The sequence below is a fragment of the Yersinia proxima genome, from assembly GCF_902170785.1.
In the GTDB taxonomy this organism is placed as follows: Bacteria; Pseudomonadota; Gammaproteobacteria; order Enterobacterales; family Enterobacteriaceae; genus Yersinia; species Yersinia proxima.
Genome location: NZ_CABHYG010000014.1, coordinates 346028 through 399429 on the forward strand (window position 1 = coordinate 346028; position 53402 = coordinate 399429).

A 53402-nucleotide genomic window follows, 5' to 3' on the forward strand; every position below is an offset into this window, starting at 1 on the left:
TTTATGGATGCAACGTTATGGCAACATTTGGCCGCCAGTTTGGGGCGTATTTTAATTGCACTGTTAGCTGCTGTAGCGCTTGGTGTTCCCACCGGCATTGCTATGGGGCTGAGTAGCACAGTACGTGGCGTACTGGATCCGCTTATCGAGATTTATCGCCCGGTGCCACCGCTGGCCTATCTGCCGCTGATGGTGATTTGGTTTGGTATTGGCGAGACGTCAAAAATCTTACTGATTTATCTGGCCATATTTGCGCCGATCACTTTGGCTGCCGTGGCAGGCGTGCGCAGTGTGGCACAGGTTCGAGTGAGAGCGGCACGCGCATTGGGAGCCAGCCGCTGGCAGGTTTTATGGTTTGTTGTTTTGCCTAGCGCATTACCAGAGATTTTAACCGGTATTCGCATCGGGTTGGGTGTCGGTTGGTCAACATTGGTGGCGGCTGAGTTAATCGCTGCGACGCGTGGATTGGGCTTTATGGTGCAATCGGCTGGAGAATTTCTCGCCACCGACGTAGTGATTGCGGGCATCAGCGTGATTGCCATTATCGCTTTTGGTATGGAATTAAGTTTGCGGGCGCTTCAGCGCCGGTTAACGCCTTGGTATGGAGCACAGCAATGAATGAACGTTTGGTAGTGACGCCGTTGGGGCCGCATATTGGCGCTCTGATTGAGAATGTGAATATCGCCCGCCCGTTGGGGGATAGCCAGTTTGAGCAGCTTTATCATGCCTTGCTCAAGCATCAAGTCCTGTTTTTCCGCAATCAACCGATTACCCCGTTACAGCAACGCGATTTAGCCGGGCGCTTTGGTGATTTACATATTCATCCGGTTTATCCTCACGCAAAAGAGTGTGAAGAGATTATTGTGTTGGATACCCACGATAATAATCCGCCGGATAATGATAACTGGCACACCGATGTTACTTTTATTGAGAATCCCCCTTTGGGCGCGATTCTGGCTGCCAAGCAATTGCCGACCACTGGCGGTGATACGTTATGGAGCAGCGGGATTGCCGCTTATGAAGCTCTTTCAGCGCCGTTTAAACAGCTTTTAGCGGGGTTACGGGCGGAGCACGATTTCACCCACTCTTTCCCCGAACATAAGCATCGTGCAACGCCAGAAGATCATCAGCGCTGGTTGCTGGCAAAAGAGAAGAATCCGCCATTACTCCATCCGGTAGTGCGTACTCATCCAGTGAGTGGGCGTCAGGCATTATTTGTTAATGAAGGATTCACCACGAGAATTGTGGATCTGAGTGAGAAAGAAAGTGATGCGCTACTGCGTTTTCTGTTTGCACATGCTACCAAGCCGGAGTTTCAGGTACGTTGGCGCTGGCAGCAGGATGACGTGGCTATCTGGGATAACCGCGTCACCCAACACTATGCCAATGCTGATTATCTACCGCAGCGAAGGATTATGCACAGAGCGACGATTCTTGGGGATAAGCCGGTATTTCGGCCTTAGCCGGTTCTGGTGCTGGATTTAACGGTTGATGTGTCAACAATGAGCGGGCTGCGGTTTCGACGGCATCGACAGTGATGTCTTCAACTTGTGGCCCCGCATGCAATAAAACATGCCGCACCAATGGATACCAGCGCTGATATTTTTCTGGCCGGGATTCGAACAGCGCAACTACCGGTATCTGTAATGCAGAGCTGATATGCACTGGCGAACTATCGGCTGAAATAACCACATCTAGCAGACTTATGGTAGCAACAAACTCATCAACACCTGGTGTAAATAGGCAACGGCCCTGGAAAGCGGCTAACTGTTCTTTACTCGGTGGGTCTGTTGGGTCATACAAAACGATGATATCGGCTTGGTCATTCAGCTTTTGCGCCAATTGTTGCCACTTCTCCAGACTCCAACGGCGTTGTGGCGCTTTGTTGGAAATGAACAAGCCAACTCGTGGGCGTTTTTTCTCACCTAATTCTGCTAGCCATTTCGCCTGCAATTGTGGGTCTGGATAGATGTGCAGCTTCAATGCTTCAGTATCAACTGGCCCTAATTCGGGCACCAGCGCGAAACCTGAGAGAGCCTCGTGACGTATTGGCCGGTTGGCAACATGGTCAGGATTGCGATCGTCGAACTCGCTTTCAGCAGTATGCCAACGGCAATCCGTAACACCGAGTAGTCTGGCGAATTGAATGCTGTTTTTGTTCATGCCGCCGTTAGGAATAATCAGTAAATCAAAGCCTAAGCGCCTTAAGCGTCGGATCAGTGCCAGACGATGTAAAAGTGCCGCCAGCCTGCCTGAACGTTGGTTTCTTTCGCATTGTTTGCTGTAAACATAGGTGTGAACCGCAGTGATATCAGGGTTGCGAGCTAATACCGCTTGATTGTATTTATTCGCTAATACATGAATTTCTGCTGCTGGCCAACGTTGCTTTAGTGCATGCAATAACGCTGTGGTACAAACCATATCGCCAAGGAAATCTATTCGGATCACCAAAATGCGCTGCATTTACGCTTATTCCTACAGAAAATTTTATTGCCTATTAGACAGTAAAATCCTATAAGCATTCGCTGAAGTAAATGTAAATTTACTATCTATTTAAGTAATTTAGACTTTTGTTGCGCGAAATGTGCTATTCGCGCTAAACAATTTTTTGAGAAGCGGGTTAGCCCGCTTCAAATAACTTGGTGAGATTCTCCAACTGCTCTTGCGCATCCAACCACTGCATTTCAGTCTCTTCCAGCTTGGATTTCACGTGTGTTTGCTGTTGCAGACACTGAGTTAAATCAGCTTTGCGGGAAATATCATAGAGAGCTGAATCAGCCAGTTGCTCTTCGATCGTCGCCAGTTCTGTGCTCAGTTTATCCATCTGCTTTTCCAGCGTCATGATTTGCTTACGCAACGGCTGGGTTTGGCTGCGGAACTCAGCATCACGGCGCTTTTGGTCTTTGCGCTGCTGCGCACTGTTGCCGGACAACTCTTTGGCTGGGTTATCCTGCTGGCTTTGCTGGCGCTGAAAATCCACCAGAAACTGTTGATAATCTTCCAGATCACCGTCGAATTGCTCTACCTTCCCATCATGCACCAGATAAAGATCATCAGTGGTGGACCGCAGCAAATGACGATCATGGGAAACCACCACCAATGCACCTTCGAAATCAATCAATGCCTCGGTCAGGGCCTGGCGCATATCAAGATCCAGATGGTTAGTCGGTTCATCAAGCAGCAGTAGGTTAGGGCGCTGCCAGATGATCAGAGCCAACACCAGACGCGCTTTTTCACCACCGGAAAAACGGGCTGTCGGGTCGGTAACCTGATCGCCCTGAAAACCGTAACCACCCAGATAATCACGTAGCTGTTGCTCCGGCTCTTTGGGGGCCAGTCGGCTCATATGTTGTAGTGGAGATTCATCTGCTCGTAAGAATTCAAGCTGATGCTGGGCGAAGTAACCCAATTTAATCCCTTTGGACAGGCCGATTTCACCACTTTGTGGTTCCAGTGTTCCTGCCAGCAACTTGATCAGAGTGGATTTACCTGCTCCGTTGCGGCCTAACAAACCAATGCGTGAGCCAGGCACCAGATTGAGCTTTATGGACTCTAAAATCGTGCGATCGCCATAACCAGCACTGACTTTGTCCATGCGTAATAGTGGGTCAGGCAAACTCTCTGGCGTGCGGAAACTGAAATGAAATGGGTTATCTACATGTGCCGGAGCAATCAGTTCCATCCGTTCCAGCATTTTAATGCGGCTTTGGGCCTGTTTGGCTTTGGTTGCCTGGGCACGGAAGCGGTCAATGTAACTTTGCAGATGCGCAACTTTCTCTTGTTGATGCTGATACATTGATTGTTGCTGTGACAGTTTGGTGGCGCGCTGACGTTCAAAGGATGAATAGTTACCTGTGTATTCATTCAGCGTCTGCTGTTCAATATGCAGAATTTTATCGATAATAGGATCAAGGAAATCACGGTCATGGGAAATCAGCACCAGTGTACCGGAATAGCTTTTCAGCCATTTCTCCAGCCAGATCACCGCATCCAAATCCAGGTGGTTGGTCGGTTCATCAAGCAGCAGTAAATCAGAGCGACATACCAGCGCCTGAGCCAGATTAAGGCGCATCCGCCAGCCGCCGGAAAATGAACGCACTGGCTGCTGTAATTGTTCTTGAGAAAATCCTAACCCGTGTAGCAAACTGGCAGCACGGGATTGAATGGTCCAGGCGTGGATGGCATCGAGCTTGCCATGCACGGTGGCAATGGCATGACCATCATTTTTTTCATTGGCGGCCTGAAGTTCGGCCTCCAATTGGCGATATTCGCGGTCACCGTCGATAACATACTCTATCGCCGGCACATCCAGTGCAGGGGTTTCCTGGTTGACCCAAGCCAGTGCCCAGTTACTGGGAAAAGTAGCATTGCCGCCATCGGCGCTCAGTTCGCCTTTGAGCAACGCCAGCAGAGTAGATTTACCACAGCCGTTTTTACCGACCAGCCCGACCTTTTGCCCAGGGTTAATCGTTGCTGTTGCATTATCCAGCAAGACGCGAGTACCACGTCGAATTTGTAGCGAGGAAAAAACAATCATAGAGTGCCGTATGTTTAGAGTATGTTAAATTATTATCCCCATGGTTCTTGCCGTTACCTATTGGCAACACCAATGACTGTGGGTACAAATCTTAGTCTTTTTTGGTCTTTGCGAAGCATGGTAACGGAAAAACCGGACCCTGACGACGCTTTGGAGGGGAATGATGTCGCAGCTACCAAAGGTTTTGCTGTTGTATGCCCATCCGGAATCACAAGACTCGGTGGCGAATCGGGTTTTACTGCAACCGGTGCAGCAATTAGAACATGTCACTGTGCACGACCTGTATGCACATTATCCGGATTTCTTTATTGATATTCACCATGAACAGCAGTTGCTGCGAGAACATCAGATTATTGTCTTTCAACATCCTCTCTATACCTACAGTTGCCCGGCTTTACTAAAAGAATGGTTGGATCGCGTGCTGGCGCGTGGCTTTGCCAATGGGGTGGGGGGCCATGCACTGACCGGTAAATACTGGCGTTCGGTGATTACCACGGGCGAACCTGAAGGCGCTTATCGGGCGGGAGGGTATAACCGCTATCCGATGGAAGATATTCTACGGCCTTTTGAATTGACGGCAGCTATGTGTCATATGCATTGGATGAACCCAATGATCATCTATTGGGCGCGGCGACAAAAGCCGGAGGTTCTGGCCAGCCATGCGCAAGCCTATGCGCAGTGGTTACAATCACCGCTACCTACGGGAGGGCACTGAATATGGAAGGCTCGGCGCTACTGACCGCGATTTTATTATTTCTATTTGCCGCTGTGGTGGCGGTTCCTATTGCGCAGCGCCTGGGAATCGGTGCGGTATTGGGTTACCTGATAGCCGGTATCGCCATTGGCCCATGGGGGTTGGGGTTTATTCGTGATGTTGACGAAATCCTCCACTTCTCCGAGCTAGGTGTTGTCTTCCTGATGTTTATCATTGGCTTGGAATTGAACCCGGCCAAACTTTGGCAGTTGCGGCGCTCTATTTTTGGCGTCGGTGCAGGTCAGGTGGTAATAACCGCTACAGTATTAGGGGCATTACTCTATTTCACCCAATTTGCCTGGCAAGCCGCAGTGATTGGTGGTATCGGTTTGGCTATGTCGTCAACGGCAATGGCATTACAGCTGATGCGCGAAAAAGGGATGAACCGCAATGAAGGCGGCCAGCTCGGTTTTTCGGTCTTACTATTCCAGGATATGGCGGTTATCCCGGCTTTGGCATTGATTCCTATTTTGGCTGGTGGCGGTGGTGCCGCTAATGATTGGGTCAAAATTGGCATTAAAGTTGCGGCTTTTGCCGGTATGTTGATTGGTGGCCGATATCTGCTGCGTCCGTTGTTTCGCTACATTGTGGCCTCAGGTGTGCGCGAGGTTTTCACCGCTGCAGCCTTGCTGGTGGTGTTAGGTTCGGCACTGTTTATGGATGCCTTGGGCCTGTCTATGGCGTTAGGGACATTTATCGCGGGTATCTTATTGGCGGAAAGTGAATTCCAGCATGAATTGGAAATCGCTATCGAACCCTTTAAGGGCTTGCTGCTCGGGCTATTTTTCATCTCAGTTGGGATGGCCTTGAACCTTGGTGTTCTGTTTACTCATCTGCTCGATGTTCTGTTAGGGGTTCTGGCGCTGGTCTTTATCAAAGGCACAGTGCTGTATGGCCTGGCGCGGACATTTGGTTTGCGCCGTTCGGTACGCCTACAATTTGCAGGGGTGCTGAGTCAGGGCGGGGAATTCGCTTTCGTCTTATTCTCTGCGGCATTCTCTCAACACGTTTTAAATGCCGAACAACTGGCGTTGTTGCTGGTGGTGGTCACTCTGTCAATGATGACCACGCCGTTATTGATGCAGGGTATCGACCGTATTTTGGTGCGTCGCTACAACGCACAAGAAGAGAGCGACGAAAAACCCTTTGTTGAAGACAATGATCCACAGGTGATTATTGTGGGCTTTGGCCGCTTTGGTCAGGTGATTGGCCGTTTACTGATGGCGAACAAAATGCGCATTACTGTGTTGGAGCGCGATGTCAGTGCAGTCAGTGTGATGCGCAAATACGGCTATAAAGTTTACTATGGTGATGCTACTGAGCTGGAACTGCTACGCGCTGCCGGGGCAGAAAAGGCCAAAGCTATTGTTATCACCTGTAATGAGCCGGAAGACACCATGACGCTAGTGCATTTGTGCCAGCAGCATTTTCCGAACTTGCACATTTTGGCTCGAGCCAGAGGGCGTGTTGAAGCCCATGAACTGCTGCAAAATGGTGTCAAAGACTTTACACGTGAAACCTTCTCCAGTGCGCTGGAACTGGGGCGTAAGACATTGTTGGGATTAGGTATGCACCCCCATCAGGCTTACCGGGCGCAGCAACATTTCCGACGGCTCGATATGCGAATGTTGCGTGAACTAATGCCACAGCATCATGGGGATGTGGCGCAAATTTCCAGAGTTAAAGAAGCTCGCCGTGAACTGGAAGATATTTTCCAACGAGAAATGCTGCATGAAAGTCGGCAGTTAGATGGCTGGGATGAATACGAATAATGCCGGAGAAAATGATGACAAACGCTCTTAATAAAACAAAAACTCGTAAAAGATTCATTGCCGGTGCTGTTTGTCCACAGTGTAAGGCATTGGATACACTAGCTTTGTGGCGTGAAGATCAGGTTGAAGTAGTAGAGTGTGTTAAGTGTGGTCACCATCAGCGTCAAACGGATGAACAGGTTAAGAAACACGTCCGACCGCATGAACAAGTGATCGGTATTTTCCATCCGGAGTAGCGTTATCCTTCGCGATTTTTTATGCTGATGAGTACAGCGGTGCAGATTTCCGCTACAATCTGTGCCAATTTTTGTTCCAAGGGTAGGAGATATCATGAAAGTAGCAAAAGACTTGGTGGTCAGCCTGGCTTACCAGGTACGTACAGAAGACGGTGTTTTAGTTGATGAGTCTCCGGTGAGCGCGCCGTTGGACTACCTGCACGGACACGGTTCCCTGATCGCTGGTTTGGAAAAAGCGCTCGAAGGCCACGAAGCTGGCGACAGCTTTGATGTGCGTGTGAATGCTGACGAAGGTTACGGCAGCTATGATGAAAATCTGGTGCAGCGCGTACCAAAAGACGTCTTTATGGGCGTTGATGAGTTGGAAGTCGGTATGCGTTTCCTGGCTGATACTGATCAAGGCCCAGTGCCGGTCGAAATCACTGCTGTTGAAGACGAACATGTTGTGGTTGATGGTAACCACATGCTGGCGGGTCAGGATTTGAACTTCCACGTTGAAGTGGTTGCTATCCGTGAAGCAACAGAAGAAGAGCTGCAACATGGTCACGTACATGGTGAACATGATCATCACCATGAACACGGTGACGGTTGCTGCGGCGGCCATGGCCATGATGAAAGTGACCACGGTCATGAACATGGCAAAGGTGGTTGCGGTAAAGGCGGCTGTGGCTGCCACTAAAATCTGACCTGTTACTAAAATATAGTCAGTAAAAAGCCAGCCTTGCGGCTGGCTTTTTGTTATCTGCGCGATGGTAACCTCTGGTACTAGTACTAATAGTGTGGTGGCGGCGGCTCTTCTGCTGGAGAAGCCATCATGGAAGACTGAGATTCTCGTAGTTTATCGGTCAATAAACGTAGATGCTCCCGCAGTTTGGTCATTTCCATCTGATGCTCCGTCACGATCAAATTGAGTTCCTCAATTGTCACTTCCTGAAATGCCAGACGGCTTTCCAGCATTTCCAGCCGTTGTTCAAACAGGGATTGTTCCATCTTAATTTCCTCTCATGACTGCAAACCATACCCTTTGGCCACTTTCCATCCGGTGATAACATGGAAAAGGTAGGGAGGGTTGATTCTACCTGTAAAACTCCATGATTACCCCGCAAGGGTCAAGATATCGATAAAACGAAACTTCTTGTAGTAAAAAAAGTCTTAATATCACTTAATAGCATCAGCATAGAGATTGTTTTGTGTTCGCACAGACAGTTATAGTACAAGTTACTCTTATAATCGTTGCTTGGGGTAAGTGTCCTTAAGCCAATGGAGAAATGGATGAAATCACTGTTTAAAGTAACGCTACTGGCTACCACCATGGCGCTGACCCTGAATACCTCTGCGGCTTTCGCTGCTGAAACAACTAAAGCCGCAGAAACAGCTAAAGCTGCTGATACGGCTGCAACGACAAACAGCGCATTTAAGGATGATAACCAGCAATCTGCTTATGCATTGGGTGCATCATTAGGGCGTTACATGGATAACTCCCTGAAAGAACAAGAAAAACTCGGCATTAAACTGGATAAAGACCAGTTGATCGCTGGTGTGCAGGACGCTTTTGCCAGCAAAAGCAAACTGACTGACGAAGAAATCGAAAAAACCTTACAAAGTTTTGAAACGCGCGTAAAAGCCTCTGCTCAAGCTAAAATGGAGAAAGATGCTAAAGAAAACGCCGATAAAGGTGCTGAGTACCGCGAAATTTTTGCTAAAGAAAAAGATGTAAAGAAAACAGCATCTGGCCTGCTGTACAAAGTAGAGAAAGCCGGTACTGGTGATGCGCCAAAAGACAGTGATACCGTGGTAGTTAACTACAAAGGGTCACTGGCTGAAGTTGCTAACGGGAAACTGGCCGCTGGTACTGAGTTTGATAACTCTTACACCCGCGGTGAACCACTGTCTTTCCGTCTTGATGGTGTTATCCCAGGCTGGACCGAAGGCCTGAAGCAAATCAAGAAAGGCGGCAAGATCACTCTGGTTATCCCACCAGAGCTGGCTTACGGCAAAACTGGCGTCCCAGGCATCCCTGCTAACTCTACTCTGGTATTTGAGGTAGAGCTGTTGGATGTGAAAGCGGCACCTAAAGCTGATGCTCCAGAAGAACAGCCAGCTGCTGCGGATGCAAAAGCTAAGAAGTAATTTAGCTCATTCGTGTCGTAGCTGAGTACTGGTTATACTGATGACCGCCGCGATAATTGTCGCGGCGGTTTTTTTTGTGGTGTATCAATTCGCACTTTTGCTCGTTGATAACTTGACGATTTATGGCTTGTGGGCTTAACGTCAATAGCACGCGCGAACGCAAGGATTTTATCTCGGCATATTTGCTAGACTTAAAATTCAGGATATTGAGTTATGAGTCTGCCAACGGTATTGAGACAGGCTTTACGTAGAGGATGGTGTCTTCGATGTCTAATTCGCTTCTCAGTAGCGAAACCAGTGAACTGGATTTACTGGATGAACGTCCGTTCAGTCAGACGGACCATGAAATACTCAAATCATACGAAGCTATCGTTGATGGCTTGGCGATGCTTATTGGCAGCCACTGTGAGATTGTCCTGCATTCGCTAGAAGACCTGAAAAGTTCTGCGGTAAGAATTGCGAATGGTGAACATACAGGCCGGCAGATTGGTTCTCCTATAACAGACCTTGCGCTGCGGATGCTGCATGATATGGCCGGTGCCGACAGCAGTGTTTCAAGAGCCTATTTCACTCGCGCCAAAAGTGGTGTGCTGATGAAATCTGTTACTATCGCAATCCGAAACCGCGACCAGCGTGTTATTGGGTTGCTGTGTATAAACATGAACCTGGATGTGCCTTTCTCGCAAATCATTCAGACGTTTATGCCGCCGGAAACACAAGAAGTCCCTTCCTCAGTCAATTTTGCCTCATCGGTTGATGACCTGGTGGCACAGACACTGGAGTTCACCATCGAGGAAGTGAATGCCGATCGCAATGTTTCAAACAATGCGAAAAACCGTCAGGTTGTGCTCAATCTTTACGAAAAAGGTATTTTTGATATCAAAGATGCCATCAACCAGGTTGCTGAACGGCTAAATATCTCTAAACATACGGTTTATCTCTACATTCGCCAGTTCAAAAGTGGCGACCTCGTTGGGCATGAGCGTTAATGTCGGGCTTGAAATACTGCTTGATGGTCACGGGGCCAGCCTATGGCACCCAGCAGGCTAGCAGTGCCTATCAGTTTGCGTTGGCTCTGATAAGTTCAGGCCATAAATTGGATAGTGTCTTCTTCTATCGCGAAGGCATTTTAAATGCTAACCAATTAACCGCTCCTGCCAGTGATGAATTTGATTTGGTTCGCGCATGGCAACAATTATCGAACGAACATGCTGTCATATTGAATGTGTGTGTGGCGGCGGCATTGCGCCGCGGTGTTACTGACCAACATGAAGCCGGACAACTCAATTTGGCGGCAGCAAATCTGCAACCCGGTTTTACTTTGAGTGGGCTGGGTGCGTTGGCAGAAGCGGCATTAACCTGTGACCGTATGGTGCAATTTTAATGGCAATGAAACGTGTCGCTTTTGTCTTCACTCAAGGCCCGCATGGTAATTCGGCCGGCCGCGAAGGGCTGGATGCTGTGCTGGCGACTTCCGCGTTGAGTGAGAATATCGGTGTGTTCTTCATTTCAGATGGTGTTTTGCAGCTACTGCGAGGGCAGGAGCCAGACAAGATCCTTGCCAGAAACTATATTGCTACTTTCGGTGTCTTACCGCTGTACGATGTCGAGAATTTTTATATTTGTGAAGCCTCATTGCAGCAGCGCGGATTGAGCGAAGTGACAGATTGGATACTTGATGTTGAGGTATTATCTCCGGTAAATTTACGCAGCCAATTGGCAAATTATGATGTTGTGCTGACTTTTTAATGAGATTTGGGTAGCCATAATGCTGTTTACCATCAGTCGTTCCCCTTATCATTGCGATTTATCTGCATTACTGAGATTGGTCACATCTGAAGATGAGATTCTATTTCTGCAAGATGGTGTGATGGCTGTTTTGAAAAATAGTGAAAGTCTTAACTTATTGTTAAATAACCCAGCTTCGCTATTTGTATTGGAAGATGATGTTATTGCTCGCGGTTTATGTGGTCAAATTTCAGACAGCGCGATGCTAATCGGCTATACTCACTTCGTGGATTTGACCCTAAAACATCAGCAACAACTGGCATGGTAATGCAGTCAATGCTGTATATTTCTTGACACCTTAGATAGTCAGCCATAAAATTCTGCGTCCTCGTTCTCTGCCAGTAGTGCAAACGAGGGGGATTTATCACGTGTTTACGAAGCAAAAAACCAGGAGCTTTTTTAATAATGGCAACGATTAACCAGCTGGTTCGCAAACCACGCAGCATGAAGGTTGCTAAAAGCAACGTTCCTGCGCTGGAAGCATGCCCGCAGAAACGTGGTGTATGTACCCGCGTATATACAACCACTCCGAAAAAACCTAACTCCGCACTGCGTAAAGTTTGCCGTGTGCGTTTAACCAACGGTTTTGAAGTCACCTCCTACATCGGCGGTGAAGGTCATAACCTTCAGGAACACTCCGTGATCCTGATCCGTGGCGGTCGTGTTAAAGACTTGCCAGGTGTGCGTTACCACACCGTTCGCGGCGCGCTTGACTGCTCAGGTGTTAAAGACCGTAAGCAATCACGTTCTAAGTACGGCGTGAAGAAGCCAAAGGCTTAATGGTTCTCCGTTAAGTAAGGCCAAACATTTTCACATTAATGTCAAAATAAACTCTTAGAGTTTTGGACAACCCTGAATTAACAACGGAGTATTTCCATGCCACGTCGTCGTGTAATTGGCCAGCGTAAAATTTTACCAGATCCTAAGTTCGGATCTGAATTGCTGGCTAAATTTGTAAATATCCTGATGGTAGATGGTAAAAAATCTACTGCAGAAGCAATCGTCTATACCGCGCTGGAGACCCTGGCTCAGCGTTCAGGTAAAGATTTTCTGGAAGCTTTCGAAGTAGCTCTGGACAACGTGCGCCCGACTGTCGAAGTTAAGTCTCGCCGCGTTGGTGGTTCTACTTATCAGGTGCCAGTTGAAGTTCGTCCGGTTCGTCGTAATGCCTTGGCAATGCGTTGGATCGTTGATGCTGCTCGTAAACGCGGTGATAAATCCATGGCTTTGCGCTTGGCGAATGAACTGTCTGACGCAGCAGAGAACAAAGGTTCTGCTGTTAAGAAACGTGAAGACGTTCACCGTATGGCCGAAGCTAACAAGGCGTTCGCGCACTACCGCTGGTAATCACCACGCAGTAGTTATGCTAACCATGCGGGCGCTTTAATAGTCAGCCCGCATGTGTTAACCGAATGAACGTCCTAGGAATAGAGGAATCAAATGGCTCGTAAAACACCCATTGAGCGCTATCGTAATATCGGTATCAGCGCTCACATCGACGCCGGTAAGACAACCACTACCGAACGTATCCTGTTTTACACCGGTGTAAACCATAAAATCGGTGAAGTTCATGACGGCGCAGCCACCATGGACTGGATGGAACAGGAGCAGGAGCGTGGTATTACCATTACTTCTGCGGCTACTACCTGCTTCTGGTCTGGTATGGCTAAACAGTTCGAACCACATCACGTCAATATCATTGACACCCCTGGGCACGTTGACTTCACCATCGAAGTAGAACGTTCCATGCGTGTTCTTGACGGCGCGGTAATGGTTTACTGTGCAGTTGGTGGTGTTCAGCCACAGTCTGAGACCGTATGGCGTCAGGCTAACAAATATAAAGTTCCACGCATTGCGTTCGTTAACAAAATGGACCGCATGGGTGCTAACTTCCTGAAAGTTGTTGGTCAGATTAAATCTCGTCTGGGCGCGAATCCAGTTCCATTGCAACTGGCTATCGGCGCGGAAGAGAAATTTACCGGTATTATCGACCTGGTAAAAATGAAAGCGATCAACTGGAACGAAGCTGATCAGGGCGTGACCTTCGAATACGAAGAGATCCCGGCTGATATGGCTGAACTGGCTGCGGAATGGCACCAGAATCTGGTTGAATCTGCTGCAGAAGCGTCAGAAGAGCTGATGGACAAATATTTGGGCGGCGAAGAGCTGACCGAAGAAGAAATCAAGAAAGCTCTGCGTCAACGCGTTCTGCGCAACGAAATCATCCTGGTTACCTGTGGTTCTGCGTTTAAAAACAAAGGCGTACAGGCAATGCTGGATGCGGTTATCGAATACCTGCCAGCACCAACTGATGTTGAAGCTATCAACGGTATTCTGGACGACGGTAAAGATACTCCGGCAGTTCGTCACTCAGACGACAAAGAGCCGTTCTCTGCACTGGCGTTCAAAATTGCAACCGACCCGTTTGTGGGTAACTTGACGTTCTTCCGTGTGTACTCTGGCGTTGTTAACTCCGGTGACACCGTGCTGAACTCAGTGCGTTCACAGCGTGAGCGTCTGGGCCGTATCGTACAGATGCACGCCAACAAACGTGAAGAGATCAAAGAAGTTCGTGCTGGCGACATCGCAGCAGCGATTGGTCTGAAAGACGTGACGACTGGTGACACCCTGTGTGACCCAGCTAATCCGATCATCTTGGAACGTATGGAGTTCCCAGAGCCAGTAATCTCTGTTGCTGTTGAACCAAAAACCAAAGCCGACCAAGAAAAAATGGGTATGGCTCTGGGTCGTCTGGCAAAAGAAGATCCATCATTCCGCGTTTGGACTGACGAAGAATCTGGTCAGACTATCATCGCTGGTATGGGTGAGCTGCACTTGGATATCCTGGTTGACCGTATGCGCCGCGAATTTAACGTGGAAGCAAACGTCGGTAAACCTCAGGTTGCATACCGTGAAACTATCCGCGAGACCGTTAAGGACGTGGAAGGTAAGCACGCTAAGCAATCAGGCGGTCGTGGTCAGTACGGTCATGTTGTTATCGACATGTCTCCGTTACCACCGGGTGGCGCTGGGTATGAATTCGTCAACGAAATCGTTGGTGGTTCTATTCCTAAAGAGTTCATCCCTGCTGTTGATAAAGGTATCCAGGAACAACTGAAAGCCGGTCCTTTGGCTGGTTACCCGGTTGTTGACGTTAAAATCCGTCTGCACTACGGTTCTTACCATGACGTTGACTCCTCAGAATTGGCGTTTAAATTAGCCGGTTCTATCGCCTTTAAAGAAGGGTTCAAACGAGCTAAACCAGTTCTGCTTGAGCCAATCATGAAGGTTGAAGTCGAAACCCCTGAAGATTACATGGGTGACGTAATGGGCGACCTTAACCGTCGTCGTGGTATCATCGAAGGTATGGAAGATACTGCTACCGGTAAAACCGTTCGCGTCAAGGTTCCGTTGTCTGAAATGTTCGGTTATGCTACTGACCTGCGTTCTCAGACTCAGGGCCGTGCTTCTTACTCCATGGAATTCCTGGAGTATGCTGAAGCACCTAGTAACGTCGCTAAAGCCGTTATCGAAGCCCGTGGCAAATAAGCTTTCGGGTTTAAAACAATGATCCAGTGCTCTCTCATCAGTGGGAGAGCACAAGAGTAAGGAATATAGTCGTGTCTAAAGAAAAATTTGAACGTACCAAACCCCATGTAAACGTCGGTACTATCGGCCACGTTGACCATGGTAAAACTACCCTGACTGCAGCAATCACCACCGTTCTGGCTAAAACCTACGGCGGTAGCGCTCGTGCTTTCGATCAGATCGATAACGCACCAGAAGAAAAAGCACGTGGTATCACCATCAACACTTCTCACGTTGAATATGACACCCCGTCACGTCACTATGCGCACGTTGACTGCCCAGGGCATGCCGACTACGTTAAAAACATGATCACTGGTGCTGCTCAGATGGACGGCGCTATTCTGGTTGTTGCTGCAACTGATGGCCCTATGCCACAGACTCGTGAGCACATCCTGTTGGGTCGTCAGGTTGGCGTTCCTTACATCATCGTATTCATGAACAAATGTGACATGGTTGACGATGAAGAGCTGCTGGAACTGGTAGAAATGGAAGTTCGTGAACTTCTTTCTGCTTACGATTTCCCAGGCGACGATCTGCCAGTAGTACGTGGTTCTGCTCTGAAAGCGCTGGAAGGCGAAGCAGAGTGGGAAGCTAAGATCATCGAACTGGCTGGTTACCTGGATTCTTACATCCCAGAACCAGAACGTGCTATCGACAAGCCGTTCCTGCTGCCAATCGAAGACGTATTCTCTATCTCCGGCCGTGGTACTGTTGTAACTGGTCGTGTAGAGCGCGGTATCGTTAAAGTTGGTGAAGAAGTAGAAATCGTTGGTATCAAAGATACTGCTAAATCTACTTGTACTGGCGTTGAAATGTTCCGCAAATTGCTGGACGAAGGCCGTGCGGGTGAGAACGTTGGTGTTCTGCTGCGTGGTATCAAACGTGAAGATATCGAACGTGGTCAAGTTCTTGCTAAACCAGGTTCTATCAAGCCACACACTACCTTTGAATCAGAAGTTTATATTCTGAGCAAAGATGAAGGCGGCCGTCATACTCCGTTCTTCAAAGGCTACCGTCCTCAGTTCTACTTCCGTACAACTGACGTAACCGGTACTATCGAACTGCCAGAAGGCGTTGAAATGGTGATGCCAGGTGACAACATCAACATGGTTGTTACTCTGATTCACCCAATCGCAATGGACGACGGCCTGCGTTTCGCAATCCGTGAAGGCGGCCGTACTGTAGGCGCTGGTGTTGTTGCTAAAGTTATCGCTTAATTGTTTTATTGATTAATTATTTTATTGATCAAGTAGAGGGCGCTTCGGCGCCCTTTTTTATTGCCCAAAGCCAATAATCTTAATTGAAATAACTCGCATTCTTATTTACACTTGAAATACTGGTTAAGAAGTGAGTTATTTTATGTATGTTTGCCTGTGTAATGCGATATCTGACAAAGTTATTCGTAAAGTGGTACGTCAGCACCATCCACATACCATTCAACAATTGCGTCAACTAGTACCCATTGGTACCGACTGTGGAAAGTGCATTCGGCAGGCGAGAGAAATATTGATCGAGGAACGTGCCAACATTCCAGAAATGAACGATGTTGCCTAATAGTTAACCGGGAGAAGTTTTCCCCACACTTTGCCATCTGGTACTACACTTTTAGTACTGGAAGCGGAGGGTATTTCTATGAAAGGTGATAAAAAGATAATTGCACATCTCAACAAACTGCTCGGAAACGAGTTAGTTGCTATCAACCAATATTTTCTCCACGCTCGAATGTTTAAAAACTGGGGATTGATGCGCCTTAACGATAAGGAGTATCACGAATCCATTGACGAAATGAAACATGCTGACAAATATATTGAACGTATCCTCTTCCTCGAAGGCATTCCTAATTTGCAGGACTTGGGTAAGCTGAATATAGGTGAAGACGTTGAGGAAATACTGAAGTCAGATTTGGCCCTCGAACTGGCAGGAGCAAAGGATCTGCGTGAAGGTATTGCCTATGCAGATTCAATACATGATTATGTCAGTCGTGATTTGTTGAAAGAAATTCTTGCTGATGAAGAAGGCCACATTGATTGGCTGGAAACAGAACTAAGTCTCATTGAGCGTCTGGGAATACAGAATTACTCCCAGGCTCAATTGGCAAAGGATTAATCCTTTACTCGCTATAGGGTCATTTTCTTCAATCAGAATGTCTTCGGTTAAAAAGAGTGAGAGCCGCAGGGAGCTCACTCTTTATCATCAGTAAGCCTTCAAACATAGTGCTATTCCCCCCTCAATTAAATTATCTGGTAAGTTTTCGCATAGATTTTCAACACTGGCTTGCTTCCTGCTGGTATTTACGTATAATGCGCGGGCCTACCTAATCTTGATAGGTCAGATTGAAACTAATCTGTCGGTTGCAGCTTAATGCTGGAACTGAACAATACTCCCGATATGGGGGTTATATGTTGAACGATTACACTCCCCCATCAATCGAAATGGGTGCGAGGAGTAATCATTTACGTTTATAAATAATTGGAGCTCTGGTCTCATGCAGAACCAAAGAATCCGTATCCGCCTGAAAGCGTTTGATCATCGTTTGATCGATCAATCAACTGCGGAAATCGTCGAGACTGCCAAGCGCACTGGTGCGCAGGTTCGTGGTCCGATCCCGCTGCCAACTCGCAAAGAGCGCTTTACCGTTCTGATCTCTCCGCACGTCAATAAAGATGCGCGCGATCAGTACGAGATTCGCACTCACAAGCGTCTGGTTGACATCGTTGAGCCAACCGAGAAAACCGTTGATGCTCTGATGCGTCTGGATCTGGCTGCCGGTGTAGACGTGCAGATCAGCCTGGGTTAATCAGGTCATTGAGCGATTGAGAGGTTGAAACAATGATTGGTTTAGTCGGTAAGAAAGTGGGCATGACTCGTATCTTCACAGAAGATGGCGTTTCAATCCCAGTAACTGTTATCGAAATTGAAGCGAACCGCGTAACTCAGGTCAAAAGCCTGGAGAACGACGGATACCGTGCTGTGCAAGTAACTACCGGTGCTAAAAAAGCAAACCGTGTTACTAAACCAGAAGCGGGTCATTTCGCTAAAGCTGGCGTAGAAGCTGGCCGTGGTCTGTGGGAATTCCGCCTTCCAGAAGGTCAAGAGTTCACTGCTGGCCAAGAAATTAGCGTCGAGATTTTCGCAGACGTTAAGAAAGTTGACGTTACAGGTACGTCTAAAGGTAAAGGTTTTGCCGGTACTGTTAAGCGCTGGAATTTCCGTACCCAAGATGCTACCCATGGTAACTCCTTGTCTCACCGTGTTCCGGGTTCTATCGGTCAAAACCAGACTCCGGGCAAAGTGTTCAAAGGCAAGAAAATGGCTGGCCACCTGGGTGACGAGCGTGTAACCGTTCAAAGCCTGGACGTAGTACGTGTTGACGCTGAGCGCAACCTGCTGCTGGTTAAGGGTGCTGTACCGGGCGCAACCGGTGGCAACCTGATCGTTAAACCAGCTGTGAAGGCGTAAGGGGATAGCAATGGAATTAGTATTGAAAGACGCGCAAGGCGCGCTGACTGTTTCCGAAACTACCTTCGGTCGTGATTTCAACGAAGCGCTGGTACATCAGGTTGTTGTTGCTTATGCAGCAGGTGCCCGTCAAGGTACTCGTGCTCAGAAGACCCGCGCTGAAGTGACTGGTTCCGGTAAAAAACCGTGGCGCCAGAAAGGTACCGGCCGCGCACGTTCAGGTTCTGTAAAGAGCCCGATCTGGCGTTCAGGTGGCGTGACCTTTGCTGCAAAGCCTCAGGACCACAGTCAGAAAGTAAATAAAAAGATGTACCGCGGCGCGCTGAAAAGCATTCTGTCCGAATTGGTACGTCAAGATCGTCTGATCATTGTCGAAAAGTTCTCTGTTGAAGCACCTAAAACTAAGTTGCTGGCGCAGAAACTGAAAGATATGGCTCTGGAAGATGTGCTGATTATCACTGGTGAACTGGACGAGAACTTGTTCTTGGCAGCTCGCAACCTGTATAAGGTTGATGTCCGTGATGTAGCCGGTATTGACCCAGTTAGCCTGATCGCCTTCGACAAAGTGGTTATGACTGCTGATGCTGTGAAGCAAGTTGAGGAGATGCTGGCATGATTCGTGAAGAACGTCTGCTGAAAGTACTGCGCGCGCCGCATGTATCTGAAAAAGCGTCCGCTGCGATGGAAAAGAATAACACCATCGTTCTCAAAGTTGCCAAAGACGCGACCAAAGCAGAAATTAAAGCTGCAGTGCAGAAACTGTTTGAAGTCGAAGTCGAAGACGTTAACACCTTGCTGGTTAAAGGCAAGAGTAAGCGTCACGGTCAGCGTGTTGGTCGTCGTAGCGACTGGAAAAAAGCTTACGTCACCCTGAAAGAAGGCCAGAATCTGGACTTCATCGGCGGCGCAGAGTAAGTCGGAGGAGTAAACAATGGCAATTGTTAAATGTAAACCTACGTCTCCGGGTCGTCGCCACGTTGTTAAAGTGGTTAACCCTGAGCTGCACAAGGGTAAGCCTTATGCCCCGTTGCTTGAGAAATTAAGCAAAAGCGGTGGCCGTAACAACAATGGCCGTATCACTACCCGTCATATCGGTGGTGGCCACAAGCAGCATTATCGTCTGGTTGACTTCAAACGCAACAAAGATGGTATCCCTGCAGTGGTAGAGCGTCTGGAGTACGATCCGAACCGTTCCGCGAATATCGCGCTGGTTCTGTACAAAGACGGCGAACGCCGTTACATCCTGGCGCCGAAAGGCCTGAAAGCTGGTGACCAGATTCAATCTGGCGTTGATGCTGCAATTAAAGCGGGTAACACCCTGCCTATGCGTAACATCCCAGTTGGTTCAACGGTTCATAACGTAGAAATGAAACCAGGTAAAGGCGGCCAATTGGCTCGTTCTGCTGGTGCATACGTTCAGATCGTTGCTCGTGACGGTTCCTACGTTACTCTGCGTCTGCGCTCCGGCGAAATGCGCAAAGTTCTAGCTGATTGCCGCGCCACCTTAGGTGAAGTCGGTAACGCTGAACACATGCTGCGTGTCCTGGGTAAAGCAGGTGCTAGTCGTTGGCGTGGTATTCGTCCTACCGTTCGCGGTACGGCGATGAACCCGGTAGATCACCCACACGGTGGTGGTGAAGGTCGTAACTTTGGTAAGCACCCGGTAACCCCGTGGGGCGTTCAAACCAAAGGTAAGAAGACCCGTAGCAACAAGCGTACTGATAAGTTCATCGTACGTCGCCGTAGTAAAAAATAATTAGAGGATAAGCCATGCCACGTTCTCTCAAGAAAGGTCCCTTCATTGACCTGCACTTGCTGAAGAAGGTAGAGAAAGCGGTGGAAAGCGGAGACAAGAAGCCAATTCGGACTTGGTCCCGTCGTTCAACGGTCTTTCCAAATATGATCGGTTTGACCATCGCTGTCCATAATGGTCGTCAGCACGTTCCCGTTTTTGTTTCCGATGAAATGGTCGGTCACAAACTGGGCGAATTCGCGCCGACCCGTACTTATCGCGGCCATGCGGCCGATAAAAAGGCTAAAAAGCGCTAAGGTAGGAGGAAGAGATGGAAACTATCGCTAAACATCGCCACGCTCGTTCTTCTGCTCAGAAGGTTCGCTTGGTAGCGGACCTGATTCGCGGTAAGAAAGTGTCGCAAGCTCTGGAAACTCTGGCCTATACCAACAAGAAAGCTGCTGGTTTGGTTAAGAAGGTACTAGAGTCTGCCATTGCTAACGCAGAACACAACGATGGCGCTGACATCGATGATCTGAAAGTCACGAAGATTTTCGTAGACGAAGGCCCTAGCATGAAGCGCATTATGCCGCGTGCAAAAGGTCGTGCAGATCGCATCCTGAAGCGCACCAGCCACATTACTGTGGTTGTGTCCGATCGCTGAGACTCTGGAGACTAGCAATGGGTCAGAAAGTACATCCTAATGGTATTCGACTAGGTATTGTCAAAGCTTGGAACTCTACCTGGTACGCAAATACCAAAGAATTCGCTGACAACCTGGACAGCGACTTTAAAGTTCGCCAATTCCTGACTAAGGAATTAGCGAAAGCTTCCGTTTCTCGCATCGTTATCGAGCGTCCAGCGAAGAGCATCCGTGTGACTATTCACACCGCTCGTCCTGGCATCGTTATCGGCAAGAAAGGTGAAGATGTCGAAAAACTGCGTAAGGTCGTAGCGGATATCGCTGGCGTTCCTGCACAGATTAACATCGCCGAAGTCCGTAAACCGGAACTGGACGCAAAATTGGTTGCTGATAGCATCACTTCACAGCTGGAACGTCGTGTTATGTTCCGTCGTGCTATGAAGCGTGCTGTACAGAACGCAATGCGTCTTGGCGCTAAAGGTATCAAAGTTGAAGTAAGCGGCCGTCTTGGCGGTGCTGAAATCGCGCGTACCGAATGGTACCGTGAAGGTCGTGTTCCGTTGCATACACTGCGTGCGGATATCGATTACAACACATCTGAAGCGCACACCACTTATGGTGTAATCGGCGTTAAGGTATGGATCTTCAAAGGTGAGATCTTGGGTGGTATGGCTGCTGTTGAACAACCGGAACCGGCTGCTCAACCTAAAAAGCAGCAGCGTAAAGGCCGCAAGTAAGGAGAATCGCTGATGTTACAACCAAAGCGTACAAAATTCCGTAAGATGCACAAAGGCCGTAACCGTGGCCTTGCGCAAGGTACGGATGTTAGCTTCGGTGAGTTCGGCCTGAAAGCTTGTGGCCGTTGCCGCCTGACGGCTCGTCAAATCGAAGCAGCCCGTCGTGCGATGACACGTGCAATTAAGCGTCAAGGTAAGGTCTGGATCCGTGTATTCCCGGACAAACCGATCACCGAGAAGCCGCTCGAAGTACGTATGGGTAAAGGTAAGGGTAACGTAGAGTATTGGGTTGCCCTGATCCAGCCAGGAAAAGTTTTATTTGAAATGGCTGGTGTGCCGGAAGAAACTGCTCGCGAAGCATTTAAGCTCGCAGCAGCGAAACTGCCTGTAGGAACCACCTTTGTAACTAAGACGGTGATGTAATGAAAGCACAAGAGCTGCGTGAAAAAAGCGTTGAAGAGCTGAACACTGAGCTGCTCAACCTGCTGCGTGAGCAATTTAATTTGCGCATGCAGGCGGCTAGTGGCCAGCTGCAACAAACTCACCTGTCGAAGCAAGTGCGTCGTAATATCGCACGTGTTAAGACTTTACTGACTGAAAAGGCGGGTGCGTAATGACTGACCAAATCCGTACTCTGCAAGGTCGCGTAGTTAGTGACAAAATGGAGAAATCCATGGTTGTTGCTATCGAACGTGTGGTGAAGCACCCAATTTATGGGAAATTCATCCGTCGTACGACGAAATTGCATGTACATGACGAGAACAATGAATGTGGAATCGGTGACGTGGTAGAAATCCGCGAATGCCGTCCATTGTCAAAGACTAAGTCTTGGACACTTGTTCGCGTTGTAGAGAAAGCGATTCTGTAATAGAGTAGCCAACTCGAACATAATAAACGGCTCAGAAAGTGGGCCGTTTATTTTTTCTACCCATAATTTGGAAGCGGTGTTATAATGCTGCGCCCTCATTCATGGGGCTTTTAAACGACCTATTCTGGGTCCTAAAGTAGTAGTTGACATTAGCGGAGCACTAACATGATCCAAGAACAGACTATGCTGAACGTGGCCGACAACTCCGGTGCACGTCGCGTAATGTGTATCAAGGTTCTAGGTGGCTCGCACCGTCGCTACGCAGGCATCGGCGACATCATCAAGATCACCATCAAGGAAGCAATTCCTCGTGGCAAGGTTAAGAAAGGCGATGTTCTGAAGGCGGTAGTGGTGCGCACCAAGAAGGGTGTACGTCGCCCGGACGGTTCTGTCATTCGCTTCGATGGCAACGCTTGCGTTATTTTAAATAATAACAGCGAGCAGCCAATCGGCACGCGTATTTTTGGGCCGGTAACTCGTGAACTGCGTAATGAGAAGTTCATGAAAATTATCTCTCTGGCACCAGAAGTACTCTAAGGAGCGAACCATGGCAGCGAAAATCCGTCGTGATGACGAAGTTATCGTGCTAACCGGGAAAGACAAAGGTAAGCGCGGTAAAGTAAAGAATGTCCTGTCTGCTAGTAAGGTCATTGTTGAAGGTATCAACCTGGTTAAAAAACATCAGAAGCCGGTTCCGGCCCTGAACCAACCAGGTGGCATTGTTGAAAAAGAAGCTGCAATTCAAGTTTCCAACATTGCGCTGTTCAACGCGGCAACTGGTAAGGCTGACCGTGTAGGCTTTAGATTCGAAGACGGCAAAAAAGTCCGTTTCTTTAAATCTAATGGCGAAACTATCAAGTAATTTGGAGTAATACGATGGCGAAACTGCATGATTACTACAAAGACGAGGTAGTCAAACAACTGATGTCTCAGTTTGGCTACAACTCTGTCATGCAAGTCCCTCGGGTCGAGAAGATCACCCTGAACATGGGTGTTGGTGAAGCGATCGCTGACAAGAAACTGCTGGATAACGCAGCAGCTGACTTGGCAGCAATCTCCGGCCAAAAGCCGTTTATCACCAAAGCACGCAAATCTGTTGCAGGCTTCAAAATCCGTCAGGGCTATCCGATCGGCTGTAAAGTAACCCTGCGTGGCGAACGCATGTGGGAATTCTTTGAGCGTCTGATTACCATTGCTGTACCTCGTATCCGTGACTTCCGTGGCTTGTCCGCTAAGTCATTCGATGGTCGTGGTAACTACAGCATGGGTGTGCGCGAGCAGATCATCTTCCCGGAAATCGACTACGATAAAGTCGATCGTGTACGTGGTTTGGATATTACCATTACCACTACTGCGAAATCCGATGATGAAGGCCGTGCATTATTGGCTGCTTTTAAATTCCCATTCCGCAAGTAAGGTAGGGTTACTGATGGCTAAGCAATCAATGAAAGCACGCGAAGTCGTTCGCGTGAAACTAGCTAACAAATACCGCGCTCAACGCGAGGAATTAAAAGCTATTATCTCTGGTGTGAACTCATCCGACGAAGAACGTTGGAATGCTGTTCTGAAGCTGCAGTCTCTGCCGCGTGATTCCAGCCCGTCCCGTCAGCGTAACCGCTGCAACCAAACTGGTCGTCCGCATGGTTTCTTGCGGAAGTTCGGGTTGAGCCGTATTAAAGTCCGTGAAACCGCAATGCGCGGTGAAATCCCGGGCCTTAAAAAGGCTAGCTGGTAATTGTCACCAATTGAATCACGGGAGTAAAGACAGATGAGCATGCAAGATCCGATCGCGGATATGCTGACCCGTATCCGTAACGGTCAATCCGCAAACAAAGTCGCGGTCACCATGCCTTCCTCCAAGCTGAAAGTGGCAATTGCCAACGTTCTGAAGGAAGAAGGTTTTATTGAAGATTTTAAAGTCGAAGGCGACACCAAGCCTGTTCTGGAATTAGCACTTAAGTACTTCCAGGGTAAGGCAGTGGTAGAAAGCATTCAACGTATCAGCCGTCCAGGTCTGCGCATCTATAAGAAAAAAGATGAGCTGCCAAAAGTTATGGCCGGTTTGGGTATCGCTGTTATTTCTACCTCTAAAGGTGTTATGACCGATCGTGCAGCTCGCCAAGCTGGTCTTGGTGGCGAGATTATCTGCTACGTAGCTTAATTCGGGAGGAAAGAATGTCTCGTGTTGCAAAAGCACCCGTCGTCATTCCTGCCGGCGTAGAGGTAAAACTCAACGGTCAGGTTATTTCGATTAAGGGTAAGAACGGCGAGCTGACTCGTACCGTCCATAGTGCTGTTGAAGTTAAGCAAGAAGAAAATACACTGACTTTCGCTCCACGCGAAGGCGCTGTAGACGGTTGGGCCCAAGCGGGTACCACTCGTGCACTGCTTAATGCAATGGTCATTGGTGTTACCGAAGGCTTCACTAAGAAGCTTCAATTGGTAGGTGTAGGTTACCGTGCCGCAGTTAAAGGCAACGTGGTGAATTTAGCTTTAGGCTTCTCTCATCCAGTTGACCATGAATTGCCGGCTGGCATCACTGCTGAATGTCCGACCCAAACTGAAATCGTGCTGAAAGGCGCTGATAAGCAGGTGATCGGTCAGGTTGCAGCAGATTTACGTGCCTACCGTCGTCCTGAGCCTTATAAAGGCAAGGGTGTCCGTTACGCCGACGAAGTCGTGCGTACCAAAGAGGCTAAGAAGAAGTAAGGTAACACTATGGATAAGAAAGCAGCTCGTATCCGTCGTGCGACCCGCGCACGCCGCAAGCTCAAAGAACTGGGTGCGACTCGCCTGGTGGTACATCGTACCCCACGCCATATTTACGCGCAGGTTATCGCACCAAACGGTTCTGAAATTTTGGTAGCAGCTTCTACTGTAGAAAAAGCTATCAATGAGCAATTGAAGTACGCCGGCAACAAAGATGCCGCCGCAGCTGTAGGTAAAGCTGTTGCAGAGCGCGCATTGGAAAAAGGGATCACGAAAGTATCCTTTGACCGTTCCGGTTTCCAATATCATGGTCGAGTCCAGGCACTGGCAGATGCTGCCCGTGAAGCTGGCCTTCAGTTCTAAGGTAGAGGTGTAAGATGTCTCACATCGAAAAACAAGCTGGCGAACTGCAGGAAAAGCTGATCGCGGTAAACCGCGTATCTAAAACCGTAAAAGGTGGCCGTATTTTCAGCTTTACCGCACTGACAGTAGTTGGTGATGGTAACGGTCGCGTTGGTTTTGGCTACGGCAAAGCACGCGAAGTTCCGGCAGCGATCCAGAAAGCGATGGAAAAAGCCCGTCGCGCTATGATTAATGTTGCGTTGGATAACGGTACTCTGCAGCACCCTGTTAAAGGTGCTCACACAGGTTCCCGTGTATTCATGCAACCAGCTTCTGAAGGTACCGGTATCATCGCCGGTGGTGCAATGCGCGCCGTCTTGGAAGTTGCAGGGGTTCATAACGTTTTAGCTAAAGCATATGGTTCTACTAACCCGATCAACGTGGTTCGTGCAACTATTGCTGCTTTAGAAGATATGAAATCCCCAGAAATGGTCGCTGCTAAGCGTGGTAAGTCCGTCGAAGAAATTCTAGGGAAATAACCATGGCAAAGACTATTAAAGTAACTCAAACAAAAAGCAGTATCGGTCGTTTGCCGAAACATAAGGCAACTCTGATCGGTTTAGGTCTGCGTCGTATTGGTCATACTGTAGAGCGTGAGGATACTCCTGCTGTACGTGGTATGGTCAACTTGGTTTCCTACATGGTTAAAGTTGAGGAGTAACAGATGCGTTTAAATACTCTGTCTCCGGCTGAAGGTGCCAAGCATGCGCCGAAGCGTGTAGGTCGTGGTATTGGTTCTGGCCTGGGTAAAACTGCTGGTCGTGGTCACAAAGGTCAGAACTCGCGTTCTGGTGGTGGCGTACGTCGTGGTTTTGAAGGTGGTCAGATGCCTTTATATCGTCGTTTGCCGAAATTCGGCTTCACCTCTCGCAAAGCTATGATCACGGCAGAAGTTCGTCTGTCTGAACTGGCTTTAGTGGAAGGCGACGTAATCGACCTGAACACGCTGAAAGCCGCTAACGTTGTTGGTACCCAGATTGAGTTCGCGAAAGTTATGCTTTCTGGCGAAATCACTCGTGCGGTAACTCTTCGTGGTCTGCGTGTCACCAAAGGCGCTCGTGCTGCTATCGAAGCTGCTGGCGGTAAAATTGAGGAATAAGTAGCAGATGGCTAAGCAACCAGGATTAGATTTTCAAAGTGCTAAAGGCGGATTAGGCGAACTGAAGCGCAGACTTTTGTTTGTTATCGGAGCGCTTATTGTTTTCCGTATCGGCTCTTTTATTCCGATTCCTGGTATCGATGCCACTGTGCTTGCTAAATTGCTCGAGCAGCAGAGAGGGACCATCATTGAAATGTTTAACATGTTCTCTGGTGGTGCTCTCAGTCGTGCTTCTATCTTTGCCTTGGGTATCATGCCGTATATTTCGGCGTCGATTATTATCCAACTGCTGACGGTGGTTCATCCAGCGTTAGCAGAAATAAAGAAAGAAGGGGAGGCTGGCCGTCGTAAGATTAGTCAGTACACCCGCTATGGCACGTTGGTATTGGCTATATTCCAATCGATCGGTATTGCTACCGGTCTACCGAATATGCCTGGGATGCAAGGTCTGGTAATCAATCCAGGCTTTGCTTTCTATTTTACCGCTGTTGTTAGCTTGGTCACAGGGACTATGTTCCTAATGTGGCTTGGCGAACAGATTACTGAGCGTGGTATCGGTAACGGTATTTCAATCATAATCTTTGCTGGTATTGTTGCCGGTCTTCCACCTGCAATAGCCCATACCATCGAGCAAGCTCGGCAAGGCGACCTGCACTTCCTCCTGTTGCTGTTGGTTGCAGTATTAGTGTTTGCAGTAACCTTCTTCGTTGTTTTCATTGAACGTGGTCAGCGTCGTATCGTCGTTAACTATGCTAAACGTCAACAAGGTCGTCGTGTTTATGCAGCACAGAGCACACACTTACCGTTGAAAGTGAATATGGCTGGGGTTATCCCTGCAATTTTTGCTTCCAGCATAATTCTGTTCCCTGCCACGATTGCATCATGGTTTGGGGGCGGGACAGGTTGGAACTGGCTGACGACTATTTCGATGTATTTGCAGCCGGGACAGCCGCTTTATGTGTTACTCTATGCGTCTGCAATCATCTTCTTCTGTTTCTTCTACACGGCGTTGGTGTTTAACCCGCGTGAAACAGCAGATAACCTGAAGAAGTCCGGTGCATTCGTGCCAGGAATTCGTCCGGGAGAGCAAACGGCGAAGTACATCGATAAAGTAATGACGCGTCTAACCTTAATTGGTGCGATGTATATTACTTTCATCTGCCTGATCCCGGAGTTCATGCGTGACGCGATGAAAGTACCATTTTACTTTGGTGGTACCTCCCTACTTATCGTAGTGGTGGTCATCATGGACTTTATGGCTCAAGTGCAAACTCTGATGATGTCTAGTCAATATGAGTCTGCATTGAAGAAAGCAAACCTGAAAGGCTATAACCGCTGATTCAGGGATGTTTGAGAAGTTACGGAGAGTAAAAATGAAAGTTCGTGCTTCCGTCAAGAAATTATGTCGTAACTGCAAAATTGTTAAGCGTAACGGTGTCGTTCGCGTAATCTGCAGTGCCGAACCAAAGCATAAACAGCGTCAAGGCTGATTTATCTTGCATATTTTTCTTGCAAAGTTGGGTTGAGCTGGCTAGATTAGCCAGCCAATCTTTTGTATGTGACTGCAATGCTATTTGAGTATCCTGAAAACGGGCTTTTCAGAATGGTATTGCTGTATAAAATAGTAGGAGTGCATAGTGGCCCGTATAGCAGGCATTAACATTCCTGATCAGAAACATACCGTTATCGCTTTAACTGCGATCTACGGCATCGGTAAGACCCGTTCACAGGCTATCTGTGTAGCTGCGGGCATTGCTGAACATGTTAAGATCAGTGAGCTGTCTGAAGAGCAAATCGAGAAGCTGCGTGACGAAGTTGCCAAGTACGTTGTAGAAGGTGATCTGCGTCGTGAGGTGACCCTGAGCATCAAGCGTCTGATGGACCTTGGGACTTATCGTGGTTTGCGTCATCGTCGTGGTCTACCAGTTCGCGGTCAGCGTACTAAGACCAACGCACGTACCCGTAAGGGTCCGCGTAAACCGATCAAGAAATAATCGGGGTGATTGAATAATGGCAAAGGCACCTATTCGTGCACGCAAGCGTGTAAGAAAGACAGTCTCTGACGGTGTGGCTCATATCCATGCTTCTTTCAACAACACCATCGTTACTATTACAGATCGTCAAGGTAACGCATTGGGTTGGGCAACAGCAGGTGGTTCCGGTTTCCGTGGATCTCGTAAGTCTACTCCGTTTGCAGCGCAAGTTGCAGCAGAGCGCTGCGCTGACGCAGTGAAAGAATACGGTATCAAGAATCTGGAAGTTATGGTTAAAGGACCTGGTCCGGGCCGTGAGTCTACTATCCGTGCGTTAAACGCGGCTGGTTTCCGCATCACTAATATTACTGATGTGACTCCGATCCCTCATAACGGTTGTCGTCCGCCGAAAAAGCGCCGCGTATAACGCTGCTTTTAGGTTTGTTGGAGAGAGAAAATGGCAAGATATTTGGGTCCTAAGCTCAAGCTGAGCCGTCGTGAGGGCACAGACCTGTTCCTTAAGTCTGGCGTTCGCGCGATTGACACCAAGTGTAAGATTGAACAACCACCTGGCCAGCACGGTGCGCGTAAACCGCGTCTGTCTGACTACGGTGTGCAGTTACGTGAGAAACAAAAAGTTCGCCGTATCTATGGTGTTCTAGAACGTCAATTCCGTAACTACTATAAAGAAGCAGCACGTCTGAAAGGCAACACAGGTGCAAACCTGTTGCAATTGCTGGAAGGCCGTCTGGATAACGTAGTTTACCGTATGGGCTTTGGCGCAACTCGTGCTGAATCACGTCAGCTGGTTAGTCATAAAGCTATCATGGTAAATGGTCGCGTTGTTAACATCGCTTCTTATCAGGTATCTCCGAATGACGTAGTCAGCATCCGTGAGAAAGCTAAAAAGCAGTCTCGTGTTAAGGCAGCTTTGGAGCTGGCTGAGCAGCGTGAAAAGCCGACTTGGCTGGAAGTTGATGCTGTCAAGATGGAAGGTGTGTTCAAACGTATTCCTGAACGTACTGATCTGTCTGCGGACATTAACGAACACCTGATCGTCGAGCTTTACTCTAAGTAAAGCTTAGTACCAAAGAGAGGACACAATGCAGGGTTCTGTGACAGAGTTTCTAAAACCGCGCCTGGTAGATATCGAGCAAGTCAGTTCGACGCACGCCAAGGTGACCCTTGAGCCGTTAGAGCGTGGCTTTGGCCATACTCTCGGCAACGCACTGCGCCGTATTCTGCTTTCATCTATGCCGGGTTGCGCGGTGACCGAGGTTGAGATTGATGGTGTACTGCATGAGTACAGCACCAAAGAAGGCGTACAGGAAGATATCCTGGAGATCCTGCTCAACCTGAAAGGGCTGGCGGTGAGAGTTCAGGGTAAAGATGAAGTTATTCTTACCCTGAATAAGTCTGGCATTGGCCCTGTGACTGCAGCCGATATCACCCATGATGGTGATGTCGAAATCGTCAAGCCGCAGCACGTTATCTGCCACCTGACCGATGAGAACGCATCTATTAGTATGCGTATCAAAGTTCAACGTGGTCGGGGTTATGTGCCGGCTTCTGCCCGAATTCATTCGGAAGAAGATGAGCGCCCGATTGGTCGTCTGTTAGTAGACGCATGCTATAGCCCTGTAGAGCGTATTGCCTACAATGTTGAAGCAGCGCGTGTAGAACAGCGTACCGACCTGGACAAGTTGGTTATCGAGATGGAAACCAATGGCACGATCGATCCTGAAGAGGCGATCCGCCGTGCGGCAACTATCTTGGCTGAACAGCTTGAAGCTTTCGTTGACCTACGCGATGTACGTCAGCCGGAAGTTAAAGAAGAGAAGCCAGAGTTTGATCCGATCCTGCTGCGCCCTGTTGACGATCTGGAATTGACTGTCCGCTCTGCTAACTGCCTCAAGGCAGAAGCTATCCACTACATCGGTGATCTGGTACAGCGTACCGAGGTTGAGTTGCTGAAAACGCCTAACCTGGGTAAAAAATCTCTTACTGAGATTAAAGACGTGCTCGCATCACGTGGTCTTTCTTTAGGCATGCGCCTAGAAAATTGGCCACCGGCTAGCATTGCTGATAACGAGTAACCGGATCACAGGTTAAGGTTTTACTGAGAAGGATAAGGTCATGCGCCATCGTAAGAGTGGTCGTCAACTGAACCGTAACAGCAGCCATCGCCAGGCTATGTTCCGTAACATGGCCGGCTCTTTGGTTCGTCATGAGATAATCAAGACGACCCTGCCGAAAGCGAAAGAGCTGCGTCGCGTTGTTGAGCCGCTGATTACTCTTGCCAAGACCGACAGCGTAGCTAATCGTCGTCTGGCATTCGCCCGTACTCGTGATAACGAGATCGTGGCAAAACTGTTTAACGAGCTAGGCCCGCGTTTCGCGAGCCGCGCCGGTGGTTACACTCGCATTCTGAAGTGTGGCTTCCGTGCAGGCGACAACGCACCGATGGCTTACATCGAGTTAGTTGATCGTGCTGCATCGCAAGCAGAAGTAGTTGCTGCAGAGTAATCTGTAAACGCGTAAAAAAACCGGGCTTGCCCGGTTTTTTTACGTCCATAATTCAGCAAGATAAGCATCTAGCCCTCGTATCTTTCCTCTCTCCTCTTATTATTTATCTGCCAATCCATTAATCTTAACTGTCATTCCAGTTTGTGGACTCTGATCTTTGGGAGGGGATATGGGATTGATTGACGAATGGGCTGAAAGACACATTATCAGTGCTCAAGAAAAAGGTGAGCTCGATAATTTACCTGGGCAAGGTCAGCCATTAATACTTGATGATGATACTTTCATTCCAGCGGAGTTAAGGGCTGGATATAGATTACTGAAGAATGCGGGATACCTTCCTCCCGAATTACAGGATAGGCAGGAAGCTCTCACTATCACTGATTTGTTGTCACATCTCGACAAACAGCATGATGACTATGAGAGTTTACATAAACGATTAGCTTTATTAGAGTTAAGATTAAAGCAGGCTGGCCTTAGCACAGACTTTTTGCATCAAGAATATCGGCATAAAGTGACATATAAACTGTCTAAAGGGGAATAACGGATGTTAAAGATTGGGCAAATCGCTAAACTTGCTGACGTAACGCCAGACACTATTCGCTATTATGAAAAACAAGGCATGATGGATCATGGTGAACGGACTGAAGGTGGCTACAGACTTTATACTGAACAAGATTTGCAGCGTTTGCGCTTTATCCGTTATGCAAAGCAGCTTGGTTTTACATTAGAAACAATTGCTGAGTTATTGTCTATTCGCGTCGATCCTGAACATCATACCTGCCAGGAATCTAAAGCTATTGTAGATTCTCGGTTACTCGATGTAGAAAGTAAAATTACAGAGTTAAAAAGGATGCGCGAGTCACTAAAACGGCTTAGTGATGCATGTTGTGGTAGTACGCATGCTACGACTTATTGCTCAATTTTGGAGGCATTGGAGCAGGGGGCTGCTGAAGAGTTAGCCAGAAATTAAATTTTTTAGATGGATAGTTTTAATCAGTTCAAACAAACAGTATTATTCGTGGGATTTTTAATCAATATTTCTTTAGTGAGGCACTTCTATGACGACATATCGGCATACCAAAGGAAAAATTAAGGACAACGCGCTGGAAGCTCTACTCCATGATCCTCTTTTCAGGCAACGTATTGAAAAGAATGTTAAAGGCAAAGGAAGCTATCAGCGTAAAGAAAAACACGCAAAAGGTGGTAACTGGGAGGCCAGTGGTAAGCAATCAATAGATTTATTACCACTGGCCTTCTCGATTTGAAACTAATAAAAAAGCCATCATTTGATGGCTTTTGACGTTAAATAAGGCTGTAGTTATTTTGGCTGTTGTGCTTTCAGTAAATCACGAATCTCTGCGAGCAGTTTTTCTTCTGTTGTTGGTGCTGGCGGTGCTGCAGGTTCTTCCGCTTTTTCACGGCGTAATTTGTTCATCAGTTTCACGGCAGAGAAAATAGCCAGCGCGACGATGACAAAATCAAAAATACTCTGAATAAAACTACCGTAATTCATTACAACGGCAGGGATATTTCCTTCGGCTGCACGTAATACGAAATGGAATTGTTTGAAATCGACCCCACCGAGTAATAAACCTAATGGTGGCATTATGATATCGGCAACAAGTGAAGAAACAATTCTACCAAATGCAGCACCAATAATTACCCCGACAGCCAGGTCGACCACATTGCCACGCATGGCAAATTCACGAAATTCCTTCATAAAACTCATAACCAACACCCCCTTTAAAATGAACTACTTAAGTTTAGCTAAATAAAACGGAATACAGCCATAATTATAGGAAACTTTTTTATTCTCTATCGGAATAGTTTTAATTTAATCGGCTTTGATTACAAGAAGAATGGGCTAGGTTGGAACAACCGTTCCACATCGGGGACAAATTTTTTGTGGGTAATAAACATTACAACATGATCCCCCTGTTTAATAACAGAGTTGCTATTAGCAATGATAACTTCGTCGCCGCGAACAATCGCCCCAATAGTTGTACCTGGTGGCAGCTTTATATCTTCGACCATTCGGCCGACTACTTTTGATGTGGTTTCATCACCATGAGCAATGGCTTCTATCGCTTCAGCAACACCGCGTCTCAATGATGATACGCTAACGATATCGGCTTTACGGACGTGACCTAACAGCGCGGAAATAGTGGCTTGTTGTGGCGATATAACAATATCAATAACACTTCCCTGAACCAGATCGACATACGCACTACGCTGGATTAATACCATTGCCTTTTTAGCTCCCATGCGTTTTGCGAGCATGGCAGACATAATATTAGCTTCATCATCATTAGTAATGGCAATAAAGACATCAACCTGTTCAATATGCTCTTCTGCTAATAATTCCTGATCTGATGCATCGCCATAAAATACGATTGTGTCGTGCAGCATCTCTGCCAATTCGGCAGCACGTTGCTGATCTCGCTCGATTAATTTTACGCTATAGTCTTTTTCTAATCGTAGCGCCAAGCCTGCCCCAACGTTCCCACCGCCGACAATCATGATGCGTTTATAGGGTTTTTCCAACCGTTGCAGTTCACTCATTACGGCCCGGATATGCTGCGAGGCGGCAACAAAGAAAACTTCATCACCAGCTTCAATAATTGTAGAACCCTGGGGACGGATTGGCCGGTCTTGACGAAATATAGCCGCAACTCGGGTATCAATATGCGGCATATGTTCACGTAAAGATGATAATGCATTTCCGACTAATGGCCCGCCGTAATAGGCCTTGACCGCAGCGATACTGACTTTACCTTCGGCAAAATTAACTACTTGTAACGCGCCTGGATATTCGATCAGTTTATAGATGTAATCTATAACTAGCTGTTCGGGTGATATTAAATGGTCAATAGGAACCGCTTCCGGTAGAAATAATTTGTCTGCTTCACGAATATATTCAGCTGAACGGATGCGAGCGATACGATTTGGTGTGTTAAATAGCGAGTAAGCTATTTGGCAGGCAACCATATTGGTTTCATCAGAATTCGTTACTGCAACCAACATATCGGCATCTTCTGCCCCGGCTTCTCGTAAAATTCGCGGGTGCGAACCATGCCCTTGCACGACTCGCAGATCAAATTTATCTTGTAACTGACGCAACCGGCCAGAATCGACATCCACTACGGTAATATCGTTGTTCTCACCCACCAGATTTTCTGCCAGGGTGCCGCCAACTTGCCCCGCCCCAAGAATGATTATTTTCATAGCGTTCTCTGTTTCACACTGAAATTAGGTTTGAGGCAGCAAAGGCCACGACTATCTTTTGATCAACTTTGCATAATAAAAACCATCACCATCCTCAGGATGTGGCAAATTTTGCCTGCCAGGCGCTGAAACTGTGCCGGTTTCGACCAAGTCTGCTTCACTGTGGCGTTGCAGGAAAGTGGCGATCTGCTGCTGATTCTCTTCGGGCAATATAGAACAGGTAGCATAAACCATTACGCCACCTTTTTTCAGTTTAGGCCAGATAGCTTCAATTATCTCAGATTGAAGTTGGGCTAACTCGGCGATATCACTGTCTCGACGCAACCATTTGATATCTGGGTGCCGGCGAATAACACCGGTTGCGGAGCAAGGGGCATCTAACAGGATTCGATCGAATTGTTGATCACCGCACCATTCATCTGGTGTTCGGCCATCGCCGACTCGCACGTCTGCATGTAATTTCAGGCGTTGTAAGTTTTCTTTAACCCGGCTGAGGCGCTGTTCGTCTATATCGACAGCTAATACATGAGCCTTTGGCGCAGCTTCCAGAATATGGGTTGTTTTACCCCCCGGGGCAGCACACAAATCGAGGATCTGCTCACCATCTTGTGGATCAAGCAGATCAACACAGCCTTGTGCTGATGCATCTTGCACCGTTACCCAGCCAAGTTCAAAGCCGGGGAGATCACTGACGGCGCAAGGTGTGATAAGGCGAACTGCATCAGGGTAAAAGTCATGAGGCAGAGCTTCAATATTGGCTTGCTTCAATAGCTCAAGGTATTCATTGCGTGAATGGTGTAGTCGGCTTACGCGCAGCCACATTGGTGGTTTCTGGTTATTTGCATCCAGGATCTGTTGCCATTGGTCAGGATAGGCCAGCTTAATTCGTGCCAATAACCAGCTCGGATGAAGATAGTGGCTATCGTTATTTGCAGCCCGTTCCAGTAATTCCACTTGTTGACGCTGGAATTGACGCAGTACGCCATTGATTAGCCCTTTTAACTGCGGGCGTTTGAGTGCGGTTGCACCCTCGACAGTTTCCGCCAGTGCCGCATGAGGCGGAATACGCGTGTATATCAGCTGATAAAGCCCAACCATAATCAGATAATGAAAAACACGCTGCTTACCGGTCATTGGGCGTGCCATTAACTGCTGGATACACCACTCGAGCTGTGGGAGGACACGCAAAGTGCCAAAACACAACTCCTGCAGCAATGCGCGATCTTTATCAGAAATACTTTTATGTAGCCCAGGTAAAACGGTGCTGAGCGATTGCCCCTGATCCAGTACCTGGCTAATTGCTTTGGCAGCTATGCTGCGGAGATTATATGTGTTTTTCATAACCAAAAAAGCCGACAAACGTCAGCAAATAAAGGGAAAGTGGCCCGATGATGATGTATCGGGCGATGAAACCTATACCTGTTGGGTATATAGCTGTAGCTGCTGGGCTATTATGCTAGCTGGTTACCGGGTGTAAACCATTCGCGCCGTGAATTTAGCAAGTCAGCAGCGGACATAGCTTTCTTCCCGGCCGGTTGCAGTTGCGTGATATTCAAAACGCCATCTGCGGTTGCGACCTGGATGCCATGCTTATCGGCATGAATGATTGTACCAGGTGCTGCATTATCAACAGTTGCGAGCACTTGTGCTTGCCAAACTTTGATGGGTTGTTCATCAACAACGAAATAGCTGACTGGCCAAGGATTGAAAGCACGAATACAACGCTCTAACTGGACAGCAGAAAGCGACCAATCTAATTTGGCTTCCTCTTTGCTGAGTTTTTCTGCATAGGTAACTTGCGCTTCATCTTGAACTTCGGGCTGTGCAGTGCCTTCGGCCAACTGTTGTAATGTTACCAACAAGCCCTGAGGACCAAGTTGCGCCAACTTATCGTAGAGCGTTGCACTGGTATCTTCTGGCTGAATATCACACTCAATTTTATGCAGCATATCACCGGTATCTAGCCCGACATCCATTTGCATGATTGTCACACCAGTTTTTGCATCGCCAGCCCATAATGAACGTTGGATTGGCGCAGCACCGCGCCAGCGCGGCAACAGAGAACCGTGCACATTAATACAACCTAATCGTGGCATGGCCAAAACAGATGCAGGGAGAATTAAGCCGTAGGCGACCACCACCATAATATCTGCATTAAGATCGGCAACCAGGTGCTGATTCTCTTCTGGCCGCAATGATTTTGGCTGAAAAACAGGAATATCGTGTTGTTCGGCTAAGACCTTAACTGGGCTAGGGGTGAGTTTATTCCCTCGACCAGCCGGGCGGTCTGGTTGAGTGAAAACACCAACTATCTGATGTTGAGAAGACAACAGCGCGCCTAAATGGCGCGCTGCAAAGTCAGGAGTTCCGGCAAAAATAATCCGCAAAGAATCAGACACATTGGTTTCCTGAATTAAAAGGGGTTAGTTGGCACGAGCATTCAGCTTGGCCATTTTCTCCAGCTTTTGGCGGATACGCTGACGTTTCAGTGGTGATAAATAGTCCACAAACAGTTTACCAACCAAGTGGTCCATTTCATGCTGAATGCAAATTGCCAACAAATCATCAGCTTCTAGCTCGAACGGTTTTCCGTCACGATCTAATGCTCTGATTTTGACTTTTTCAGCTCGAGGAACCAATGCACGTTGCTCAGGAATGGATAAGCAACCTTCTTCAATGCCGGTTTCACCGCTTTTTTCCAACAGTTCAGGGTTAATCAACACTAAACGCTGGTCACGATTTTCCGAAACATCAATGACAATAATTTGCAGGTGAACATCCACTTGTGTTGCAGCAAGGCCAATACCTTCCTCTGCGTACATCGTTTCGAACATGTCGTCCACGATACGCTGGATTTCACCATTGACTTCTTTTACCGGCGCTGCAATTTTGCGCAGCCGCTCGTCTGGGTAATGTAATACTTGTAATACTGACATAAATATCTAGATCTGCGTCCGAGTAGTGAATGATATTCAATCCTTATTCTAGACATTTCCGGCCTTGATTGACAGCATCGTCTACCAATTGAACAAATTGGTGTCAGCTTAGAAAGCCAGCCAGGGAGGAGTTATGTTAGCGGCGGAATTATGGCTCAGGATGAGCCAGGTCAAAGGGCTTGGAACAATAAAAGGCAGTGCCTTGGTCAGAAGGTTACTTGCCAGTGGTGATGTTCACCTCGGTAGATTAGCTGCCTATGGGTTAGAACCGCAGCAATGTCAGCAATTTACTCAGGTGGAGCCTCACTATATTGATGCCACATTGACCTGGCTGGATCACCCCTCTCACCATTTACTGGCTTATGGCGAACCAGGTTATCCGCCACGTTTGACTCATATTTCCTCCCCTCCATTGATCATTTTTGCCGCTGGTGAACTTGATGTTCTTTATCAACCACAAGTTGCCATGGTGGGGAGTCGTCATTTTAGTCATTATGGCGAACATTGGGGGCGACATTTTGCCTCAGAACTGGCTCTTACTGGGTTAGTTATCACCAGTGGCTTGGCTATGGGGATTGATGGGATATGCCACAAGTCGGCCTTGAATACTAAAGGAAAAACCATTGCGGTATTAGGTAGCGGGCTGGAAAACATATACCCACGTCGCCACAGCCAATTAGCGCGAGAAATTGAGCATCACGGCGGGGTGCTAGTCTCCGAGTTTCTGACAACAGCATTACCTGTTGCCACTCATTTCCCCAGAAGAAATCGTATTATCAGTGGGTTAAGCTCCGCAGTGTTGGTGGTCGAAGCTACACTGAAAAGTGGCTCTTTGATTACTGCCCGCTATGCTATGGAGCAAGGGAGAGATGTTTTTGCCTTACCGGGGCCATTGGGCAGTGCAACCAGTGAGGGCGTTCATTGGTTGATTCAGCAGGGAGCTTACCTGGCCAGGTCTGCCCGTGAGGTCGCCGAACAGGTCGGTGGCTCGCTACAATGGATATCATTACCCGAGAAAGTAATTATTTCTTCATCCGGAGAGCAAGTTGAATTGCCATTTGCCGATGTGTTGGCTAACGTAGGAGATGAGGTGACACCCGTTGATGTCAGTGATATGCATGTATCTTATTGAATATTAAACGTAAAAAAATATCAGTGACCACATGTTGACCACGCCTGGTAAATCAGCCCCGCTTGCGGGGCTTTGTTTTGCCTGATGGTATGCGGTTAAAGTTTGGGTTTTGCATTTTACCTGGTGGCCGTTCTGGCTGCTGTTGTTGGTTTTCTGTCCGAGATCAAAGTGAGTTTCTCACCCGTTTTTACAGTATCAAAATTTCCCCTCAACTTTGCGCAATCCCTTGCGGCGTCTGGCTTAGCGCGTGATTACGTTTATTCTTGTAAATGCCTGCCGCTTTGCGTTTGATCGGACGTAAAATATAAATTCCCTTTAAAATCATAATGTTGAATTTATTAGATCATATTGAGATCATTCTATTTACTGTAATTCACTGAAATATATATCACTCGTTACAGCTTGCGATCCATGCGAGATCATTAGGACTGGCGCGGCCTGGCGTAGGCGTTTGTAGAGTTACCAAACTGTAATAAGTTCGCCAAATATTTTGTGCAGGCGTGGTGGGCGTGTGCGTTTTACCTCCCGTTTCTTTTACGTGGCTGGATTTACCTCATATGTTTTATGGGTGGCTCATGGCGCGATTATCTTGTTTGAATCTGAATCTTGAGGTGCATTAAGTGATGCGTGGCTTGGTGTGGCTCTCAGTGCGTCATATGCGATGCGCTCCGGCCTTGCTGGGTGAGCAATGAGGGATTTTCCTGTAATTCTTACAGGGACATTACGTAATTTTATTACTGTTTGGGGGTGTTAGGAGCACTGAAGCACAGACGTTTCTGTCTGTGCTCGATGGTGGTTAGGCAATAAAGGGGCTGTACTTGGCGGTCAGGGCTTGCGCGTGGTTGGCGGTCGCGGTGAAATCGCCGGCATTCAGTGGGCCGTCAGTGTTGGTATGGGTATGGCTGGCTGTCTGTTGTGCCAGTGCTTGGATCACATCCAGCGTATCGGTTAACAGTGTCAGCACGTTGATTTCATCGGTACCCAGGCGCACCGATGGCGCGATAAGTTCCTGAGCGGCGGCAACACTGCGGCGAATACCGACGATTTTCTCTGTGAGCGCGCCGGCAACGTCGGTTGTGTGGTTCTGGCCAACCTTGGTATTTTGGTTCTGGCCAACATCGTCATTTCTGTCTTTGCCAACTTTAATCACCATGTTGGCCGAGGTGCCTATCGAATAGTCACCCTCGGCAAGTTGCACCACCTGGCCGGCCATCAGGGTTTTCGTTCCCAGCACCGTGGTGCTGTCGTTGGCTTTTACCGTGGTTTTGCGGGTGGTGGTGGTACGGTTTTCCTCGTCACTGGTCACACTGCGCCGGCTGCTGGTTTCCTCGATCGCCTGGTCGGTGTCACGCTGCCAACTGCCATCAACCGTTACGCGCTGACTGACGCCGGCGCGCTGCTGTTGCAATTGCTCCCCTGGCTTGACTGCTGGCAGTGATAGCCCCTCAGACAATATTTGCCTAATCATCGGCTTATCAGGCCGACCATCAGCAAAACCAATTTCGACCAGTGTCCCCTCTGGCGGGAACTGGAACATACCGCCCTCACTGCCGGCCATCGGAATGGGAAGTGGTACCGCGTTATATTCTTGCGCGCCGGCGGCGGCGTTGCCGTTCTCGTCCAGTAATTGAACATTGACGGCATAACGTGGCCGGAATGGATCGGACGGGTCGCCCAACTCGGCGGCATCAGTCGGACTCATCACCCGCGCGCGGCGGGGCAAATGCAAACCCGCGCCCAATTCTGGATACAGTTTTTCAATCTGGCGCTGTTCCGGGGATTTCTGCGCCGGCTGGCCCTGGCTGTTTAACGGCGTCCAGTTCAAGGTCATGCTGTCGTCGCTCACATCAACTCTGGTGATGCGTCGGCCATTCACTATCACGCCCGGACGAATGGCCGGGATAAGTGGCAAAGTCAGGCTGTTACCGCCGCCGCCGCCCTGGGTGAACTCCTGCGGAATATCAACCGGCGTTTGTGCAAAACGGGAATCGGCATAACTGCCGACATAGACGGTGCCGTCCGACAGTTGGTACCAGACATAATCCGGGATACTGAACGCGCGCCCCAAATTGAACATCAGTTGGCTACCGCTGCCATTGTGCTGGAAATGGGGGATCGGGGTATCGGTGTAAGCGGTGTTTTCCGGCAACACAAAACGCATCGCGGTAGCTTTGCCGACCGCGTCGGTCACGTCGCGCAATGTGGGATGTTGCAATGAGCACGGCCAGGAACGTTCAAACACGCCGACCAGCTCCCGCACCATTAACCGCTGCGCGCCATTTTCAGCCGGCGCGCTACGCTCAACAAATCCGGTTAACCAACGATAAATTGAGGCGTTATAACCCAAATCCAGCCGCACCAATTTACCGTTACAATCCTCCTCAGTCAGCGCGGTAATAAACCCCAGGCCGCATCCATTGAGGGAAAGCGACAGGTTTAAGCTATTGGCGGGAATTTCATCATCGCCAATACGTAAAGTGACAATAGATTTCATGCATCCCCTCCGGCTGGGCCGATAGCGTTATCGACCTTTTGCAGCACACTTTCAAACCATGAGCGGCTTTCTGCTGTCTCGCCATCTGACGCGCTCGCAGTACCGCCCGCCGTTTGGATGGTGGCATTTTTACCGCCCTTGCTGGCTTGCTGGGCCTTACGCTCGGCAACGCTGGAATGCTCAGTCAGGGTAAAATTCACCAGCCAGGCCATCGCATTTGTTTGTTCGGCGGCATCCACGCCACTGGTAAAGGTGGCTTCCCGGAACTTCACCGCCTGGGCTAATGAATGGGCGACACGATAACGCTTTTTGCTGCCATCGCCGTTCTTGGCTTCGGCCAGGCTATAAATTCGCGTCAACATGGCGGGATTGGTGTATTTAATTAACCCGGACACGCGCAACTCTTTGCCCTTGGTGCCCTGTTCTGATTTGCTGGTACTGCTGGCCTGGCCGCTTTGGTCTTTGTCCTGAATTGACATAGAAAGCGTCACCAAAATGTTATTGAGTAAGATAGCTTCCCCATCAAGGGCCAGCGTGACCACATCAGCCATGATTAACCACCATCGCACGTAGCGGGGCCAAATCAGCGCCCACAAACATAATTGCCAGGCTAAAAATGGCCTGGCTGTCGGGAATGTCTTTTTTCATCTCGGTGATCGCCGTTTGCGTGTTGCCCTCCACCGAAAGCGCCCAAATTGGCACACTCGCCCCTTGTAATTGTGCCAGGCTATTTTTTGCCTCGGCCAGCAACGCGGCGCGCTGTTGTTTAAATGCTACCAGGGCGCTACCGATAGCCTCGCTACTACTGCCGGCGGCGGTATCGCTGATCGCTTTTTGCAAGGCTTGCGCACCGGACGCCAGCCGGGTGGTGGCAACCGATAGCGGCGCGCTGGCGGGCAAACCACCCAGCCGCGCAGGGATTTGCATCTTGCTGACATCTAAACTCAAGGCCGCTTTAGCCCGGCGTTGAACCTGGGTCAGTGCCGGTATCGGGAACACCTCGGCGGCGGCGGTCAGCAAAGTAATAAACTCGGCCAGGGTTTTAGCGGTAACAAGTAATACCAGCACATCTTGATTGCTATCTACGCCGACCAGTCGGCTGGCGAGTGCATTTATCGCATTGGCCGGACTGAGAAACGAGCCTGACTTCTCCGTTTGACCGACGCCGAATGCCCAGGGGTGAGCGGTCACGGTCGAGCAATTGACCGGAGCCAGATTCGGCGGGATACGTAATAATGATTTACGCCACATCTGATAGCTCCGGCCAAATAACATCCGGTGCAGTTGCTACATCTAATTGCTTGAGAGCAATAACGTATTTTTTCAGTTTGATTAAATGCGTAGTATCTTCATCATCAATAATTCCCAGCATCAGGTCAGTTTGCAGCGCGGTAAGCTCGTCCTGTACTAACCAGATTTTGTGGTTACGTTCCCTTTCCGCTTCTGCTACCTGCATTTCTTGCAACCAAAGGGAATTTACGACAATGCCATTCCGTTCACCATTAAACTCCCAAGCTGCCTGGTATTTTTGGTCTGGTAATTTACTGCGCTCAATGATGAGAAAATAATCATCGTGATTAAATGAGTCGAGACTTGCCTGACTGTTAAAATTAACCACTGACAGGCCCGTTTCATCTTTGTACACGGCTACGAACAAGTCGTCATAGATAATCTCTTCATCAACAACCAACAACTCATCATCTGGCACTTCACCATCAGTATCTAAGTTTTTCATGTTTTATACTCCTGTACTGAAAACAACGAATTGGATTTCATTTAAGTCATGGAGTCCGTAATCAACTCCACCGTCGCCGGGCGTCAGAATGCGAAATGAAGTGGCTGCTTTTGAAGTTATTGTCGGTTCATGTGTGTTATATGCCCCATCCACCCCAACCATTACCGCATATGTGCCGGGCATCGCACTGGAAAAGACTACGGTATATGTACCTACCGCATTGCGTGTCACGCTTGAAATGCCTACGGAGCCAGAAACGGCCCCTGTTTTAGCGTTGAACACGGCAAATGCGCGGGCTGTGCGTGTTGATAGCCAACCGCCACCCCACTGAGAACCCGCGATATTGCCTGTAGAGTTAATCGTCGCATGGCCGCCCGCTTGCCCCTCACCAACAATGACATCAGATTTAGACAGTACGCGCCCACCACGAAAATCTCCCGTGATATCCCCGCGCCCACCCACAGAGAGATTTTCAACGGCTATTAGGTTTTTAGCTGCATGAACATTCATACCAGATGCAACCCCCGTACCGGCGTATAAGTTGCCGTTATTGCAAGCAATATTGCCGTTAGTTGCGATGATATGACCGTTAGTAGAAGTGATGTGGCTGAGTACCGATAATAAGCCTGCTAATTGAATATTGGTGTCCTGGCTGCTAATTGCCCCGATGTTTTGCCGAAATAACGCCACGTTGGGAATATCCGCGCCGTTGCGCTCTTTGGCTAGTCGGGCGCTGGCGTTTTCCATCACAATCTTGACTGCTTTCAGGGTTGCCGCCAGTGTTTCGCTGTCGCTATTAACTGCACTGCTTAGCTGAGTAAACCCTTTCGCGGCCAGCGTGGCATCCGGGTGATTGCGCGATTTCTCATGCTCTTTGAGGGCGGCGTTAATATCGGCAATGGCTTTATCAAACGGATTGGCTTCGCGTTTATCTTCTTCCCCGCTGGCGGTAATTAATGCCAGCGGCGCTACATAGTGCATAAAGCCGTTTGGATCGGGATAATTAGCCAAATCATCGGCATTGTTTTTAACACCAATATGAATAATGGCGTTAAATTGCCCTAATACACTGCCCTGCAAACTTACATCCGCGTAAATAACATTATTCTCACTGGCATCTAATAAAACCGCGTCAGTCAGTAATGCACGAATACCACCGATATAAGCCAGCCCCGGATTAACCCGGTATTTATCCGCTTCTTTAATGACAGAAAAACCATCAGCAAAAAATGCCGCATGGCCGTAATAGTCATAATTTGCCAGGCGGGTGATTTCATCTATCCCACTCAACCGCGCGCTAAAATCAATTTGCCAGGTTTGCGCGGTGACGGTTATTTGGCTGGCCTCGGCGGCTCCGTCAAACTCCATCACAAAGGTGCGGGTAATGTTGTTGCCTTGTACACCGCCAGCGGTGGCGATTTTTTGCTGCAATGCATTATGTACAATCATGCACAGGGTATTACTGGCCGAATCGACCAGGCCGATCCAGTTAAAGGAAAAATCACCGACGCGGGTATCCAGTACCACGGAATAGGCAACCGCTGAATCATTAATCACGCCATATTGCGCCACCGCTTCACGGTGTACGATGAATGCTGCGTCAGGAATACCCTCGTCACGGTCAATTTCGGTATTACTGTCCAGTCCTGGAATGTGTGCGAAAATAACGGTATCAGGCCGGGCCGGTAAATTATTTAATATCTGTTGCGCCTGCCAGTGCTCAAAGGCGCGAGTAATTGCAGTAGCCATAACAATTCCTTATTTTAATTTTGCTGAATACACTTCGTGCGTGTGCTGCATTTGCGCCGGTGTTGAAATCACTTTTGCCGTCATAATGCCAGGGGCAATATTTAATGTTGCATGGTGGTAATAATAATCCCCGCCAAACTCACCACCGTGGATGGCTAAAGTTTTCGTATTAATCACCTGGAAAATATAACGGCGACAGGTGCGGCCGTATTGGCGAATAAGCGCCATCATTAAATTATTATTTTCAGCCAGTTGATTATCATTTACCCGAATAATAATAACGTCCCAATCATAGCCAGGCTGGCGCTCATGCTGGGTGATAACACCAATGCCCAAACGTTCAAATATGGCAGCAAACCCCGCCAACGAGCCGGCATCCCTGGCGTTAATAAAGGCGTAATTTACCCGTTTACGGAATAACGCCAGCGGTTCGCCGGCAAACTGTGTTACATCACGCTGATAAGCCAGGGCGTTGAGTAGCGGCACGACACAGGTTAACGGGTCAGTCTGGTTAAGCGGCCATTTCAGCCAGGTGTAAACCTGTTGCCAAAATGCCAGACAGGCACGCATTAATTTCACTGGCTCGCCTTTATTCAGCCATACCGGCAAGTTAAATTGAGGTAGCTTATCCATTGGCATTCTCCAGCGTCAACACGCCCAGGCGTGGCACGGATAACCCGCTGATAATGTCCTGTTGCGAAAATGTCAGTGACTCAATTTCAGCAAAGTGATCGTGTAATTCTTCCCCCAGGCGCGACATTGAAAATCGGCTGTGCGGCCAGGTCTTTTGTACGCTGTAATCGGTGTTTTCACGAAATGCACAGCCGATCAGATTGCGGATATTTGCCAGCAAAACGGCGGTCTGTTCATCATTTAAATTGCTCGTAGCAAAAAGATGCAACGTGACCGTCAGGTCATAAATCACTTCTGGCAGTGGCAAACACAGCACATCATCGCCGTGGCCGTGGTTGCCCTGGCTCATCACATAATCATTCACCGTATCGATAAATGGCTGGCTGGCGATACCGGAATCCAACAACAGATAAACGTTAGCGGTACCGGGGCCGCGTGGCGCATCGTGTAAGAAAAATATCCGGTCAGTGCTTAAACCTGCAATGCCAGCAATCAGGCCGCGGTAAACAGCATCAATATGATATTGACCCGGCAAATTAAACTGATTGCGTACCCGGTCGCGTAATTCATCATCGGTTTCAATGTCAGCTCCTGGCGTCACCAGCCAATTATCTTCATTGACCGCGCTGGCAATGCCGGCCACCGCGACCGGCAGAATGCGAAAATAACCCGGTGCCAGGTTGTGAGCGCTGCCCGCTGATTCAGCTTTAACCGCAACTAATGCACTGGCACTACCGGCAGCGATAACCGTATCGGTCAGCGTCAATAATTTATACACCGTTCCATTAATACGCTCTGTCTGAATAACGGTACCGGCGGCGACTGTTACCGCCTGGCTGGCGCTGGTTTTGGTAAAGCGGATCACGCCCTGTGCGGGGCTGTCTTTTTTTCGCTCAATCTCAACCGCCCAGGCAAACAGATCAACAAATGGCGCGCTGGCGGTGGCAAGAAACATATTTGCCATTACGGTACTGGATAACGCATTGACCAGCCACAGTGCCGGCGCGGTGACAATCGCCTTGATCAGCCGCCAGAACGGCGACATATTCGAGGTGTTGGTAATTAGGTTTTCTTTAGCCACCACCGCCACAAATTCAGCGCGCATTTGCGTTTCGGTGGTCGGCACTCCCTCGTCGGCCAGTATGGCTTTATAGTCAGGATTGGGGCGGTTATTCATCATAAGCCTCCGGTCGACAGTGGGCCGAATTCGTAGGTATCAGCGGTAATAAAATAATTGCCCTGGCTATCATCGGTTATCACGATGGTACCCGGCACAAGGCGATTATCGGTTTCGGTCAACAGCTCCATTTGCAACAGGATATCGGCGCGCAATACCGGGCTACGCTCGGCAATCAACAGTTTGACCAGACCGGATTCGATAATCCGATGGACACAATCCTGTGCAATGCTGATGCGGTTATCACACAACAGCGGTTCATTCCCGGACGACAGCGTAAAGTCGCCGTCGGTTATCAGCAGGTCGATATACAGTTGTTCACTCATCCGGCGGCCAACTCCCTTGATTCCATGATGCTATCCAGCGTGGCACCATTCGGCGGGTAAATATTCACTTCGCCGATGGTGTTACCGGTGCGCACGGTGCTGCTCTGGTTGCTGTTATTGGTGGTCAGGGATTTGGCTATTCCGCCCTTATTCATGGCTGGACTCACTAAACCCGCCGGCGCGGGTAATGCCGTTGGCGCGGTTGCGCCGTTCTCGCCCTGGCCGATGGGTTTAAGGTCGATACTTACGCCGGGGATTTTATTTAACTTGGTGACAATCCAGTTATAAGTCGCGCCGAAAGACTCGGTTAAGTAGTCCCACAGCTTGCTAAAGACATTGCCGATGGCGTCAGCAAAATCATTAAATGCGGCGACCGGCGACAAGCCGCCAAAGTATGCCACCACCATTTGCCAGCCCAGGGTAATCGACGCCCATACACCGGAGAACATCGCCCCCACCTGGCCGGCAATCTTCATCACCCATTGAAACGCGGCACTGTCCAGCAAGGTGGCTTTAAGCTGATCCCAATGTGAAATGACATACCAAACCCCTGCCGCCAGCGCGACAAGGCCAGCAATAATCAAGGTGATCGGGCTGGTCAATAACTGCATCCCAACACCGGCCAGCATGGTGGCGATACCGTAGGCGCGCATGGCGACGGTGCTGCTTATCAACATCATGCGGGTTGCTAACAGTGCAACGCGCAAGAACTTGAGCGCCCCGTTATAAATGACTGTGGCAAAAGTGGCTAACTGAATGGCGCGCGCTTTGATATTGAGCGCCCATGTCAGGGCTTTGATAACAGTGGTTGCCACAGTCCAGATCCCCGTCAGGCCCAGCCAGATAAATTTCGCTACGCCCATGACGATATTGGCGACTGCGCCGGCGGCGGCTACGCCCAAAGTTGCCAAGGCGAGGTATCCAATCCAGCGGGCGATATTGGGGAACATATCCAGCCATTTGGCAAACTGAGTCCCGGCATTAATCGCATAATCAGCCAGCGGGGAAATAGCCGGGATAAGCTGCATCCCGACGGCAATTCGAATGCGTTTCCACACCTGATCAACCCGTTCCCACATATCGGCCATTTTTTTCGCCATCGCCACCGCATGATCCAATCCCTGGGTGTTGCCCATATCACGCATATGTTGGCGCAACTTATCGGCCTGGCCCCAGGTGGCGGTCAACGCCTGTGCGCCCTCGCCAAAGGCTTTATTTAATGCGGCTTGCGCCTTAACGTTGCCCTCAATGGTGTTACCGAATTTCGCCTGAAGTTTTTGCAGAATGTCGGGGAACTCCAACATCTGGCCTTGTGCGTCAGTAAAGCTCAGGCCCAACTGTTTACCACCCTCAATGGCACTTTTCAGGAATGCGTCATAAATACCGCCGGCCTCAGTGCCTTTGGTCTGCTTGAGCATCCCCAGGACGGCGAGTTGTTCATCCATACCCGCCCCCATTTGGGTACCGGTTCCCTTGCTGGACTTGACCATTTCGCGGATTTCGTCAAGGTTTGCGCCAAAATTCTGCACCATATACGCACCTTTAGACGCCATCATTTCAGCAAACGGAATATTGCCCATTTCGCTGGCCGTGGTGCGGAAGTTATTCGCCATATCAGCCATGTAATTAGCGGCCCCCTCTGCGCTGCCTTTGGTCGCTATGGCAAGGGTGTTTATGGCGGTGGTGTAGCGTGGTAACTCATTATCGGTAATGCCGGCAATGGTACTTTTGATGATGGTGGCTGAACTGATAAAGTCGGCGGCATTCTTGCCATAGGCGGTACTAAAGGTCTGCGCCGCTTTAAACATTTTATCCAGGGCTTGCGTACTGACATTACGCGTAGACAGTTCATCTAGCGTTTTTTGTACTTCATAAGCGGGTGCCACCAAGGCTTTAACGCCCTGGGTCACACCCCATAAGCCCACAGCCCCGACCGCGATTTGCTTAAATGCCCGTTGTGAGTTTTTGGCGAACTGCTCGACAGACTGTTGCGCCTTGCCGAGCGGTGCGCTCAGATTATTTTTAAGACTCAACAGAAAAGACAGCTCTTTCATGATTATCCCTACTCACCGTTAAAGGCTTTACAAACCCCGCCAGCGACTCCGTTAATGGTGCTTTCCTGGAAATATTCAGCCAGCCAGGCCGCGCGCGCCAGGCTCATAACGTCATCACCTTCGTGTGGCAGGTAATGACGTCGGAGCGTCATATATTGTTCAAGCGGGTTACTCTTAATTGCTTGAATTTGCGCGGTTATTCCTTTACTTCGATTTCGGCATCCGGCGCGTAAATCTCATTCACTTTCTTAGTGATTTGTGCCGCCAGTCCGGGGAGTTTCATTAGCTCGGCCAGGTTGTCGCGTGATTCCGCTACAACAATGCGTTTCAGATAGGTACTGACAGCACCGACGATATTTTCATCCCGCGCCGACTCATTCAGGCACTTGTTATACGCGACCAGGGTCGGGGCAAATTGCACATCCATACCTTTTACGGTCAGGGTGATTACGTCTTTGGTTTCTTTGCTCATTTCTCTAATTCCTTTCGTAAGTGAATTTCGGCGATTAACTGGTTGTGCCGTGCGGCGCAATCCGGGTACATCTGCGCATATTGCTGCAATGTGTTGCTAAAATCGGTGCCAGTATTACCGGTCAGGCGTGGCAGCGTTACCGGGCAAGGGGTCAACAAGTTTTCCTGATAAGGTACGTTCGGCACGTTCCGCACTGGCGTTGAACAACCGGACATACTCATCAGTAGCGCAAACAGTGCTAAATACCGGTTTAATAATCTCAGTCCTGATAAGTCGCTCGGTGTGCACTTCATTAGCTTTTAACTCCGTTAATTTGTTCTCAAGCTGGCGCGCCGACGCGCTGGCAACGTCTTCAAATTGGGCGCGGTTGATAGCCGCGATTTTGGTCATTGCCAGCTCGATTGTTGCCACACGGCTGGCGTGCATATTCCAGCCTGTTAGCCATGCAGCGGACATCGCCAGAATAACCAGCAGCCTTGCAAGCATCACTTCACCCCGTTATGTTCCAGGCTAAAATGATTGCCGTCTTTGAAGCGCCCGCCCCATGCGCCACCGATAGATTCCCAATATTCCCCCAGGGGCTTGTAGGCTTCGCTCTTATCCTGGTATTGGCCGTTAATAAACAGATTGAAATCCACCGCCAGGCGTTGCGTGTGCAGGCTATTGGTAATGCCTTTGCCGTTCTTGGCGTTTAGCGCGGCCTGTTCTGAGGTGCGGTAGGCTTCGCCAAAGGTCAGGCGGTAGCCGTGTTCGTCAGCCCAATTGATGAGCTGGGCGATCATGACGGTAAATACCGCCTGTTTTTCGCTTAATGTCATGATTCCCCATCCTTTTTATGTACGCCTAAATAGCGCTTCATTAACATTTTTAGTGCCAACTCAATGGCACTTGAACCCGCAATGCCCAGGGCGGCAGCAATAGCGACCAACTCCAGTTCGCCCAGGCCAGGCGTGTGAATTATTGCCAGGCCCGCCAGCCAGGATGCAGCCGATCCCAATATTGCCCGGCCCAAAATCAGCCGTAGCGTTATCTCTTCGGTACTGGCTAATAACTTGCCAATCCCAATAACCGCCCCAACAAAGCCCAGTAATAACAGGCGACTAATGAGTGATGTTTCTCCGTTTGGCATATACATCACTCAACCGATCAAGTCGCGAACGTCGTCGCTCGATAAAATCGGCGTGCCGTCAATGTGGATAAAGTCCGGGCTGGTCACGATGTACTTAAATTTATGCGTGGCCGTCTCACCGCCTTTCGGGTCAAAACCTAACGGGCTGGTAATAATCAGCTTGCAACCAAAGACCTCGACCGTTAATTCCTCATCGCCAGTGTTGGCGTAAAACAAAATATCGGTGGTTGGCATCTTGCGGTAGCTGCCAGCGGATTTAGCGGCAGCACTGAGTTTTTTAAAGTTCTTGGTATCAACCTCCATTTCCCCCTCGGCGGATACATCACCCGCGACGTAACCATCAGGAATACCGCGCGATTGAGTAGCGGCGGTGTTGTCAGTGATATCCACTGAAACGGTTTTGACATGGATAATTTGCGTACCCAGGGTAATGTCGATTGAGTTACCGCCAATGCGTGCAGTCGTCATGATTAATTCTCCGAAACGGCGGTAATGGATTGGTCTAGCATGATCCCAATCTGAATGGTTTTAGCGCTGCCATATGGCCGCACAACCAGGTAAATGCTCACGGTTTCGATATCCGACCAGGTAATTTTCACGTCGCCCGGCTGGGGCGATTTCACTTCGCCAGGGAACATCACGCCGTTAATTTGCGAGCTGTGAGACATATCGCGCATGGTGCGGGCGAAAAAGGTCTGGTGTGCCGCAATACTGGCCGGGGTGCTGTTCATCGAACGGTCGGCAATTTTGCTGATTGCCTGAATCCGTACCCGGCGCGCGACTTTGTCAACAATGCGCAGATTTTCAATGATTTGGTAATCACCGCCGACCACGTCGAGGGTGCGACCATCAGACCAGTACATGCCCTCGTAATCGGGGTACCACATCGGCACGGAATAACGCAGGTCGTGCATGGCGCGCAAATGCGCCAGGGTAACTTCCACCCCGTTGCTATCAACGGGCATTTCGGCGCTATCAATCCCCAGCCCAATTAATGCCCCGGTTTTCACGCGGGCCGGACTGTCGGCCACGGTCACGCTGCGGTGACATAATCGGCCGGCCAACACGCCAGCTTCATTGCCCCACAGTGCCGGGACAAGTTGCACGGACTCAGCAGCAATGCCGGTCTCCAGTTCAGCAAGAAATGCCTGGTACGCTGACCATGACACAGGTACAGGCAGCGCCGCCGGCCCGGAAACAGTCAGCATTGACCACACCCAGCGACCATATTTATTGGTCAGTTCGGCGCGCAAAGCGGCGTATAAATTAATTTTGGTGCGGCCATCGGCCACGGTAGTGATCGGGATGGTGCAGATAACCCCCTCAACAGAAATCATCTGTTGAGCGCTGAGAATTGCCAACATATCGTCGCCAGCCTCTGCATCAGCCGCCAATAACAGCGCATAGGCTTGCCAGTTCTGACCGCCATTGCGCTGTGCGGCGCGGACGTTCTCACGTAATGCCGTATCAGCATCAGCCAGCACAACGGTGATATCAGATTGTGAATCCAGCGCGATCAAGTCGCCGGGGATTTCAGAATCATCAGCAGCGCTACCGATGAATAAAACGGTACGCTCTACCTCGTTAATCTTGCCCTGGCGCTGGTTAAGCTGGTCTATCGTAACTGTGGGCCATGTCATTTTTTTACCTTCCCCTTAATGTCTTGCGCCCGGACGCCACCGCCGTAATTAATGGCTTGCATCTGACGCGCCAGCATTTTGTTAAATTCATCGTCATTGACTGCCAGCCATTCGCGGCCTGGCAAGGTCACCGTCCAGCTTGCTTTTGCTTTTCGCCCCTCCAGACTGCGGATAATGGCCCCGGCTTTGTCCCGGCTCAGTGAATCCATGATTTCACTCACGGACGGGCTGCGCGGTGCAGTCTTTGGAAAAACGGTGTAACCCAAATCAAGTAACCGTTTAGCCTGGCGCAGTGTCGCGCCGGCCTCGCTGCTATTTCGTTTCTTTGCCTGGTCAGCAGTGATCGTGGTGGTAAAGCCTGATTGCTGCATTTTCCCGACCACGCCCGGCGACGTTTTTTTGTTGCCGCGCAAATAAATTTTTGCGGAATCAGCCGCGGGTAATTCACTGATTGCCATCATTTTTGGCAATCCCCGCATCATTTTTCCTTTGAAACCGTTCTGGCGTTTGGGCCATTTGACGCCCTCGGCGTTGGCCTGTTGCTTTTGGTGGCGACGGGCAGCAGGCATCACGCCTAATTTCAACAGCCGCCACAGCAGGCGCTTACGCTTATTGGGTGGCAGTTCCAGCGCGGCCAAATCTTTTTTAAGCGCCTCCCATTGGGCGCGGTTCAGCGTAAAGTCAGCTTGCATCACTCTCACCCGTTGGGTGGGTCGGTGCGGTGGCTCCATTAGCGCCGACAATCCAGCCGGCTGTCGCGGTGTTCACCGTGGGTGGCGCAACCCGGTAACGCTTACCCTCAATCGGGATAATGCCTTCGTCCTCGTCTTCGATCAGAATGATGTTGTCAGCCAGTGGCACGGTGACATACAGGATCGCGTTATCGTTATCTTTCAGTTGCATGATGACGTCAGGCGGTGGCATTTCATCCCGGTTGTAATGTTCATTGGCATGTTTAGCCAGCCAGACCATGACCAGGGCAAATAGCGTGTCCGGGTCATACTGGCGATAGGGCCAGCGCTCCCAGGCTAACGTCGCCTGATATTGGCGTATGGCAACACGACGCTGACCTAGCCCCCAAGCCTTAGCTGCGTGGATGATTTCAATATCTTCCATCCAGGCATCGGCCCCGGTGGTTTTCATCAGACGTTCGGGCAAAAGGCTACTAACAAAGCCATATAATTCATCTAGCTGCGTCATACTAGGTGCACTCCCACGCGGCCCCGGCCCTTAATGCCGCGCAATACCACTGCGGCCTCAGCCAGTAATGACGCTTTTGTCTGCGGCGCGTCCTGGTTGGTGTTGTCCTCGCGCCGGCTGACGGCGGCAAATTCGCCCATCAAATCGGCTTTTGTTCGGGCATAAACCGCTTTTTTATATTGGGCGGTCAGTGCGTTCTCGCCCTCCATCTTTGGGCCGGGTACCGCGCTGGCCGTCATATAGCCCTTACTTTTTTGCAGCGTGGTAAAACTGGCTAACGAGGTGTTAATCTCGGCAACGGCGGCAAGCATGGCTTGCACCACGGTTTTTTCGTTAATTGTGGGCGGTATGCTGCGCTCACGTTGGAACTCATCCAGTGCCAGGTCAGGCCAAAAGCCATCATTGGTTAACGTGGATTTCTGAAAACCGTTATCACCGGGTCGAAACATAAAAACCTCTCGTTATGGGGTGCGGGCTGACAAGTTTCCACGGCCCGTGAGACGCAAAGCGCTACGGCCTCCACTTCGCCCGCCCCGGCTGGCCGGGT

At 49.2% G+C, this 53402-nt stretch carries 75 protein-coding genes and 1 pseudogene (1 of these 76 cut by a window edge); 49 read left to right on the forward strand and 27 right to left on the reverse strand.

Annotated elements, in window-relative coordinates; genetic code table 11:
- Both tauC and tauD read left to right on the forward strand, forming a co-directional pair.
- A protein-coding gene (gene tauC / locus FTB31_RS13210) for a taurine ABC transporter permease TauC (protein ID WP_227731449.1) crosses the window boundary here: on the forward strand, window positions 1-618 show its 3' portion. The gene continues 264 nt to the left of window position 1, outside the view; 618 of the gene's 882 nt are visible here — the last part of the coding sequence; its start codon lies beyond the left edge, outside the window; it ends in the stop codon at window positions 616-618.
- On the forward strand, window positions 615-1463 hold the full coding sequence (tauD, locus tag FTB31_RS13215) for a taurine dioxygenase (RefSeq protein ID WP_077174973.1): 849 nt from the start codon (window positions 615-617) through the stop codon (window positions 1461-1463). The genes tauC and tauD overlap by 4 nt, the downstream gene beginning before the upstream one ends.
- Here the strand turns inward: tauD and FTB31_RS13220 are convergent.
- Both FTB31_RS13220 and FTB31_RS13225 read right to left on the reverse strand, forming a co-directional pair.
- Window positions 1414-2463 (reverse strand): glycosyltransferase family 9 protein, encoded by a 1050-nt coding sequence (locus FTB31_RS13220; RefSeq protein WP_227731450.1) that lies wholly within the window; start codon window positions 2461-2463, stop codon window positions 1414-1416. The two genes, tauD and FTB31_RS13220, sit on opposite strands and share 50 nt — an antisense overlap.
- A gap of 157 nt (window positions 2464-2620) precedes the next feature.
- Complete coding sequence (locus FTB31_RS13225) at window positions 2621-4537, reverse strand: ABC transporter ATP-binding protein (RefSeq protein ID WP_050076766.1); 1917 nt, start codon at window positions 4535-4537, stop codon at window positions 2621-2623.
- A 163-nt stretch (window positions 4538-4700) separates the two neighbouring features.
- On the opposite strand from FTB31_RS13225, the gene kefG reads away from it, so the two are divergent.
- From kefG to slyD, 4 genes are all read left to right on the forward strand, one after another.
- Window positions 4701-5252: a glutathione-regulated potassium-efflux system ancillary protein KefG gene (gene kefG / locus FTB31_RS13230; protein WP_175628077.1), complete on the forward strand. Its 552-nt coding sequence runs from the start codon at window positions 4701-4703 to the stop codon at window positions 5250-5252.
- Between the two features lie 2 nt (window positions 5253-5254).
- Window positions 5255-7063: a glutathione-regulated potassium-efflux system protein KefB gene (gene kefB / locus FTB31_RS13235; RefSeq protein ID WP_227726458.1), complete on the forward strand. Its 1809-nt coding sequence runs from the start codon at window positions 5255-5257 to the stop codon at window positions 7061-7063.
- 14 nt (window positions 7064-7077) lie between these two features.
- Entirely contained in the window at window positions 7078-7299 is a 222-nt protein-coding gene (locus FTB31_RS13240; protein ID WP_050076803.1) for a YheV family putative zinc ribbon protein, read from the forward strand.
- A gap of 94 nt (window positions 7300-7393) precedes the next feature.
- Complete coding sequence (gene slyD, locus FTB31_RS13245; RefSeq protein WP_004391442.1) at window positions 7394-7978, forward strand: peptidylprolyl isomerase; 585 nt, start codon at window positions 7394-7396, stop codon at window positions 7976-7978.
- A 92-nt stretch (window positions 7979-8070) separates the two neighbouring features.
- Here the strand turns inward: slyD and FTB31_RS13250 are convergent, their stop codons facing one another.
- Complete coding sequence (locus FTB31_RS13250; RefSeq protein ID WP_005159809.1) at window positions 8071-8289, reverse strand: SlyX family protein; 219 nt, start codon at window positions 8287-8289, stop codon at window positions 8071-8073.
- Window positions 8290-8571: 282 nt separating this feature from the next.
- On the opposite strand from FTB31_RS13250, the gene fkpA reads away from it, so the two are divergent.
- The 42 genes from fkpA to FTB31_RS13460 all read left to right on the forward strand — a co-directional run bounded on the left by fkpA (window position 8572) and on the right by FTB31_RS13460 (window position 32218).
- Window positions 8572-9429: an FKBP-type peptidyl-prolyl cis-trans isomerase gene (fkpA, locus tag FTB31_RS13255; RefSeq protein WP_227731451.1), complete on the forward strand. Its 858-nt coding sequence runs from the start codon at window positions 8572-8574 to the stop codon at window positions 9427-9429.
- A 266-nt stretch (window positions 9430-9695) separates the two neighbouring features.
- On the forward strand, window positions 9696-10418 hold the full coding sequence (locus FTB31_RS13260; RefSeq protein ID WP_019084070.1) for a helix-turn-helix transcriptional regulator: 723 nt from the start codon (window positions 9696-9698) through the stop codon (window positions 10416-10418).
- Window positions 10418-10813 carry a sulfurtransferase complex subunit TusD gene (gene tusD, locus FTB31_RS13265; RefSeq protein WP_050076770.1) on the forward strand — a complete coding sequence of 132 codons (396 nt, stop codon included), beginning with the start codon at window positions 10418-10420 and terminating at the stop codon, window positions 10811-10813. Before FTB31_RS13260 ends, tusD begins: the two co-directional genes overlap by 1 nt.
- Window positions 10813-11178: a sulfurtransferase complex subunit TusC gene (tusC, locus tag FTB31_RS13270; protein ID WP_072081757.1), complete on the forward strand. Its 366-nt coding sequence runs from the start codon at window positions 10813-10815 to the stop codon at window positions 11176-11178. Before tusD ends, tusC begins: the two co-directional genes overlap by 1 nt.
- A gap of 19 nt (window positions 11179-11197) precedes the next feature.
- Window positions 11198-11485 (forward strand): sulfurtransferase complex subunit TusB, encoded by a 288-nt coding sequence (gene tusB, locus FTB31_RS13275; RefSeq protein WP_050076771.1) that lies wholly within the window; start codon window positions 11198-11200, stop codon window positions 11483-11485.
- Between the two features lie 137 nt (window positions 11486-11622).
- Window positions 11623-11997, forward strand: a complete 375-nt coding sequence (gene rpsL, locus FTB31_RS13280) for a 30S ribosomal protein S12 (RefSeq protein WP_002212323.1) — start codon at window positions 11623-11625, stop codon at window positions 11995-11997.
- Window positions 11998-12093: 96 nt separating this feature from the next.
- Window positions 12094-12564: a 30S ribosomal protein S7 gene (gene rpsG, locus FTB31_RS13285; protein ID WP_002212324.1), complete on the forward strand. Its 471-nt coding sequence runs from the start codon at window positions 12094-12096 to the stop codon at window positions 12562-12564.
- Window positions 12565-12657: 93 nt separating this feature from the next.
- Window positions 12658-14766 carry an elongation factor G gene (fusA, locus tag FTB31_RS13290; protein WP_050076772.1) on the forward strand — a complete coding sequence of 703 codons (2109 nt, stop codon included), beginning with the start codon at window positions 12658-12660 and terminating at the stop codon, window positions 14764-14766.
- A gap of 71 nt (window positions 14767-14837) precedes the next feature.
- A complete protein-coding gene (gene tuf / locus FTB31_RS13295; protein WP_050076773.1) occupies window positions 14838-16022 on the forward strand; it encodes an elongation factor Tu in 1185 nt (394 codons plus the stop codon).
- 142 nt (window positions 16023-16164) lie between these two features.
- Window positions 16165-16359, forward strand: a complete 195-nt coding sequence (gene bfd / locus FTB31_RS13300; RefSeq protein ID WP_032911071.1) for a bacterioferritin-associated ferredoxin — start codon at window positions 16165-16167, stop codon at window positions 16357-16359.
- 78 nt (window positions 16360-16437) lie between these two features.
- Window positions 16438-16911 carry a bacterioferritin gene (gene bfr, locus FTB31_RS13305; protein ID WP_005174628.1) on the forward strand — a complete coding sequence of 158 codons (474 nt, stop codon included), beginning with the start codon at window positions 16438-16440 and terminating at the stop codon, window positions 16909-16911.
- 379 nt (window positions 16912-17290) lie between these two features.
- Window positions 17291-17602 carry a 30S ribosomal protein S10 gene (rpsJ, locus tag FTB31_RS13310; protein ID WP_001181005.1) on the forward strand — a complete coding sequence of 104 codons (312 nt, stop codon included), beginning with the start codon at window positions 17291-17293 and terminating at the stop codon, window positions 17600-17602.
- Between the two features lie 32 nt (window positions 17603-17634).
- A complete protein-coding gene (rplC, locus tag FTB31_RS13315) occupies window positions 17635-18264 on the forward strand; it encodes a 50S ribosomal protein L3 (protein ID WP_004709250.1) in 630 nt (209 codons plus the stop codon).
- Between the two features lie 10 nt (window positions 18265-18274).
- Window positions 18275-18880 (forward strand): 50S ribosomal protein L4, encoded by a 606-nt coding sequence (gene rplD, locus FTB31_RS13320; protein ID WP_005159836.1) that lies wholly within the window; start codon window positions 18275-18277, stop codon window positions 18878-18880.
- Window positions 18877-19179 (forward strand): 50S ribosomal protein L23, encoded by a 303-nt coding sequence (gene rplW / locus FTB31_RS13325; RefSeq protein ID WP_005159841.1) that lies wholly within the window; start codon window positions 18877-18879, stop codon window positions 19177-19179. The genes rplD and rplW overlap by 4 nt, the downstream gene beginning before the upstream one ends.
- 16 nt (window positions 19180-19195) lie before the next feature.
- Complete coding sequence (rplB, locus tag FTB31_RS13330) at window positions 19196-20020, forward strand: 50S ribosomal protein L2 (RefSeq protein WP_004709246.1); 825 nt, start codon at window positions 19196-19198, stop codon at window positions 20018-20020.
- A gap of 14 nt (window positions 20021-20034) precedes the next feature.
- Window positions 20035-20313, forward strand: a complete 279-nt coding sequence (gene rpsS, locus FTB31_RS13335; RefSeq protein WP_002213430.1) for a 30S ribosomal protein S19 — start codon at window positions 20035-20037, stop codon at window positions 20311-20313.
- 14 nt (window positions 20314-20327) lie between these two features.
- Window positions 20328-20660 (forward strand): 50S ribosomal protein L22, encoded by a 333-nt coding sequence (gene rplV / locus FTB31_RS13340; protein WP_004391423.1) that lies wholly within the window; start codon window positions 20328-20330, stop codon window positions 20658-20660.
- Window positions 20661-20677: 17 nt separating this feature from the next.
- Window positions 20678-21376, forward strand: coding sequence for a 30S ribosomal protein S3 (gene rpsC / locus FTB31_RS13345; protein WP_002221644.1), 699 nt, complete (start codon window positions 20678-20680; stop codon window positions 21374-21376).
- Window positions 21377-21388: 12 nt separating this feature from the next.
- Entirely contained in the window at window positions 21389-21799 is a 411-nt protein-coding gene (rplP, locus tag FTB31_RS13350; RefSeq protein WP_002218940.1) for a 50S ribosomal protein L16, read from the forward strand.
- Window positions 21799-21990, forward strand: a complete 192-nt coding sequence (gene rpmC / locus FTB31_RS13355; RefSeq protein WP_005159843.1) for a 50S ribosomal protein L29 — start codon at window positions 21799-21801, stop codon at window positions 21988-21990. Before rplP ends, rpmC begins: the two co-directional genes overlap by 1 nt.
- Complete coding sequence (gene rpsQ, locus FTB31_RS13360; RefSeq protein WP_002228135.1) at window positions 21990-22244, forward strand: 30S ribosomal protein S17; 255 nt, start codon at window positions 21990-21992, stop codon at window positions 22242-22244. The genes rpmC and rpsQ overlap by 1 nt, the downstream gene beginning before the upstream one ends.
- 165 nt (window positions 22245-22409) lie before the next feature.
- Window positions 22410-22781 carry a 50S ribosomal protein L14 gene (gene rplN, locus FTB31_RS13365; protein WP_002213325.1) on the forward strand — a complete coding sequence of 124 codons (372 nt, stop codon included), beginning with the start codon at window positions 22410-22412 and terminating at the stop codon, window positions 22779-22781.
- A 10-nt stretch (window positions 22782-22791) separates the two neighbouring features.
- Window positions 22792-23106 carry a 50S ribosomal protein L24 gene (gene rplX, locus FTB31_RS13370; RefSeq protein WP_050076774.1) on the forward strand — a complete coding sequence of 105 codons (315 nt, stop codon included), beginning with the start codon at window positions 22792-22794 and terminating at the stop codon, window positions 23104-23106.
- Between the two features lie 14 nt (window positions 23107-23120).
- The gene (gene rplE / locus FTB31_RS13375; protein ID WP_004391419.1) at window positions 23121-23660 is read left to right on the forward strand and encodes a 50S ribosomal protein L5; all 540 of its coding nucleotides are present in this window, start codon (window positions 23121-23123) and stop codon (window positions 23658-23660) included.
- Window positions 23661-23673: 13 nt separating this feature from the next.
- Complete coding sequence (gene rpsN, locus FTB31_RS13380; RefSeq protein ID WP_050076775.1) at window positions 23674-23979, forward strand: 30S ribosomal protein S14; 306 nt, start codon at window positions 23674-23676, stop codon at window positions 23977-23979.
- Window positions 23980-24012: 33 nt separating this feature from the next.
- Window positions 24013-24405 (forward strand): 30S ribosomal protein S8, encoded by a 393-nt coding sequence (gene rpsH / locus FTB31_RS13385; RefSeq protein ID WP_005159858.1) that lies wholly within the window; start codon window positions 24013-24015, stop codon window positions 24403-24405.
- Window positions 24406-24419: 14 nt separating this feature from the next.
- On the forward strand, window positions 24420-24953 hold the full coding sequence (gene rplF, locus FTB31_RS13390; protein ID WP_005159860.1) for a 50S ribosomal protein L6: 534 nt from the start codon (window positions 24420-24422) through the stop codon (window positions 24951-24953).
- 9 nt (window positions 24954-24962) lie between these two features.
- Window positions 24963-25316, forward strand: coding sequence for a 50S ribosomal protein L18 (rplR, locus tag FTB31_RS13395; protein WP_004391413.1), 354 nt, complete (start codon window positions 24963-24965; stop codon window positions 25314-25316).
- Window positions 25317-25330: 14 nt separating this feature from the next.
- Window positions 25331-25834 (forward strand): 30S ribosomal protein S5, encoded by a 504-nt coding sequence (gene rpsE / locus FTB31_RS13400; RefSeq protein ID WP_004391412.1) that lies wholly within the window; start codon window positions 25331-25333, stop codon window positions 25832-25834.
- 2 nt (window positions 25835-25836) lie between these two features.
- Entirely contained in the window at window positions 25837-26016 is a 180-nt protein-coding gene (gene rpmD / locus FTB31_RS13405; RefSeq protein ID WP_002213339.1) for a 50S ribosomal protein L30, read from the forward strand.
- A gap of 3 nt (window positions 26017-26019) precedes the next feature.
- Window positions 26020-26454, forward strand: a complete 435-nt coding sequence (gene rplO, locus FTB31_RS13410; protein WP_004391411.1) for a 50S ribosomal protein L15 — start codon at window positions 26020-26022, stop codon at window positions 26452-26454.
- 7 nt (window positions 26455-26461) lie between these two features.
- Entirely contained in the window at window positions 26462-27793 is a 1332-nt protein-coding gene (secY, locus tag FTB31_RS13415) for a preprotein translocase subunit SecY (protein ID WP_002213344.1), read from the forward strand.
- A gap of 34 nt (window positions 27794-27827) precedes the next feature.
- Entirely contained in the window at window positions 27828-27944 is a 117-nt protein-coding gene (gene rpmJ / locus FTB31_RS13420; RefSeq protein ID WP_002227352.1) for a 50S ribosomal protein L36, read from the forward strand.
- Window positions 27945-28091: 147 nt separating this feature from the next.
- Complete coding sequence (rpsM, locus tag FTB31_RS13425; protein WP_050076776.1) at window positions 28092-28448, forward strand: 30S ribosomal protein S13; 357 nt, start codon at window positions 28092-28094, stop codon at window positions 28446-28448.
- 16 nt (window positions 28449-28464) lie between these two features.
- Complete coding sequence (gene rpsK / locus FTB31_RS13430) at window positions 28465-28854, forward strand: 30S ribosomal protein S11 (RefSeq protein WP_004709234.1); 390 nt, start codon at window positions 28465-28467, stop codon at window positions 28852-28854.
- 30 nt (window positions 28855-28884) lie between these two features.
- Window positions 28885-29505 carry a 30S ribosomal protein S4 gene (gene rpsD, locus FTB31_RS13435; protein ID WP_002218949.1) on the forward strand — a complete coding sequence of 207 codons (621 nt, stop codon included), beginning with the start codon at window positions 28885-28887 and terminating at the stop codon, window positions 29503-29505.
- Between the two features lie 25 nt (window positions 29506-29530).
- Window positions 29531-30523, forward strand: a complete 993-nt coding sequence (locus FTB31_RS13440; RefSeq protein WP_004709232.1) for a DNA-directed RNA polymerase subunit alpha — start codon at window positions 29531-29533, stop codon at window positions 30521-30523.
- 40 nt (window positions 30524-30563) lie between these two features.
- Window positions 30564-30953, forward strand: coding sequence for a 50S ribosomal protein L17 (gene rplQ, locus FTB31_RS13445; RefSeq protein ID WP_004391407.1), 390 nt, complete (start codon window positions 30564-30566; stop codon window positions 30951-30953).
- Window positions 30954-31122: 169 nt separating this feature from the next.
- Entirely contained in the window at window positions 31123-31494 is a 372-nt protein-coding gene (locus FTB31_RS13450; protein WP_227731452.1) for a DnaJ family domain-containing protein, read from the forward strand.
- 3 nt (window positions 31495-31497) lie between these two features.
- Window positions 31498-31923: a Zn(2+)-responsive transcriptional regulator gene (gene zntR, locus FTB31_RS13455; RefSeq protein ID WP_019081500.1), complete on the forward strand. Its 426-nt coding sequence runs from the start codon at window positions 31498-31500 to the stop codon at window positions 31921-31923.
- Window positions 31924-32011: 88 nt separating this feature from the next.
- Window positions 32012-32218 carry an alternative ribosome-rescue factor A gene (locus FTB31_RS13460; RefSeq protein WP_046051817.1) on the forward strand — a complete coding sequence of 69 codons (207 nt, stop codon included), beginning with the start codon at window positions 32012-32014 and terminating at the stop codon, window positions 32216-32218.
- Between the two features lie 53 nt (window positions 32219-32271).
- Here FTB31_RS13460 and mscL read toward each other — a convergent pair whose 3' ends face one another.
- The 5 genes from mscL to def form a co-directional block, all read right to left on the reverse strand.
- Window positions 32272-32682, reverse strand: a complete 411-nt coding sequence (gene mscL, locus FTB31_RS13465; protein WP_050076778.1) for a large-conductance mechanosensitive channel protein MscL — start codon at window positions 32680-32682, stop codon at window positions 32272-32274.
- A gap of 119 nt (window positions 32683-32801) precedes the next feature.
- Complete coding sequence (gene trkA / locus FTB31_RS13470; RefSeq protein ID WP_050076779.1) at window positions 32802-34178, reverse strand: Trk system potassium transporter TrkA; 1377 nt, start codon at window positions 34176-34178, stop codon at window positions 32802-32804.
- Between the two features lie 51 nt (window positions 34179-34229).
- A complete protein-coding gene (gene rsmB, locus FTB31_RS13475; RefSeq protein ID WP_227731453.1) occupies window positions 34230-35519 on the reverse strand; it encodes a 16S rRNA (cytosine(967)-C(5))-methyltransferase RsmB in 1290 nt (429 codons plus the stop codon).
- Window positions 35520-35629: 110 nt separating this feature from the next.
- On the reverse strand, window positions 35630-36577 hold the full coding sequence (gene fmt, locus FTB31_RS13480) for a methionyl-tRNA formyltransferase (protein WP_050076781.1): 948 nt from the start codon (window positions 36575-36577) through the stop codon (window positions 35630-35632).
- Window positions 36578-36601: 24 nt separating this feature from the next.
- Window positions 36602-37114 carry a peptide deformylase gene (gene def, locus FTB31_RS13485; protein WP_004709217.1) on the reverse strand — a complete coding sequence of 171 codons (513 nt, stop codon included), beginning with the start codon at window positions 37112-37114 and terminating at the stop codon, window positions 36602-36604.
- A gap of 133 nt (window positions 37115-37247) precedes the next feature.
- On the opposite strand from def, the pseudogene dprA reads away from it, so the two are divergent.
- Window positions 37248-38222, forward strand: a pseudogene (gene dprA / locus FTB31_RS13490) (DNA-protecting protein DprA); the annotation flags it as partial.
- Window positions 38223-39042: 820 nt separating this feature from the next.
- On the opposite strand, the gene FTB31_RS13495 reads toward dprA, so the two are convergent.
- The 19 genes from FTB31_RS13495 to FTB31_RS13590 form a co-directional block, all read right to left on the reverse strand.
- Window positions 39043-40740, reverse strand: a complete 1698-nt coding sequence (locus FTB31_RS13495; RefSeq protein WP_227731454.1) for a hypothetical protein — start codon at window positions 40738-40740, stop codon at window positions 39043-39045.
- Window positions 40737-41291, reverse strand: a complete 555-nt coding sequence (locus tag FTB31_RS13500; RefSeq protein ID WP_227731455.1) for a baseplate complex protein — start codon at window positions 41289-41291, stop codon at window positions 40737-40739. The genes FTB31_RS13495 and FTB31_RS13500 overlap by 4 nt, the downstream gene beginning before the upstream one ends.
- Window positions 41284-41991 (reverse strand): hypothetical protein, encoded by a 708-nt coding sequence (locus FTB31_RS13505; protein ID WP_227731456.1) that lies wholly within the window; start codon window positions 41989-41991, stop codon window positions 41284-41286. Before FTB31_RS13505 ends, FTB31_RS13500 begins: the two co-directional genes overlap by 8 nt.
- Entirely contained in the window at window positions 41981-42475 is a 495-nt protein-coding gene (locus FTB31_RS13510; protein ID WP_227731457.1) for a tail fiber assembly protein, read from the reverse strand. Before FTB31_RS13510 ends, FTB31_RS13505 begins: the two co-directional genes overlap by 11 nt.
- 3 nt (window positions 42476-42478) lie before the next feature.
- Window positions 42479-44224 carry a phage tail-collar fiber domain-containing protein gene (locus FTB31_RS13515; protein WP_227731458.1) on the reverse strand — a complete coding sequence of 582 codons (1746 nt, stop codon included), beginning with the start codon at window positions 44222-44224 and terminating at the stop codon, window positions 42479-42481.
- 9 nt (window positions 44225-44233) lie between these two features.
- Window positions 44234-44857, reverse strand: a complete 624-nt coding sequence (locus tag FTB31_RS13520) for a phage tail protein (protein WP_407084058.1) — start codon at window positions 44855-44857, stop codon at window positions 44234-44236.
- Complete coding sequence (locus FTB31_RS13525; protein WP_046050863.1) at window positions 44850-46034, reverse strand: baseplate J/gp47 family protein; 1185 nt, start codon at window positions 46032-46034, stop codon at window positions 44850-44852. The genes FTB31_RS13520 and FTB31_RS13525 overlap by 8 nt, the downstream gene beginning before the upstream one ends.
- A complete protein-coding gene (locus FTB31_RS13530; protein WP_046050862.1) occupies window positions 46034-46360 on the reverse strand; it encodes a DUF2590 family protein in 327 nt (108 codons plus the stop codon). The genes FTB31_RS13525 and FTB31_RS13530 overlap by 1 nt, the downstream gene beginning before the upstream one ends.
- The gene (locus FTB31_RS13535) at window positions 46357-48414 is read right to left on the reverse strand and encodes a phage tail tape measure protein (RefSeq protein WP_227731460.1); all 2058 of its coding nucleotides are present in this window, start codon (window positions 48412-48414) and stop codon (window positions 46357-46359) included. Before FTB31_RS13535 ends, FTB31_RS13530 begins: the two co-directional genes overlap by 4 nt.
- 8 nt (window positions 48415-48422) lie before the next feature.
- Window positions 48423-48566, reverse strand: a complete 144-nt coding sequence (locus FTB31_RS13540; protein ID WP_227731461.1) for a DUF6890 family protein — start codon at window positions 48564-48566, stop codon at window positions 48423-48425.
- A gap of 44 nt (window positions 48567-48610) precedes the next feature.
- Entirely contained in the window at window positions 48611-48886 is a 276-nt protein-coding gene (locus FTB31_RS13545; protein ID WP_046050860.1) for a putative phage tail assembly chaperone, read from the reverse strand.
- A 114-nt stretch (window positions 48887-49000) separates the two neighbouring features.
- A complete protein-coding gene (locus FTB31_RS13555; RefSeq protein WP_227731463.1) occupies window positions 49001-49372 on the reverse strand; it encodes a hypothetical protein in 372 nt (123 codons plus the stop codon).
- The gene (locus FTB31_RS13560) at window positions 49372-49704 is read right to left on the reverse strand and encodes a M15 family metallopeptidase (RefSeq protein ID WP_227731464.1); all 333 of its coding nucleotides are present in this window, start codon (window positions 49702-49704) and stop codon (window positions 49372-49374) included. Before FTB31_RS13560 ends, FTB31_RS13555 begins: the two co-directional genes overlap by 1 nt.
- Window positions 49701-50015: a phage holin family protein gene (locus FTB31_RS13565; protein WP_042548627.1), complete on the reverse strand. Its 315-nt coding sequence runs from the start codon at window positions 50013-50015 to the stop codon at window positions 49701-49703. The genes FTB31_RS13560 and FTB31_RS13565 overlap by 4 nt, the downstream gene beginning before the upstream one ends.
- Window positions 50016-50024: 9 nt before the next feature.
- Window positions 50025-50483, reverse strand: coding sequence for a phage protein (locus FTB31_RS13570; protein WP_046050856.1), 459 nt, complete (start codon window positions 50481-50483; stop codon window positions 50025-50027).
- A 2-nt stretch (window positions 50484-50485) separates the two neighbouring features.
- The gene (locus FTB31_RS13575) at window positions 50486-51655 is read right to left on the reverse strand and encodes a DUF2586 domain-containing protein (protein WP_227731465.1); all 1170 of its coding nucleotides are present in this window, start codon (window positions 51653-51655) and stop codon (window positions 50486-50488) included.
- Window positions 51652-52347 carry a hypothetical protein gene (locus tag FTB31_RS13580; RefSeq protein ID WP_046050854.1) on the reverse strand — a complete coding sequence of 232 codons (696 nt, stop codon included), beginning with the start codon at window positions 52345-52347 and terminating at the stop codon, window positions 51652-51654. Before FTB31_RS13580 ends, FTB31_RS13575 begins: the two co-directional genes overlap by 4 nt.
- On the reverse strand, window positions 52337-52855 hold the full coding sequence (locus tag FTB31_RS13585; protein ID WP_227731466.1) for a phage tail protein: 519 nt from the start codon (window positions 52853-52855) through the stop codon (window positions 52337-52339). The genes FTB31_RS13580 and FTB31_RS13585 overlap by 11 nt, the downstream gene beginning before the upstream one ends.
- Window positions 52852-53304, reverse strand: coding sequence for a head completion/stabilization protein (locus FTB31_RS13590; RefSeq protein WP_227731467.1), 453 nt, complete (start codon window positions 53302-53304; stop codon window positions 52852-52854). Before FTB31_RS13590 ends, FTB31_RS13585 begins: the two co-directional genes overlap by 4 nt.
- Window positions 53305-53402: the final 98 nt, after the last annotated feature.

Excerpts from the sequence above, each read along its gene's own strand:
- tauD (WP_077174973.1), top strand. The coding sequence starts at position 615 with ATGAATGAACGTTTGGTAGTGACGCCGTTGGGGCCGCATATTGGCGCT.
- FTB31_RS13220 (WP_227731450.1), bottom strand. The coding sequence starts at position 2,463 with ATGCAGCGCATTTTGGTGATCCGAATAGATTTCCTTGGCGATATGGTT.
- FTB31_RS13225 (WP_050076766.1), bottom strand. The coding sequence starts at position 4,537 with ATGATTGTTTTTTCCTCGCTACAAATTCGACGTGGTACTCGCGTCTTG.
- kefG (WP_175628077.1), top strand. The coding sequence starts at position 4,701 with ATGTCGCAGCTACCAAAGGTTTTGCTGTTGTATGCCCATCCGGAATCA.
- kefB (WP_227726458.1), top strand. The coding sequence starts at position 5,255 with ATGGAAGGCTCGGCGCTACTGACCGCGATTTTATTATTTCTATTTGCC.
- FTB31_RS13240 (WP_050076803.1), top strand. The coding sequence starts at position 7,078 with ATGACAAACGCTCTTAATAAAACAAAAACTCGTAAAAGATTCATTGCC.
- slyD (WP_004391442.1), top strand. The coding sequence starts at position 7,394 with ATGAAAGTAGCAAAAGACTTGGTGGTCAGCCTGGCTTACCAGGTACGT.
- FTB31_RS13250 (WP_005159809.1), bottom strand. The coding sequence starts at position 8,289 with ATGGAACAATCCCTGTTTGAACAACGGCTGGAAATGCTGGAAAGCCGT.
- fkpA (WP_227731451.1), top strand. The coding sequence starts at position 8,572 with ATGAAATCACTGTTTAAAGTAACGCTACTGGCTACCACCATGGCGCTG.
- FTB31_RS13260 (WP_019084070.1), top strand. The coding sequence starts at position 9,696 with ATGTCTAATTCGCTTCTCAGTAGCGAAACCAGTGAACTGGATTTACTG.
- tusD (WP_050076770.1), top strand. The coding sequence starts at position 10,418 with ATGTCGGGCTTGAAATACTGCTTGATGGTCACGGGGCCAGCCTATGGC.
- tusC (WP_072081757.1), top strand. The coding sequence starts at position 10,813 with ATGGCAATGAAACGTGTCGCTTTTGTCTTCACTCAAGGCCCGCATGGT.
- tusB (WP_050076771.1), top strand. The coding sequence starts at position 11,198 with ATGCTGTTTACCATCAGTCGTTCCCCTTATCATTGCGATTTATCTGCA.
- rpsL (WP_002212323.1), top strand. The coding sequence starts at position 11,623 with ATGGCAACGATTAACCAGCTGGTTCGCAAACCACGCAGCATGAAGGTT.
- rpsG (WP_002212324.1), top strand. The coding sequence starts at position 12,094 with ATGCCACGTCGTCGTGTAATTGGCCAGCGTAAAATTTTACCAGATCCT.
- fusA (WP_050076772.1), top strand. The coding sequence starts at position 12,658 with ATGGCTCGTAAAACACCCATTGAGCGCTATCGTAATATCGGTATCAGC.
- bfd (WP_032911071.1), top strand. The coding sequence starts at position 16,165 with ATGTATGTTTGCCTGTGTAATGCGATATCTGACAAAGTTATTCGTAAA.
- bfr (WP_005174628.1), top strand. The coding sequence starts at position 16,438 with ATGAAAGGTGATAAAAAGATAATTGCACATCTCAACAAACTGCTCGGA.
- rpsJ (WP_001181005.1), top strand. The coding sequence starts at position 17,291 with ATGCAGAACCAAAGAATCCGTATCCGCCTGAAAGCGTTTGATCATCGT.
- rplC (WP_004709250.1), top strand. The coding sequence starts at position 17,635 with ATGATTGGTTTAGTCGGTAAGAAAGTGGGCATGACTCGTATCTTCACA.
- rplD (WP_005159836.1), top strand. The coding sequence starts at position 18,275 with ATGGAATTAGTATTGAAAGACGCGCAAGGCGCGCTGACTGTTTCCGAA.
- rplW (WP_005159841.1), top strand. The coding sequence starts at position 18,877 with ATGATTCGTGAAGAACGTCTGCTGAAAGTACTGCGCGCGCCGCATGTA.
- rplB (WP_004709246.1), top strand. The coding sequence starts at position 19,196 with ATGGCAATTGTTAAATGTAAACCTACGTCTCCGGGTCGTCGCCACGTT.
- rpsS (WP_002213430.1), top strand. The coding sequence starts at position 20,035 with ATGCCACGTTCTCTCAAGAAAGGTCCCTTCATTGACCTGCACTTGCTG.
- rplV (WP_004391423.1), top strand. The coding sequence starts at position 20,328 with ATGGAAACTATCGCTAAACATCGCCACGCTCGTTCTTCTGCTCAGAAG.
- rpsC (WP_002221644.1), top strand. The coding sequence starts at position 20,678 with ATGGGTCAGAAAGTACATCCTAATGGTATTCGACTAGGTATTGTCAAA.
- rplP (WP_002218940.1), top strand. The coding sequence starts at position 21,389 with ATGTTACAACCAAAGCGTACAAAATTCCGTAAGATGCACAAAGGCCGT.
- rpmC (WP_005159843.1), top strand. The coding sequence starts at position 21,799 with ATGAAAGCACAAGAGCTGCGTGAAAAAAGCGTTGAAGAGCTGAACACT.
- rpsQ (WP_002228135.1), top strand. The coding sequence starts at position 21,990 with ATGACTGACCAAATCCGTACTCTGCAAGGTCGCGTAGTTAGTGACAAA.
- rplN (WP_002213325.1), top strand. The coding sequence starts at position 22,410 with ATGATCCAAGAACAGACTATGCTGAACGTGGCCGACAACTCCGGTGCA.
- rplX (WP_050076774.1), top strand. The coding sequence starts at position 22,792 with ATGGCAGCGAAAATCCGTCGTGATGACGAAGTTATCGTGCTAACCGGG.
- rplE (WP_004391419.1), top strand. The coding sequence starts at position 23,121 with ATGGCGAAACTGCATGATTACTACAAAGACGAGGTAGTCAAACAACTG.
- rpsN (WP_050076775.1), top strand. The coding sequence starts at position 23,674 with ATGGCTAAGCAATCAATGAAAGCACGCGAAGTCGTTCGCGTGAAACTA.
- rpsH (WP_005159858.1), top strand. The coding sequence starts at position 24,013 with ATGAGCATGCAAGATCCGATCGCGGATATGCTGACCCGTATCCGTAAC.
- rplF (WP_005159860.1), top strand. The coding sequence starts at position 24,420 with ATGTCTCGTGTTGCAAAAGCACCCGTCGTCATTCCTGCCGGCGTAGAG.
- rplR (WP_004391413.1), top strand. The coding sequence starts at position 24,963 with ATGGATAAGAAAGCAGCTCGTATCCGTCGTGCGACCCGCGCACGCCGC.
- rpsE (WP_004391412.1), top strand. The coding sequence starts at position 25,331 with ATGTCTCACATCGAAAAACAAGCTGGCGAACTGCAGGAAAAGCTGATC.
- rpmD (WP_002213339.1), top strand. The coding sequence starts at position 25,837 with ATGGCAAAGACTATTAAAGTAACTCAAACAAAAAGCAGTATCGGTCGT.
- rplO (WP_004391411.1), top strand. The coding sequence starts at position 26,020 with ATGCGTTTAAATACTCTGTCTCCGGCTGAAGGTGCCAAGCATGCGCCG.
- secY (WP_002213344.1), top strand. The coding sequence starts at position 26,462 with ATGGCTAAGCAACCAGGATTAGATTTTCAAAGTGCTAAAGGCGGATTA.
- rpmJ (WP_002227352.1), top strand. The coding sequence starts at position 27,828 with ATGAAAGTTCGTGCTTCCGTCAAGAAATTATGTCGTAACTGCAAAATT.
- rpsK (WP_004709234.1), top strand. The coding sequence starts at position 28,465 with ATGGCAAAGGCACCTATTCGTGCACGCAAGCGTGTAAGAAAGACAGTC.
- rpsD (WP_002218949.1), top strand. The coding sequence starts at position 28,885 with ATGGCAAGATATTTGGGTCCTAAGCTCAAGCTGAGCCGTCGTGAGGGC.
- FTB31_RS13440 (WP_004709232.1), top strand. The coding sequence starts at position 29,531 with ATGCAGGGTTCTGTGACAGAGTTTCTAAAACCGCGCCTGGTAGATATC.
- rplQ (WP_004391407.1), top strand. The coding sequence starts at position 30,564 with ATGCGCCATCGTAAGAGTGGTCGTCAACTGAACCGTAACAGCAGCCAT.
- FTB31_RS13450 (WP_227731452.1), top strand. The coding sequence starts at position 31,123 with ATGGGATTGATTGACGAATGGGCTGAAAGACACATTATCAGTGCTCAA.
- zntR (WP_019081500.1), top strand. The coding sequence starts at position 31,498 with ATGTTAAAGATTGGGCAAATCGCTAAACTTGCTGACGTAACGCCAGAC.
- FTB31_RS13460 (WP_046051817.1), top strand. The coding sequence starts at position 32,012 with ATGACGACATATCGGCATACCAAAGGAAAAATTAAGGACAACGCGCTG.
- mscL (WP_050076778.1), bottom strand. The coding sequence starts at position 32,682 with ATGAGTTTTATGAAGGAATTTCGTGAATTTGCCATGCGTGGCAATGTG.
- trkA (WP_050076779.1), bottom strand. The coding sequence starts at position 34,178 with ATGAAAATAATCATTCTTGGGGCGGGGCAAGTTGGCGGCACCCTGGCA.
- rsmB (WP_227731453.1), bottom strand. The coding sequence starts at position 35,519 with ATGAAAAACACATATAATCTCCGCAGCATAGCTGCCAAAGCAATTAGC.
- def (WP_004709217.1), bottom strand. The coding sequence starts at position 37,114 with ATGTCAGTATTACAAGTATTACATTACCCAGACGAGCGGCTGCGCAAA.
- FTB31_RS13495 (WP_227731454.1), bottom strand. The coding sequence starts at position 40,740 with ATGAAATCTATTGTCACTTTACGTATTGGCGATGATGAAATTCCCGCC.
- FTB31_RS13500 (WP_227731455.1), bottom strand. The coding sequence starts at position 41,291 with ATGGCTGATGTGGTCACGCTGGCCCTTGATGGGGAAGCTATCTTACTC.
- FTB31_RS13505 (WP_227731456.1), bottom strand. The coding sequence starts at position 41,991 with ATGTGGCGTAAATCATTATTACGTATCCCGCCGAATCTGGCTCCGGTC.
- FTB31_RS13510 (WP_227731457.1), bottom strand. The coding sequence starts at position 42,475 with ATGAAAAACTTAGATACTGATGGTGAAGTGCCAGATGATGAGTTGTTG.
- FTB31_RS13515 (WP_227731458.1), bottom strand. The coding sequence starts at position 44,224 with ATGGCTACTGCAATTACTCGCGCCTTTGAGCACTGGCAGGCGCAACAG.
- FTB31_RS13520 (WP_407084058.1), bottom strand. The coding sequence starts at position 44,857 with ATGGATAAGCTACCTCAATTTAACTTGCCGGTATGGCTGAATAAAGGC.
- FTB31_RS13525 (WP_046050863.1), bottom strand. The coding sequence starts at position 46,034 with ATGAATAACCGCCCCAATCCTGACTATAAAGCCATACTGGCCGACGAG.
- FTB31_RS13530 (WP_046050862.1), bottom strand. The coding sequence starts at position 46,360 with ATGAGTGAACAACTGTATATCGACCTGCTGATAACCGACGGCGACTTT.
- FTB31_RS13535 (WP_227731460.1), bottom strand. The coding sequence starts at position 48,414 with ATGAAAGAGCTGTCTTTTCTGTTGAGTCTTAAAAATAATCTGAGCGCA.
- FTB31_RS13540 (WP_227731461.1), bottom strand. The coding sequence starts at position 48,566 with ATGACGCTCCGACGTCATTACCTGCCACACGAAGGTGATGACGTTATG.
- FTB31_RS13545 (WP_046050860.1), bottom strand. The coding sequence starts at position 48,886 with ATGAGCAAAGAAACCAAAGACGTAATCACCCTGACCGTAAAAGGTATG.
- FTB31_RS13555 (WP_227731463.1), bottom strand. The coding sequence starts at position 49,372 with ATGCTTGCAAGGCTGCTGGTTATTCTGGCGATGTCCGCTGCATGGCTA.
- FTB31_RS13560 (WP_227731464.1), bottom strand. The coding sequence starts at position 49,704 with ATGACATTAAGCGAAAAACAGGCGGTATTTACCGTCATGATCGCCCAG.
- FTB31_RS13565 (WP_042548627.1), bottom strand. The coding sequence starts at position 50,015 with ATGCCAAACGGAGAAACATCACTCATTAGTCGCCTGTTATTACTGGGC.
- FTB31_RS13570 (WP_046050856.1), bottom strand. The coding sequence starts at position 50,483 with ATGACGACTGCACGCATTGGCGGTAACTCAATCGACATTACCCTGGGT.
- FTB31_RS13575 (WP_227731465.1), bottom strand. The coding sequence starts at position 51,655 with ATGACATGGCCCACAGTTACGATAGACCAGCTTAACCAGCGCCAGGGC.
- FTB31_RS13580 (WP_046050854.1), bottom strand. The coding sequence starts at position 52,347 with ATGCAAGCTGACTTTACGCTGAACCGCGCCCAATGGGAGGCGCTTAAA.
- FTB31_RS13585 (WP_227731466.1), bottom strand. The coding sequence starts at position 52,855 with ATGACGCAGCTAGATGAATTATATGGCTTTGTTAGTAGCCTTTTGCCC.
- FTB31_RS13590 (WP_227731467.1), bottom strand. The coding sequence starts at position 53,304 with ATGTTTCGACCCGGTGATAACGGTTTTCAGAAATCCACGTTAACCAAT.